Genomic DNA, 57,671 nt, shown 5'->3' on the forward strand with positions numbered 1-57,671 from the left:
AGGATCTGTGCGACTTCCCCGGGAAGGTATTCCTGCAAAAATGCGATGGCCAGTTCTTTTTGGGAAAGTAAATCCTTTACAAACTTGTCATGAATGTTGGTAATCCGCTGGGGCATGGGAGAAGGAGGGGTAAGAAAAAGTATCGAGGTAAGAAACAATACCCCGATACTTTTTAACAAATAACTTATTGATTTAACTCTTCTTTTTTTTCTGCCTCGGGTCCTTTGAGGTATGTTGGCAGATTTAGACCGGCCATATTAAACAGATCGTTAAGTGGCGGCACGGTTTTCATCATGCCAGAAACAAAATTGGCCGTTGACGATTGGCCGTTTTCCTGTTGTCCGCTCCCTGAATCCCATACGGTAATTTTATCAATTTTAATATTTTTGACCGCTTCAACCTGAGTTTTTACCAACTCCGGTAGTTTCTCGATCAACAATAACTGGAAGGCCTTGTTAGGGTCACCGCCAGCGGCTTCTACCACCTGCTTATAACCTTCTGCCTGTTTTGTAAGTATTTCATATAAACCTTTTGCTTCGGCTTCCATTTTTGCAAAAATCGCATCGGCTTCCCCTTTGGCATTTTCCCTTACGGTTTCTGCCATAGCCTGAGCTTCAATAATGGCCCGCTGTCTGGCAATTTCCGCCGGGATAACAATGTTGGCAATCTGCGTGGAGCGTTCCCGTTCTGAGCGCGCCATTTCCGCCCGTTGTTCGGCAAGGTACGATTCTTCCAGAGCTTTGGCTTGCTGTACTTTCTCGGCAGAAATTGCAATACGCAAAGATTCGGCTTCTTTTTCACGGCGTAGCGCCTCCGAATTTGCAATCGAAATTTTAGCTTCATTTTCACCCTGAATAGCGATGGCATTGGCCTCCGAAATTTTGACTCGCGTATCACGTTGCGCTTCTGCTTTACCAATCGTTTCGTCTTTGACGGCCGTGGCAATGCTGATTTCTTTGTCTTTTTGGGTAATCGCAATCTTTACATCACGGTCGCGGTGCGTTTCGGCAATCTGCGTATCTTTTTCCCGGTCTGCAAGGGCTTTGCCGGTCTCTCCAATTTTTTCCTGTTCGGCCACGCTTATTTTGGCTTCATTAATTGCTTTGGCGGCTGCCTCCTTGCCCAACGCTTCAATATAACCCGACTCATCTTTGATGTCGGTTACGTTTACGTTGATCAGTTTTAGGCCAATTTTACGAAGCTCACTGTCTACGTTTTTGGAAATATTTTCAAGAAATTTATCCCGGTCGGAGTTGATTTCCTCAATGGTCATTGTGGCAATAACTAATCGCAATTGCCCGAAAAGTATGTCTTTTGCCAATTCCTGAATCTGCTCTGATGAAAGACCCAACAGTCGTTCGGCAGCAGTATTCATGCTGTCTGTTTCAGTAGAGATTGCAATCGTAAAACGGCAGGGAACATCCACACGGATGTTTTGACGGCTTAGGGCATTGGTCAAATTGGCCTCAATTGACAAAGGTTTGAGGTCCAGAAAGGCATAATCCTGAATAACCGGCCATATGAAAGCTCCGCCGCCATGAATACATTTGGCCGAAGTGCCACCGGTACGACCATAAATTACCAGTATTTTGTCAGACGGACAGCGCTTGTAGCGGGAAATCAAAGCCGTAATAGTCGCAAAAACGACTACGGCAAAAACGACGATAAGAATAATTGGAGTCATTTGTAGTAAATATTAGAGGGTTTCAACTAATAAGAGGCTGTTGTTTTCAATAGTCAATACGCGAACCAATGAGCCCGAAGGTATCTTTTCCTGATCTGTAATAGCATCAAGTTCGCGAAGGGAACCATTTACGTGTACCAGAATTTTACCTTTACCGCTTTTATATTCAGGAATTGTCAGGTATACTTCTGCTGTTTTATTCAATGCACTACTTAACTGAAAAGAATTATCTTCTGCTAATTTTTGCAGTTGGGTGATTGTAAAAAAGAAGAAGTACACAAAGAAAAGTCCAATCAACACAGCTACTGAAAGGAGCACGAGAGGCGATGAAAAGGAGTAAAACAGGGATATTCCGGACCAGCTGAATCCCAGAAGAAAATTGATCAAATTTCTTAACGAGAATAGTTGGAAAGGAGCATCAACGGTATCAAAATCGCCATCAAAATCCGCCCCAATTCCATCCAATGCATCTGTGCCCAGGAAGGTCATCGCTGTTTGAATAGTGAAAATAAGGGTGGTTGGAATGGCAACGTACCAAAACGTTTTGAGCAAAGGATCGAGGGTTTCAAAAATTTCCATGTTCGAAGGTGGTGAGAGGGTGAATGTAATTTGGGTGGTTTTTTAAGGTTGTTTTACATATCCATGTTGTTTTAGTTTAATTTGATTTTTGAATTGTTCAATTTTCGGGAAAAATACACCAAAACATAATAAAACCCATGCAAATAGTTACCTATGAAAAAAATCAGGTTCAAAAGGTTATAAACCCTTATGAACCTGATTCGTAGTTTTGAAATATTAAAAGGATATAGCTGGAATAAGGCGGGTAATTAAGCCAGGAGTTAACCCGACTTTAACTTACGAATTAATTAAATGGATGATTGATCGGCTTTTTCTTCTTTAACAGCCAATCGATTTTCTAGCTGAAAAGAGGCATCCATGGCAAGCATTTGCTCCAAAATCTGTTCTTTGGCAGCCGTGAAGGCAACCTGATGCTTCGGTTCTACTGGTTTTGCCAATGGTAGTTTTTCTTTTAAAGCATCTACCTGCCGACCATTTTTCCAGAACCGAAAACAAAGATGTGGCCCGGTGGATAGGCCTGTACTCCCAACATAACCAATGGTTTGGCCCATACTCACACGCGCGCCACGACGAATTCCTTTGGCAAATTTGGACATGTGAAGGTATTGGGTCGTATATGTTTTGTTATGGCGAATCTTTACATAAATACCATTGCCGGCGGCTCGGGCAGCTTCCAGTACTATGCCATCGCCTACACTTCGGATTGGTGTGCCTCGCGGTGCGGCAAAGTCGGTGCCAAGGTGAGCTTTGAAGCGTTTCTGCACCGGATGAAACCGCCGATTGGTATAGCGAGAACTGATGCGGCTGTATTCAACCGGCTCTTTCAGGAAGGCTTTTTTGAAACTCTGCCCGTCCTGATCAAAGTAAGCGATACCGTTTCCCTGATCAAAACCGATGGCGTATAAGGGAGTACCGTTATGCTCAATATAGGCTCCTTTCAGTTGACCTTGCTCAATGGTTTTACCGTTAATTTGTTTTTCCTCGAAAATTAATTTAAAAATATCTCCTGCCTGAATATGATTAAGATCCAGACGCCAGGCATAAATATCAGCAAGCTGATCCACAAGCCCGGGAGTTCCGCCAGCCTCAATAACTGATTGATAAAGCGAGCCGTGGATCTCTCCCACAAGTTCGCGCTCGACGGTCTCAACCTTGCGCTGATGAAGTGTAACGGCGAGGCTATCTCGCAAATCGTAGATTACGTATTCGGTTTCATTGGGTTCATAGATGAAATAACGGGCCGTACGGACTGAGTCTGTGGAATGAAGTAACGTGTAGCGTTGATTGGCCCGTATGCGTCGCAGAGCAAATACCGACTGCGCTTTTTGGGCCAAAGAATGAATCGTTGCGGTACTGATATTGTAATTTGATAGGAGCGTTGACATGGTTTCTCCTGACAATATACTGCCTTCCACTACTTGAAGAGAATCAGTCGAAATTCCATAAATTTTGGGTGCGGGCGGAACAAGTTGTTCTTTGGGTAAAAAATCAGATCGATTGGGGGTGAAAAATGTCTCGCTTAAATCAGCAAAATAAGATTGAGCGATGATGAATAACAGAAGTGAAAATACGGCTGCGGAGATAGTCAGTCGTTTGGACATCAGCTACAAAAAGTTATAAATGTTTGTTTTCAACAAAGTTACAACGACTAAGCTAGTGAATTATTCCCCGGATATCCAGTTTTTAGTTTATTATAACTGTAAGATTCTGATTGAAGTAGAATTAAACAAAAAAATGGGTACTAAGAAAATGCCTCTGAGAATCTTAGAAGCCTGTTTCTGCACCCATTTTCCATGAAAATACTTCCTCAATAAACATTTGGTTTTTAAACTGATCCTGTATAAATACAAAATCAGTTTAAACTATCTATTGTTGTATTGGTTACTCAATAGTCGATATCCGTCGGCATTTGGATGCAATCCATCGGTGAAAAGAGTTTCATTTATAGTGCCATCCGGTTTCAAAAGTACTTTGCCTGCGTCCAGATATTTTACTCCCATTTCCCGGGTCAATGCTTCAAGTTTTTGATTCAGAGCTACTACACGTTTTTCTTCTTTACGGCGTGGATACACACCCGTCATCGTAAGAGTAGCCGTTGGTTGCCGGTGCCTAATAGCCTCGATCAGCATTCGCCAACCCGTCAGAATTTCTTCATCCGTATTTAGATGAAAATTATTGGTTCCAATCATTACATAAATCTGATTTGCTTCATATCCATCGAGTTCTCCGTGATAGATTCGCCAGAGTACATTTTCAATTCGGTCCCAGCCATAGCCCAGGTTTCGGGTGTTTTGTGGGTCAAAAACTGCCTTCCACGAATCTGCGCCGCGCCTATGCGGACCCTCCGGCAGGCCGCCCCAAAAGTGTGTAATTGAATTTCCAATCATCAAAACCTTCGGCGGATTTTCCTGATTCATCCGTAGAATTTCCCGGTGCCGGGTATCCCAGTCATAGTTGTCGGGTTCACGCATTTGAATGGTCGGTTGGGTAGTAGACACTGTGCCTTTCGGTTCATTTAGCAACGTCCTCAGTTTTTTCTCATAACCTTCTGCGTAGCGCATCATGCCTAAATCATTGGGATGAGTGCCATCTACCATGCTTTCGATGTCTTGCTCAAAATCCTTTTTTGAAATGAGGTAAAGCTCTTTAACTCCCTCGCCTAAAAGTTGGGAAAAAGCTTCACGCAAAACTTCATTAGGTTCGGCGTAGCGTGGACCGCTGATCGGATTGATGGCTTCGTCGGTGTAGCCTGCGTGTTCGGCCAGAAGAATTGGCGTAGTTGGATGTTTTTTGCGGAGCATACGAACAGCGTTTAAAATCCGCGTTTTTACCTCAGCCAACGGATAATCCTCCCGAACGACGAGATTGGGCAGACAATCCAACACAAAAACCCTGGCATCAATTTCTGCAACCATTTCCAAAATTTCCGGTTCCAGTCGCCCGTTTCCCGAAAACCCAAGGTTGATAAGTGGATGATCCAGCTTTCGGGAAACAATCGTAGGCCAGGCCATGCCGGGACGTGAGGCGCAGGCGCCCTGCGCAATGGAAGTTCCATATATTACCAGCGGTTTATCCGTCCGGGCGGGTAAAGCAGAAAATTGCGTATTTTCAGGCACTCCAATTTCCAGCCATTTTACAGAATTATAGAGCGGAAGGTACAACCGATACTCACGCCCGCGCTTGTGGTAGTTGTCATTGGGTTTTAAATTCCGAAAGTGGTATTCAATCGTATCCCCAAATGTATACTTTGCTGTGGCCCACTGCCAGTTGCCATCGCTGTCGCGGGCATATAGATCCAGGCCACTGACACCCGTAGCGGGCATGTGTGGCAAGGCATGACGCCCCTCCACCACGTATCGGATTTTGATCTGAGCAGCATCGGACCTAAAGCGTAACATGAGCCCGGCCGACTGTCGGGAGAGGTTCCAAACCGGCGTGCGTACATTTCCTTCTGCCCGGCCCGGCAGGCGATCATAAAAATTTCTGACTCCTTTGGGCCATGCCTGCCCTTCGAGCACTGGAAAAGTTGCTGAGGTCGGATTCCACCAGGAAAAAGGTGGAACCGGATCGGCAGTTTGCGCCCAAATTGCCGAAGTTGACGTAAGAAATAGGATTAGAAAAACTTGGATAAAGGGGCGTTTCATAAAAATAACAGGCTTCTGAAAGTATATACTACCCCTCAGAAGCCTGTTATTCTAGTTTTCTAACGCCTTGGACTGGCAAAGTGGTTAAGCGTAGATTTACTTACTTAAAAAGGAAGAGTACATCCACACTAGTTTTTCCTGTGCCCGTATATAATCACTCATCAATGCATTGGTACCTTCATCTTCGGCGTCGGCAGAAAGTGCCAGAAGTTCACGTTGGATTAAAATGGTTGCTTTGAATGATTTCAAAATATCCTCTACCGCCTTTATGCCGTCCGATACTTCGGAACTTTCAACGATTTTTGAAGTTTTTGCGTAGCTCGAATAATTATGAACAGGCGAGTAGCCCAAAGTAAGAATACGCTCAGCGATCTCATCAATTTTTAGCAGCAAATCGTTATATAATTCTTCAAATTTAAGGTGAAGTTCAAAAAACTTTTGACCCTTAATATTCCAATGATATCCACGTACATTTTGGTAAAAAATGGAATAATTGGCTAGTAATTCATTGAGTTTTGTGGCTAGTTCTTCCGACTTGGCGGTATCAAGTCCTATCGCATTTAGATTTTCCATAGGTTTGGTTTGTATGAATGAAACGTACTATAATCAAAACAAACGAAAAGCCTAAAAGATTACCCGGAATTTACCTGCAAATTGATATTCAAACGATTGGGAGAAGAATTCCAGGAAATCTTCTCCCAATACAACTAGTTCAAGCCTAACGCCCAGCCGAGATATACCACCCGGCCCATTGCGGCGGAGCCGTAAGCAGATAGTGCATTAGCGTTGGTGAGGTTGGTTCCCCCAAGACGGACAGTACTGTTTAGACCTGTCAGTTTATAGCCAAGCTGAGCATCAACGGTTCCATAAGCCGGAATTTCGCCTTCGTCGAAAGGCATAAAAAAGGTAAAGCCCGTTTGGTAGCGATAGTTGGCACTATACGTCAGTTTTTGATGCGTGCCGCTCAATCCCAGATTTACTTTGTGAGTAGGCGTATTGAAGCCCAAAATCAAGCCTGAAACGTCGTCTTCATTGATGTGTGCGTAGGTATAGTTGCTGTACAGATGCAGGGCACGGTTGGTGTAATAATCAACGGCAAGAACAACACCCTGAGTTTGAACCTGTTGTTCAGCATTTGCCCACACCTGAATCAGTCGTCCGCGCGTACGGTCATTGGCAGGTTTGGCAAAATCGCCGGTGGCAGTTGGAAAAGGCATACCTTCTACGGCCAAACCGTCTTCCCGGCCATAAAACCGCAGTGTGCCGATAAAGTCCTGATAGCGGGCTCGGTAGTAGCTTGCGTCGAGGTAAAGTCCTTTCAGGAGTTGTCCTTTGTATCCAATTTCCCAGGTATTAGCCTGTTCGGGCGATAGGTTTTTTATAGTTTGAGGTTTCAAAAAATCAGGATTTGGTTGACCGTTCGGTAAAGTAGAAACCGCGTTTAATCCCTGAAACCCCCGATCAATATTTCCCTGCACCAGCAGCGAGCCAAAGTCCAGATAGATGTATTGATCCAACTGAGCGGGCTGACGATACGCCTGCGCATAGCTGAGCCGAAGTACGTGTTCCCGATTTTTACCCAATGCGTATACGCCTGACAATCGGGGAGAAAATCGGGTGCCAAAATTCTGAAAATGATCTAAACGTCCGGCAAAGGCCACACGAAGACGATTTTGTAGCAGATCCTGCCGAATTTGGCCATACACACCGCCTTCCTGATTTACAATCTGATCGCGAAGTAGTACCTCATTTGTACCGGGTTTTATCGGCGATTTATCTCCATCGGCCAGCAATGTTCCAGCCGATTGAAGCTGATGTCTACGAAAAGAACCCCCCGCTACTACGTGCGTTGTGGATGTTAGCTGCCATTCTTTTTGCGTACTCAAATCCCAGAAACGCGCCGTGTTGGCAAAGGCTGCGCCACGTACCGTGCGCGCACCGTTAATTTCGATACTTCCGACGCCATTTACTATCTGTTGACGCAGCGTTTCAAACGCTTTGCTATTGACCGGCAGTAGCGACTGTGCAGACAATTGTGAAGCGAGTTGCTGAGCCTCAGCAATGCCCAAACCTCCCGGAATCTGTTGCGGCAGACTAAACAGCGAAGGGGCATCTCCCGTTGGATTTGGGGCATAAATTCCATTTAAAGTTGTATTGGCAGGCAAGCCGTTGGTACGTGCAGCAGTAAAGACCTGATTCCATAGTGCAAAGTAATTTTGGCTGTATGTAGGGTACCTTCCACCGGCAGCAGTGGTGCCCGGGGCCATCACGCTACCCATGATTCCATTGCCGAGGGAACTTAAATCATACGCTTTTCCACCGTAATCATACACCGTGTAAGCCCTTACAAACCAGCCTTTTCCAGAAAGTTCGGCCCGGTGTAGGTCATACTGCATGGCCCGTTGAGCATATCGACTGCTGCTTTGGAAAATCCCGTTGCTAAACGTGTAGCGGTATTCATAGACCAGCTTTATACGATCATTAATTCGGTAATGGAGAGAAGGATTGATTCGGATATTTCCAGCTTTGTAGCTGTTACCGAGCACCGTAAACAAATCGCCGGGGGCTTTGGCCCACAGCATGTCTGCTTCTGAGTAGCCGGGTGTATAAATCCGAAAAGGCTGCCCATTGTTGAGGGCGGTCAGGGCCGGAGTATTTACCGTAAGTCCGCCATCGCCATACCGATTTACGGCATTCCAGCCAAGTGGTGAACCCGTAGCATTGTTGGCAGGATCGGCCCCGGCCAGACCTCCTGAGGTTACACGATTGATTGCCTCTTCACCCTGAGCTACGAATTCGTCAGCAGAGAAATAATTTGCATTCAGCTTGAAGGCTAATTTTTTACCAAAAACCTGTGCATAGCGGAATTGAAGATCAATCAGATTACGATTTCCTCCACGTACTGAGGCCGTCACACCTGGTGTTTCAAATGGGTCTTTGGAATGCATCAACATCACACCATTCAGGGCATTGGACCCATACAGCGCAGAGTTTGCGCCATGGACGATGTCAACGCTCGCCAGATCGAGGTCCGAAATACCGACCCAATTGCCATAGTAGAGGGAAGCAGTAGGAGAGGTAACATCTACAAAATCTGCTAGTTGAACTACGCGCTCAGCTTTATTGCTATTAAATCCTCGGGTGCTGAAACTTGTAATTAACCAACTCGACTGACTCACGTCAATTCCCTTGAACCGCGAAAGACTAGAAATCAGATCCGTGCCCGGAAATTTTTGTAACTCAATTGAAGGGATATGTTCCACCGTGACGGGACTTTCCATCACGCGCTCAGCAGTTCGCGAAGCGGCTATTGTCAGCTGATTAAGCGTACCACCGTCCCGTTGTGCGGTGCTATCAGTTTGAGCCCAAACGGAACCACAGGCCATACTGGCCAAAAATACAAATCCTGCTTTGTAACGAAAATCCATGAAATGTCAATTTGTTTCGGACGGCAAAGATAGGTATTGGACAAATACCATAAGATGATTGCCCATAAATCTCAAACAAAAAAGACCTGAGAGGAGATTGGTAAGTTTGTTTAATGTATTGTAATTCAACGGGTCATATTCAATAAGGCAAGGTAAGGGTCACCTTCCAAATGTAGCAGTTTGGCAAAGGCGGGTTCGGTTTTCCAGCCTTTACTTTTTAATTCTTTTACTTGTAATTTGAAAGGTTCTCCATATTTTTTCAAAAGGTGGTCTTCAATTAACAAATGTTTATACGCTTCCTGCTGATCGGTTGGTCGATTTTGACCAAAAATTTCTACCGGAATTTCATCCAGGTAAAAACGTGCAAGGATGGTTGGACGTTTATTGATTGTATAAGATTTTACAGAAAATCCAGCAGCAGTTTGCCAATTCTCATAAATTAATTGTTGAAAAACGGAAGATTCCTGAAAGCAGCAAATGATATCCAAATCACTTGTATCTGTATCAATATCCAACGGGATTGTACCCGTGAGAACCGGCGAAAAGGGGCGTAAAATTTCAAAAATGTAATTATTGGTAAGCAACTCAAATACTCGCTGCTGTTTTTGGGTGCCGTGGGCAAGGTACGAAAGATCAAAAAAAGGACGCTGTTCCATGTGTTTTCCGAAGCCCAGGGTTCGTTAATCTAATTTTTACAAAAACGGGGTGACTTCTGTGCAGAAGTCACCCCGAAGGTAATGATGTATGCAAATTACTTCTTACACGCCTAATTCTGCCAAAACCTCAGTTACACGAGTTGCCGCTTCTTTGAATTCAATAGCTGAATAAACTTTCAGACCGGATTCATTGATGATACGGGCACCTTCTTCGGCGTTAGTTCCCTGCAAGCGAACGATGATCGGTACCGGAATTTCGCCAATAGCTTTGTAGGCTTCAACCACACCAGCCGCTACGCGATCACAACGTACGATACCGCCAAAAATATTGATCAAAATTGCCTTTACGTTCGGGTCTTTCAGGATAATTCTAAATCCTGCCTCTACCGTTTTGGCATTTGCCCCACCCCCAACATCCAGGAAGTTGGCCGGTTCGCCACCCGACAACTTGATAATATCCATGGTAGCCATGGCAAGTCCGGCACCGTTGACCATACAGCCAACGTTTCCGTCAAGTTTTACGTAATTCAGATTGTTGGCTCCTGCCTCAACTTCCAGCGGATCTTCCTCACTGATATCGCGCATTTCGGCTAGTTCCGAATGCCGGAACAGGGCGTTGTCGTCAATATCTACCTTGGCATCAACCGCCAGGATTTTGTTATCGGAGGTTTTTAGAACCGGGTTAATTTCAAACATCGACGCATCGCTCTCGGAGTAGGCGCGGTACAAAGATCCGATGAATTTAACCATTTCTTTGAACGCTTCACCTTCCAATCCCAAAGCGAACGCTACTTTACGAGCCTGAAATCCCTGCAAACCAATCGATGGATCAATCCATTCTTTGATGATTTTTTCAGGAGTATGCTCAGCAACTTCTTCAATATCCATACCGCCTTCGGTACTTGCCATGATGACGTTGCAGTTACGGCCGCGATCCAGCAAAATGGATAAATAGTATTCTTTGGGCTCACCAGGACCGGGGTAGTACACATCTTCCGCAATCAGGACTTTATTTACCTGCTTGCCTTCGGGGCCGGTTTGGTGAGTAACGAGAACTTTACCCAGCAAATTCTTGGAAATTGTCCGTACGTCTTCCACCGATTTTGCCAAAGCTACTCCGCGTTGGTCACTGCCAACGACTTTTCCCTTTCCACGACCACCGGCGTGAATTTGAGATTTTACCACGTACCACTTGGTACCGGTCTGTTCGCTGAGGTTACGTGCTACTTCAACAGCTTTATCGGGAGTGTCAGCAACGACTCCTTCCTGAATCCGTACCCCGTATTTTTTCAGAATGCTTTTACCTTGGTATTCGTGAATATTCATGAGTATTGTAGTAAATTGGTATTTTCACGGCAAATTAACGAATAATTCAAAACGACGGATAGTTTTCAGCGGCTTTTATGCAGAATGAGTTGCGGGACTTTCCTAGGTTTGATTTTTAGGCTCATCATTTTAATTGACAGCATGACATTACTTACAGCGCACGGTATTACGCGCAGCTATGGTTCCTTACAGGTATTGAAAGGAATTGATCTTCAAATTCAGCAAGGCGAAATTGTGGCTATCGTGGGAGCTTCAGGAGCGGGAAAGAGTACTTTGCTACACATTATTGGTACGCTCGACCGACCAGATAGCGGCTCGGTCATCATTCAGGGAACGGATGTTTCGGCTTTGCAGGAAAAAAGTCTTGCGCAGTTTCGCAACGAGCGCATCGGATTTGTGTTTCAATTTCACAATTTGCTTGCCGAATTTTCTGCCCTCGAAAATGTATGTATGCCGGGCTATATTGCCTCAAAAAAATCAGAAAAAGAAATTAAAGAACGGGGTGCTTTTTTACTTGATTTACTGGGGCTTTCGAGTCGTATGGATCATTTGCCTTCGCAACTTTCCGGTGGGGAGCAACAGCGGGTAGCCGTAGCAAGGGCTTTACTTAATAATCCCGCCATAATTTTGGCCGATGAGCCAAGCGGCAATTTGGACTCCCGAAATGCCGAAGATTTACATCGATTGTTTTTTAAACTGCGTGACGAATTAAATCAAACCTTTGTCATTGTGACCCATAACGAACAATTATCTGAAATGGCCGATCGCAGGATTATGATGCGGGACGGATTAATGGAGATTTGAACTGCCAAAAGGGTGAGATAAAAAGAATGGAACTTAATTAGGTTAAAACGGTTATATAATCAACTTCTTTCCAGGACATTCTTTGTGCGTTTTTTGTCAACATAAAAATATTCTTAATTGGCATTTGGCTTTTTTTGAATAGAGTACAGATATTTTATTTATACTTGTGTGACTTAGGAATGTTCAAAGCGTCCTAAGTTAGAAGTTTTTCATAACGTTGAGTAAATTAAATAGCCGCTCCGAATTTTTTCGGGCGGCTATTTCGTGTTATCAATACTATTTTTAGTCCTATTCAAGAAAGAATTTGGCTTTCACCACAGCTTCGGGCCGAGTCTCTATGTTCAATACCTTTAAGACCTGTTCGGCCTGAATTGGTTTTGTACTGCACATCCGCATATTTCCTTTTTCATCAAAGACCCATACGTTAATTCTATCGGGTTGGTACCGAAATTTCTGTTGCAGAAATAGTTTGTTAGCTTTGGAAAGCTTGTTGGGCAGTTGCACAAGCACAATTTTTTCTTTGCGCAAAACCTGTGTGTAAGGATGTAGCACATTCAATTGCTCCTTGCTCAAAAGTGGCTGATCGTCAGGAGTATATACTACAATCAGTTTTTCGTCCCATACCTGTTTTTCTTTCAAAAATTCTGGAAGGGTAGCTACTTGTCCAAAGCTATACGTGCTCATAAAAATGGTCAGCAGGGACAGCAGGGTTGGGATCAAAAATATAGGTTGCTTTTTCATAGCTACATTACTTTAATGTTATCTCAATATTAACTAATTGTTAATTTTAAGAAATACACAAAAGAAATGCAAGCTTTCCCAATTATTTTTTGTAATAGGGTTTTCAAATATCCAATAGCTACAAAAAAAGCACAGGCCGAAAGACCTGTGCTTTACTTCTATTTCCGAAAGGTGCTGATTACATCATGCCGCCCATGCCACCACCGTGTGGCATTCCGCCGCCACCCTTGTCTTCTTCGGGTTCGTCGGCAATTACACACTCAGTAGTCAATAGCATGCCTGCAACTGATGCAGCATTCTCTAAGGCTAAACGAGTTACTTTTTTAGGATCAATAATACCTGCTTCCAAAAGGTCTTCGTAGGTATTGTCTTTGGCGTTGTAGCCATACGCACCCGTTCCTTCTTTAACTTTCTGAATCACTACTGACGCTTCACGGCCGGAGTTGGACACGATGGTACGTAGAGGTGCTTCAATAGCGAAGCGGATAATGTTGATACCAGTGTTTTCGTCGTCGTTGTTTCCAACAAGTCCGTCCAATGCTTCTGAAGCACGGATCAGCGCTACACCACCACCGGCAACTACGCCTTCTTCAACAGCTGCACGAGTAGCATGCAGGGCATCGTCCACGCGGTCTTTCTTTTCTTTCATTTCGGTTTCAGTAACGGCACCGATGTAAAGAATTGCTACACCACCTGACAACTTAGCCAAACGCTCCTGAAGCTTCTCACGATCGTAGTCAGACGTTGTATTTTCGATTTGCGCTTTGATTTGGTTGATACGGCCCTGAATATCTTCTTTCACGCCGTCACCGTTCACAAGTGTTGTGTTGTCTTTGTCGATAATTGCTTTTTCGCAGGTACCCAAATAATCCAAAGTAGCGTTCTCCAATTTGAAACCACGCTCTTCACTGATTACCTGTCCGCCAGTCAGGATTGCGATGTCTTCCAGCATAGCTTTCCGACGATCTCCAAAACCTGGCGCTTTTACGGCAGCAACTTTCAAGGCACCACGGATTTTGTTAACAACCAATGTTGCAAGTGCTTCACCATCAACGTCTTCTGCAAGAATGATCAATGGACGGCCGGTTTGAGCTACTGCTTCAAGTACGGGAAGAAGTTCTTTCATGGAAGAAACCTTCTTTTCTGAGATCAGAATATAAGGACGATCCATTTCAACTTCCATTTTCTCGGTGTTTGTCACGAAGTAAGGCGACAAGTAGCCACGATCGAACTGCATACCTTCTACGGTCTTCACTTCGGTTTCGGTTCCACGAGCTTCTTCTACGGTGATTACACCTTCTTTGCCTACTTTTTCCATGGCCTCGGCAATCATATTACCGATTTCCTCGTCATGATTGGCAGAAATAGTAGCCACCTGAGCGATTTCCTTAGAAGTAGAAATTACTTTTTTCTGAGTTTCGAGGTTTTTAACAATCGCTGAAACAGCCTTGTCAATACCGCGCTTCAAATCCATTGGGTTAGCGCCAGCCGCTACGTTCTTGATACCGATACCATAAATGGCCTGGGCAAGTACAGTAGCAGTGGTAGTACCATCACCTGCCGAATCAGCAGTTTTAGACGCTACTTCTTTTACCAGCTGAGCACCCATATTTTCCATGGGATCTTTCAGATCTATTTCTTTGGCAACGGTCACACCATCTTTTGTAATGGTAGGTGAGCCGAATTTTTTATCAATAATAACATTGCGGCCACGGGGTCCGAGGGTTACCTTAACGGCGTCGGCCAGGGTATCTACTCCGCGTTTGATTTTATCACGAGCTTCTGAGTCGAAAAAAATTCTCTTAGACATAGTGCTGATTAATTAATTGTTTTACTTGATTTTACAGATAGTAACATAAAAAATGCGTTACCAGACTTATGCTTCGATGATAGCAAAAATGTCTGATTCACGCATGATGAGGCAATCTTTGCCATCAACGGCCAACTCAGTGCCAGAATACTTTCCGTAAAGGACGGTATCACCCACTTTCACGGTCATTGGCTCATCCTTCTTACCGGGGCCTGCGGCAATTACAGTTCCGCGTTGTGGCTTTTCTTTTGCGGTATCAGGAATAATAATACCAAAGGCTGTTTTTTCTTCGGCGGGAGCTGGCTCTACCAGAACCCGGTCTGCTAAGGGTTGTACGCTCACTTTTTCTTCGGTTAAAGTTGACATAAGAATTAACGGTTTAAAATTGTTACAAACTTTCATTTGATATAATAGGTACAGGCATATTCTGTGCCAGCGCAAAACTCTGTCATTTTTTCAGTTTTAGGCTGACATTCTGGATAGACTGCTATTGAAAGAATATTGTTGCTTCTGAATCATATTTGAGAAAATATAGTTTGGTGTTTAATGATTTATGTGTATATTTTACCCGTAAATCAATCATTCCTTATCTATGACAAAGCTTTCAAGCCAGTGGCTTACTGACGGAATTCTGGATTTTGAGTACAAAAAATATGTCTTACTGGCATATTTACAGCATGTGAAAAGCGATTTTAGCAACCAAATGCTTTTTCCGCATCTTCCCCAACTGCATGAACATTACCAAAGTAGTTTGTCCATCAGGCAAAATCAACGCTCGCTTCGGAAGAGTTTTCCTAAAAGCCTGACCGATGTGGACTGGAAAAGATTACAATTAATTTATAAAGAAGAATACGAGGACAGTCCTCACCTGGAAGAGATTAACGGCATTCTGGAATTTGCAATTCCACGCTTTTCGGAAACATTGCAGGAAGGGAAATCACGGCTGGAAGAAGTACAATCAGCTTTGACAATTGCCCCGGTAGGGATTATTCCCCTGCGTTCAGACGAAGGGTATCTGTTCATTCATCGGACAAAAAGTCGGGAGCTAAGTATTTTTCGCTATCAGATGACCCTTTTTGATGCACAAAAAGAACGAATGGTTCAAACATACCCGGTTGACTCGCTGCGTAAAAGTGTGCATTCAACCTACGAAAGTATGAAGGTAGAGTTGACCCGCCGGTTCACCTATATGCCAAATCCTGCTACTTATTTGGTGGAGTCGCCCGCCGAATTGCCAATGGATGAAACTTTACTACCGGTAGCAAAGAAATTAATGATCCGGTATATACATGCGGGATAAAGCAGTTTTAAGCTAAAATCAAAAAATCCAGCCTATATAGAACAGGCTGGATTTTTTGATTAAATTAAGAAAAAGTACTTTTCTTAATTTATGATAATATTCTGTTAATTGGCTGAATCCCCGGCAGCAGGTGCAGGCGCCGGTGTAGTTGATGGAGCGGGAGCGATGCTGCCACCTGGTAAGGTTGTATTTTGGGCCTTTTCAACATTTACGCTGTTGATTGTAGACTGATCGGTTTGTCCGCCGCCAACAATTATGTAAGAAGCCAAAGAGATAACAATAATTGCACCGGCCATTCCCCAGGTAATTTGTTCGAGAAGGTCAGTTGTTTTTTTTACGCCAAACATTTGACCGGTACCTGCACCACTAAATTCGCTGGAAAGCCCGCCTCCCTTAGAATTTTGAACAAGTACTACCAATGTTAACAATACAGCGATAATCGCCACGAGAATAATGAGAGCCAGGTACATAAAATGAGTTTAAAGGTATTTTAATTTTAATTGTTAATATTTTACACAGCGACGCCTTCTGATTAAGAATTAGCGTTTAGTTCTGCAATTTTTTCCGCAAAGTAATCCTTTTTTTCTGGGTTTTTCAACATCAGTTTTTGATACATGTCAATAGCCTTGTCAATTTTACCTTGTTTCACCAGAATTTTTGCGAAAGATTCCGTCGCTAATCCCTCCATTGGCATGGGCTGTGAGCGATGACTCAGTAAGTCGACAGGCTGAATTTCCGCTTCGTTTTTGTTTACACGAATCGGGCCAATTCGGGGGTCATTTTTGATAAATGCCTCAATAATTTCCTGCTGCTTACGCCGCTCGTCTTCCTTAGGAGTGGGCAATGGCAAAAGCTCAATGACGGGGATTGGGGCCACTTTGAGCTTTTTATGGGTCAATTCTTCTTCAATTACTTTTTCAGTCAAAACGGTATCATCGACGGGCAGGAACTTGGGAACATTGGTTTCATGCGCCGCTTCACGGTCGGGCGCTGTATCATATTTTTTAAATCGATCCTCAAATCGTACCAGCGAAATCGGTTTGTCAAGGCCGTAGGGAGTGGCATTGTTTCGGGAGTCAGTGCGGCCGTGGGGCAAGTCCGAGAGGCGGTTCAGCATAGCCTCCGACCAGGCAAATTCATTTTCGATTATGCGGCGCAAACCTTTGCGGTTGAGGCTATGAACTGCGGCCAACGGAATAAATTCAGGCAAGCGGGGCGAGTCACTCTCAGAAGCTACTTTGGCCAGGAGCGTATAGGAAATCTGGCAATACGGAAATGCCTGAGCGGTATGTTCGAGCCGTGCTAAATTGCTGGCTTCTATGTCGTTGGGGTGAGTTACCCAATACGCAAAGGTTTCTTTATCAACAATAGTCATGGGGTCGGATGAAGAAAGGTGGTGTCAGGAAACAGGAATTTTAAATACAAAAAAATGTGGTTTACCAGTCGGCCGCTGATTTGTTAAAAATATTTTGCACGATTTGGTCCAAAATGGTAGGCAAAAGCCGGGCTTCGTTTTGATCCAGGGTTTGGTCCTGTGGAAAATCGGCGTAAAATGAAAAAGACTGATCAAAATTTTTAGTTTCATCTTTCGTATTTGTAAACCGAACCTGTACGGTAACATTCAAACGGTTGAATCCTGCCTGATCATTGGCCGTAGGCGCAACAGGAACTACATCATAGCCGGTCAGGGTGCCTTCCAGGATCAGGTCGCCGCCGTTGGGCAGGAGAGTCAGGCTGGTATTTCGCTGAAAATATTCCTTTATTTTTTCATTGACTTGCAGCGGCAAATTGGAGGGCCCTCCGGCAACGCCTGTGCTAAAATTCAGGACGGTAAATGTTTTTATATCTGACGATAAATTTGTTCCTGTGAAAGAGTAAACGCCACAGCCTGTAATCATCAGGCAGCAGAACACCCAGCCAATAGCCAACACGAGGGCTTTTTTTGATTTACTCTTCAATGTCATACTGTTTAATTTTTCGATAGAGGGTACGTTCCGAAATACCTAACGCCTGCGCGGCATATTTTCGTTTATTGTTGTTTTTCTTTAATGCCTTGATAATCAAATCTTTTTCCTGGTTTTCCAGCGAAAGAGATTCTTCCTCTTCCGAAATGTGCTCTACATCCTCAATTTGGCTGCGCTCCTCAGAGTAACGATCCAAATCAACAACCCGATTGGTCGGTGGGGGTGGCAGGAGCCGGGATGAGTCAGTGACGGCGCCGGGCTTTGCATGCTCTACGGATGAGTTTATTGTCTCAAATAACTCCTGATGATTTTCAAGGATTTCGTGTCCGTACTGTTCGTTTTGCAGAACTTCCCGCACCAGCTTTTTGAGTTCATTAACATCCCGACGCATATCAAAAAGTACCTTATACAGCAGCTCACGTTCTGAAAAAGAAGTCCCTCCGTCATCGGCGTTAGGTAGAGGGATCAGCGCTCGCCTGGCCGATGGATTGACGGGATGGAGGTAGCGGTGCAGGGTGGCAGCACTAATGGGCTCGTCTTTTTCGGTTTCCAGAATCGTGATTTGCTCGGCAATATTTTTGAGCTGACGAATATTTCCCGGAAACTCATAGGCCATCAGGGTTTCGCGGGCATCAGTAGATAGCCGTACAGGCCGGGTGCGGTAGCGCTCGCCAAAATCGTTGGTAAATTTGCGGAAGAGCATTAGCACATCTTCGCCTCGCTCACGTACGGGCGGTACATAAATCGGAACAGTATTGAGACGGTAGTATAAATCCTCCCGAAACTTTCCGTTACTCACGGCATCCCGAAGGTTTACGTTCGTAGCGGCAACTACCCGAACATCCGTTTTTTGTACTTTGGAGGCGCCCACCCGAATATATTCTCCGTTTTCCAGAACGCGCAGCAACCGGGCTTGAGTACCAATGGGCATTTCACCGATTTCATCCAAAAAAATGGTGCCTCCACTGGTGGTTTCAAAATATCCTTTTCGGGCATCCAATGCACCGGTAAAGGAGCCTTTTTCGTGCCCAAATAGTTCAGAGTCAATAGTGCCTTCGGGAATTGCCCCGCAGTTAATAGCGATGAACGGCCCGTGTTTTCGTGCGCTCAGGCTGTGAATAATCTTGGAAAAAGATTCTTTTCCGCTGCCGCTTTCGCCCGTTATCAGTACCGTCAGATCGGTGGCTGCAACCTGCATTGCTACGTTGATGGCGTAGTTGAGTGCCGGAGCGCTGCCGATAACCCCGAAGCGGTTTTTTATGGCCTGTATTTCGGATAAATTCATGTAAAGTCAGTTCAGTAAATTTTGGGTGGAAGTAGTTTTCAGTATTTTACGCTACAACCACTTCCTCTACCGTATGGCCAATCAGCGTCGCGGCGGTGCATTCAGTCACCAAAACATGCACGTAGTCGCCCATTTGGTAATTTTCGCGCGGGAAAATGACGACTTTATTTTGATCATTGCGGCCATGAAAATGCTCTTCTGATCGCTTTGAAACACCTTCAACCAATACCTTATGAATTTTTCCTACCATGCGCTGATTCCGTTCCAGCGATAGCCTTTGTTGCGTGGCGATGACTTCATTGAGTCGGCGCATTTTTATTTCGTGAGGAACATCGTCCGTCAATTTTCGGGCAGCGGGCGTTCCCGGTCGTTCCGAGTAGGCAAACATATAGCCGTAGTCGTAGCGGGCATATTCCATAAGAGAAAGCGTATCCTGATGATCTTCCTCAGTTTCAGTACAAAAACCGGTAATCATATCATGCGAAATACCGCAGTCTTCTCCCAAAATTGCCCGGATACGATCAATCTTTTGTATGTACCATTCCCGATCATAGGTACGGTTCATGAGTTCCAGAATCCGGCTGCTTCCGCTTTGAGCGGGCAGGTGAATGTATTTACAGATATTGTCGTACTTTTTCATGGTATACAACACTTCATCCGTAATATCTTTTGGATGCGAAGTGCTGAATCTCACCCGGAGGTCAGGGTGGATAGCTGCCACCTCAGCCAGCAATTGGGCGAAGGTCACGGGCTCGGTCGTTTCAGAAGCCCGGTATTTGTAGCTATCCACATTTTGCCCCAGGAGTGTCACTTCCCGGTAGCCATCTGCAAAAAGCCCCTGCGCTTCTTTCACGATTGACACATTGTCACGACTCCTTTCGCGGCCACGGGTATAAGGTACGACACAGAAGCTGCACATGTTGTCGCAGCCACGCATGATTGATATAAATGCCGTAATTCCGTTGGAATTCAGACGAATAGGGGCAATGTCTGCGTAAGTTTCTTCCCGTGAAAGATACACGTTCACTGCTTTTTGTCCGGTTCCTGCTTCTTCTACGAGGCGGGGCAGGTCGCGGTAAGCATCCGGGCCGGTCACAATATCGACCATTTTTTCTTCTTCCAGCAACCGGGCTTTCAGGCGCTCGGCCATGCAGCCCAACACGCCAATCATCAGTCCCGGTTTCTTTTTTTTGAGGGCATTCAGGTGTACGAGCCTATTGCGAACTTTTTGTTCGGCATTATCCCGAATCGCACAGGTATTCAGAAAGATCAGATCGGCATCCTGAACCGAAGAAGTTGTAGCAAACCCGGCACCCCGCATCACGGATGCGACTATTTCGCTGTCCGAGAAATTCATTTGACAGCCGTAGCTTTCAATAAAGAGTTTTTTCTTATTAATCGAAAGTTCGTCTTCGGTAACTTTAACCGTTTCGCAGGCTTCTTTATCGGCCTCGGTCAATATTTTTAATGTTTCTGTAATGCGTTGTTCCATAAGATATACTAACTGGCGAAAGTCAAACATTAACCGCCCGGTAGTTTCGGGCAGAAGGGGGAGTTGCTGTTTTTTGCTTCAAATCCAGCTACAAAAGTAATAAAGAAAGTGATATTTACTGACAAAGTGGCAGTGTTTGCGCAAAAAATACTTGTCTTAAAACGGGTAACCTACGCCAAGATTGAAGTTGAGATAATTCTTTTGGTTCTGATTAAAAGGCTTTTTCCAGTTAAATTCATTCAAAACAAAACTTCCCAGATAAGGATCAAAGATTTTTAAACCAAAGTCAAACCGTAAAACGAAATAGGAAAAATCGTAGCGAAGGCCTGCACCCGTACCAAGAGCGATTTGTTTGCCGAAGCTATTCCAGCGAAATTCCCCATCCGAAAACTGCTCAGTAATCGGCAGCGTCCACACGTTGCCAGCATCCAGAAATAGGGCATAATTTATATCCCCAAAGAAATGAAGTAATTTTCCCCTAAGTTCCAGATTGGCTTCCAGCAGAATTTCGCCCGGGGCTTCTACCGAAAAGTTGGTTTGTGTAAGCCGTGGTGCAGATGCGCCCGGCCCCAACCGACGCGGCAGCCACGCCCGAATGCTGTTTGAGCCACCGGCAAAGAAATATTTCTCGTAAGGAGGAACCGAATTTACGCCATAACTCAATACGCTTCCAGTGTTGATTCGGGTAACAAACGACGACCGGCGCCCCAAAGGGAAATACCGACGATAATCAACATTCCAGCGCAGGTATTGAAAAAATTGTAAACTACCAAAGGCACTTTCAATTAGCCGTTGCTGACCCGGAAACAGACTGATGCTCGTGCCGCCGGATTCGAGCGCTACCCTAAAATACTGCGCTTTTTTGGGTGGGCCCAAAAATGAATTGGTATTGTAAACTAAGGTAAAGTTAATGCCCGAGACAAAGGATTTTCTGAAACTATTGATCAGGTTGTTGCCCTGACTTTGAAAGGACGTTAGTAAACTGTCAAATTCGGGTGCCAGGCGGGTGGTATTCAGGATGTTAAGGTCGAGTAGTGATAAATTATAAAACAGGTTGGCTGAGGGCTGCCACGAATAGGTCATGGCCGATTTGAGGCTCGTACGGGTATATTCAGGACGGTTGACAAAGTTGTAGCCAAGACCAACCTGCGTACGCGGATTAAACCTCCCCGACCGGGTGCGGAGCGCCCCGACCGGCAATAAAAGCTGTGGAAAGAGCAGAGAAGTATTTAAATTAAACTCCTGACTTCGGTACAATTTGTTGTCATTAAAGCCCGTGACGGCCTCAATGCCACCCCGGAGGTTGGCCTCAAAATTTTCAAGCCCCTGAAATACATTACGGATCTTGTACGAAAAATTGGCAAAAGGCCCCGGTGCCTGTTGCAGCTGAATGACGTTGAGACCGACATCGGCTGAAAGTTGGTACTTGTCCAGAGGTATTGCTCGAAAATAACTTCGCAAACCAAGCGCAGTGGTATCAAACCCATAGTTCACAAATCGGAACTGATCTGTCAGGGAAAGTTGCCGCTGTGTTTCCCGTTCGTCTTCCTGACTATATATTTTCCCGGGCCGAATGAGCATTTTGCCGTTCAGGATTCGGGGAGAAAAACGGCTTTGGGTAAATACGTAATGAATGTTGCGAAAGGTAGATGTATCCTTTTGAAAAAGAGAATCAGGCAGATTTCCGGGAGGTAAAATCTCAAATTGAACCGAATGTACCGGATATGCCTGATAGGATGACTGCCCCGGAGGCGGGTTTTGGAGGCGCAAAATTACATCTACTAATTTGTACAAACTATCGGTTTCGGGCTTTTTGATGGTGTCATTAATGACGAAAGAAATGGATTGTCTTGAAAATCCATAGTAGCCGTTATTTCGAAGGATCGTCTCAATCCGAACGCGTTCTTCTTCAAACCGATCGCCTTTGTAGCGTTCGCCGGAACGTAGGGAAGCCGGCTCTTTGGCCGCCCGAATCAGGCTATCAAGAACCGAATCGCCGATTTGGTAGTGAACGTTACGTAAAAGAACCGGGCGATTTTCCTGTATTATATAGGTTGTGCGTACCCGTTTCAGAATCGTGTCAATTTGCGAGGTAACCTTGTTTTCAAAAAAGCCATTATTGAACAAATATCCCTGAACTTTTTCAAGATTACGGGCGACGTCCAATTCATTAAAGTATACGGGAGGCTCACCCAGGATACGCATCAAGTCATTTCCTTCCTCAATTCGCCGTTGTTCACGCGTGATTTTTTTGCCATATTTCCGTTGCAGTTTCCGGAGCTGAGCCTGATCTTCCTCTTGTAAACTACTTTTTGATTTAAATTCCTGTACCAGGCTGTTCAGTTTTCGTTGGTGCTCTTCCCGATTATAGGTTACCTTAGCGGCCTGATAAAATGCCAGATAGGGAAAAATTGGTAGCCCCAGAAATCGGCGATTTGGTTTTTGAGGAATCAGCGCTTCCAACTCACTATCGGGGATTGCCTGATTGCCCTTAAAGACTGTTGTTCCCAGAAGATAGCGCCGTTGCCCTGGCGTTTGACGGGCGCAGCCCGACAGCAGGAGCGTCGCAAGAATGCCAAGCAGCCCAAGACACGACACATAATTTGCTTTGTTCAATGCTTTCAAAAAATCAAATTAAGTATATCAGTTCGCTGAAAATCAAAAAGTTTCGCCAGCAGGAGCAGGCATTTATTGTGGAAGGAGCCAAGAGTGTACAGGAACTGCTCGCCTCGGACTATACCGTTGAAATGGTGGTCACGACCCCCGAATTTTTGCAAAAGTACGGAAGTATTCAGTCTCAGGCCAATGTGCCTTCGTATACGGCCTCCGCATCCGATATGGATCGTTTGGGTACTTTTCAGAGCAATGACTCCTGCCTTGCCGTAGCAAAAACGAAAGATAACGCCTTTTTGTGTGCACAAAATAAGGAATATGCCCTGATGCTTGATGATATTCGGGATCCGGGAAATTTGGGCACGATCATCCGAATTGCTGATTGGTACGGAATTTCTAAACTAATCTGTTCTGAAAATACTACCGATTTTTATAATCCCAAAGTAATTGCCGCAAGTAAAGGGTCGTTCACGCGCGTGCAGGCCTTTTATACTTCCTTGCCAGACTTTATTAACGGACATCCCGGCTCACCTGTTTTGGTAGGAGCTTTTCTTGGAGGAGCATCTTTGTATGATTTTAAATTTCCATCCGAAGGGGGGTATTTAGTCATGGGAAATGAATCGCAGGGAATTAGTGCAGACGTTGGACAATTGATCGGACAGCGGGTAACAATTCCCAGATTTGGTGGAGCCGAATCACTCAACGTAGGAATTGCCACAGCTATTTTGTGCGATCATTGGCGGCAACAGCAATCAAAATAAGCCAGAACTATTAATACCGGTGCTTCCGGCCTTCAAAGTCAAAAAGTACAATTTTCTTTCCCGTATCGCCTTTTAGCAGCAGCACCTGATCCGTCTGTGTGGTGTCCATTCGCTGCCAGTAGGCAGCGTCTTTTGGAAGGTATAAATTAGTCAGCTGCGCATCCATAATTGAATAGGGATAGTACGTTTTTTCAATCTCATCCATAGGATTTAATTTTATGGAAGGATACAAAATTGTATCTCCGGGAGCATATTTCTGCATAATTTTTTCAGCGGTTAGCGCATACGGGTTCGGGCCTCTTGGGTTTACGAAATAGGTGTACTTTGGTGCACGGTCCTGATAAAGCCGAACCAATAAATCTACCACAAAATAGGCCTGAACAGCCAAAACCAGACCAAAAACAACCTGAAAGGCTTTTGGCAAGCTAACTACTTCCCGCAGGATCATGGCAACAAACAAGATAGAGTAGGGAAAAGAAAAGCCTGAATAACGCTGCGTCAGACCGTAGGTATGATTATTCTTAAAAGCCATCACGATCAAAAACAACGTGGGAATTGTGGCTAATACAAACAAGAAAACGAGAAGGGAAGTCGGGACTTGATAAGTACTTTTTCGCAAATGCCGTAGTAGTAAATAAAAGAACGATGGAAGCGTAGAAAGAACAATGTATTGGGGCCGGGCTACGGTGTAGAACGGCAGCCCTGCAACCAGTAAAAATGCAAAAAGAGCAACTAAAAGTAGTGACGGTTTTTCCTGGGTTAATGATTTTTTTAGTACAAAAACGGCGCATATACCAAGCGTAAGCGCAATAGCCATATTGCGAATCCCCAAAGTATCAATCTGCCCCAGTCCATTAAAAATAATTAGCAGGTCGGCCCAAAGTGGCAGCGATTTGACGGCAACATTTTGGAGCGTTGCCGGAAGGATGATTGCGTAAGGATTATCGAAAGGGTTTGTTTGAGCCAAACCCCGGTAAAGTTGAGCCTGATGTGCAAGAGTTTGAAAAGTGTATTTTCCACCGCCAAAAATAAACCACAGCGAAACTACACCCACACTCGCCAGGACAGTCAGCAGCAAAGGGAACCACTGCCTGAATCGTACGTAAAAAAGTACATAAATTCCATGTGCTAAAAAAACTGTCAGTGTTAGATAGTGCGATAATAGGCTTAAAATCAGTAGAAATCCGTAAAGTATGTAAAGATTTCGGGCGGGTGATTTTGTTTTGAGCTTCTCAACGATGAGTAAAAAAACGTGAGTGGCTACTAATGTCAGTAAAAAACTCAGCGAATAATTGCGCGCCATGTGACTGTATGCCACGAAAAACGGTTCTATTGCGGCAATAAAAGCGCTTAATAAAGCCAGAGATTCAGATTTTAAATGACGCTTTACAAACAGGTAGAGCATTCCAACCCCAAGCGTACTGAACACCACCGACAATAGCCGAACGGCAAAATCACCAAGACCGAACACCTTCATCCAAAGCCACAAAAATCCATAGTATACAGGGCTGTTGCCAATGTCTCCCCGGATGTTGGCTTCTATAAAATCAGAAAAAGTTTTTTCTTTCCAGAATTCCGCGGGCGTAAAGTAGGTTTTGCCGGGGGTAAAAAAGACGTCTTTTTGATTTGCACCTTCCATGACAATTCCCTGCGAAATAACCATCGTATATTTTTCATCCAGATATAAACCATGAGAGCCGGATTGGTACACGCGCAGAAAAAAGGCAAGGGCAAGAATCAGAAGAATTGAATATAAAGTGGCAGGCTTCATGAAAATGGTCATGCAAAAAAACGGAAGTAGAAAAAAGAATTTTGTGATACTATTTTTTTAAATTATTCTTAATCAATCTGTTACTCCTGAAAAGTTGATTGTGCGGCCCGAGTGGTCATTCGAAGGGCTTGTTCTTTTCCAAGGTAAGAATCTATACCATAATGCGCAGCATACAGGAGCGGTGTGGTCAAAATTGCTACCGTACCTTTATATAAATAATTGACCAAACCTACGGCAAAAACCTGACTGATGCTCCAATTGCCAAATACATAAAAGGCAATTCCGATGACCACGAAGCTGTCTACAAGTTGAGAAAACATCGTGGAGCCGGTGGCCCGCAGCCAAATGTACTTGCTGCCGGTTTTGCTTCGTAACCAGCTAAACACCGAAACGTCCAGAAGTTGTCCCAATAGAAATGCCGTAATCGAACCAATCATAATGCCTAGTCCCTGCTGAAAAATCCTGGAAAAAGCTTCATTTATGTTGAATGAATTTCCTGCCGAATCGGTGCTGTTGAGATCGAGCCAAAATTGGGCCGGGGGCAGTAGGGTAGTACCATATACAGTAAAAAACATGTAGACAATAAATCCGGCCGTCAGAAAAGAAATACGACGAACGCCTCGTTTCCCAAAATACTCGTTGATGAGGTCTGAGGTTATAAATACGACCGGCCAATTGAGTACGCCCGCCGACATATTGAAATCAAGAAGTTGTCCTGCGAGCGGAATTTGTACAGGATTCCAGCCCATCATGCTTTCAACGGAAAAGATTTTCGTCCCAATTATCTCGGCAATCAAAGCATTGGTCAGAAATAATCCACAAAGAAATAAAAACAAACGCTGACTTTTTTGCTCGTAGGCAGGCGTAGACGGTGCAGCCATTTGAATGGAGTATCGGGTGAAAATAGTGGTTTATGAAATCAATTATTCAAGAACTTCTTCGACCGTACGAAAGGCAGGTACACGGCGAGATTCCAGGAAAAGTTCAATCCGATCCATAGCCAGATTTAACTCATCGGCGGTAGGTAAAAACACAATGCGGAAATGATCATTATGAATGTAATTGAATCCTGTACCAGCCACAACAAGCACTTTATGTTCGCTGAGCAAATCAAAAACAAAGGCTCCGTCGTCCTTGAAATCGAAGGCATTCAGATCAATTTTAGGAAATAAATAAAGCGCACCTTTGGGTTTTACACAACTAATGCCCGGAATCGAGGTGAGCCGGTCGTATACCAAATTCATCTGCTTGTGCAGCCGTCCCGCCGGAAGTACCAGATCCTTAATGCTTTGATAGCCTCCCAAAGCCGTTTGTATGGCGTATTGAGTAGGTACATTGGCGCACAGGCGCATACTAGCCAACAGCAAAATTCCTTCGATGTAGGATTTGGCCCGGTGCTTGGCTCCGCTTAAAATCATCCAACCGCCACGAAATCCGGCAGCCCGATAGTTTTTGGAAAGACCGCCAAAGGTTACGCACAGGGTGTCCTCAACCATTGTGGCAATGGGATAATGCACGGCTCCGTCGTACAAAATCTTGTCGTAGATTTCGTCTGAAAAAATAATCAGGCCGTGCTCTTCGGCGATACGCGCAATGCGGGCAACCACTTCTTTATCATATACTGCACCCGTCGGATTGTTGGGATTAATGAGCACAATCCCTTTGGTGCGAGGCGTAATTTTTCGTTCCAGATCATCCAGGTCAGGATTCCAGTCTGCGGACTCATCGCATATATAATGTACTGGTTTTCCGCCACTTAGTGCAATTGAGGTAGTCCAAAGCGGATAGTCTGGTGAAGGAACAAGAATTTCGTCACCCGTATTGAGCAGTGCCTGCATAGCGAGCAAAATCAGTTCGCTTACGCCATTTCCAATAAATATGTCAGAAATTTCTACCTGTGGAATTCCCTGCGTTTGGGTATAATGCATCACCGCTTTACGTGCTGAAAACAGTCCCCGCGAATCTGAGTATCCCTGTGCGTTACGAATATTCATAATAATATCATGCACAATTTCATCGGGGGCGTCAAATCCAAAAGGTGCCGGGTTGCCAATATTCAGATTAATAACCTTATAGCCTTGACTTTCAAGCTCCTGAGCTTTTTCGTAGACAGGACCCCGGATGTCGTATTTCAAATTATCCAACCGGTGACTTTTCTGAAATTCCATAAAAACGAGATGAATGGGATACTAATATAGATTTTGCCCAAAGATACAAAAAATGTGCACCTGTACCTGCCTGATCCATTTTTCTGGCTTTCTGCTGTTCGGTGAATTGTATATATTGGAAAGAATCAATATGAAAATTTGAGCTAATCGGGGGAGTACTTCACTACTGTTAACCCTGAAAAAGGGTTCTATGGTAGCGCACAAAAAAGCCTGAAAATGATAAGTCTGAAAGAATTATTGGAACAAGCTCAGCAAGAGCCTACTACAAATCTTAATTGCGTTATTGACTTCATGGTTACTTCAAATAGCTTCTTTTCACCCATTGATTAAGCAACAGAGAATACTTCAACCTATTTTTTAAAAAAAATCAAAAATCTGTGTATGAATTATATACAGGTGAAAAAATGGTGTATCCCAGGTGTGGGGATATTGGATTTAAACAGTAAATTGCTGCACCTTTTACCTTTATTGATTAAACAATTGTTTGTATTTCGGATACTATGAAGAAACGAATTTTTCTGGCAGTTGCCTTCACAGCTACTTTGGCGCTCGCCATTGTATCTTGTTATAAAAGTGATAAACTCTTTCAAAAGTCCAACGAACCCGAAACTGTCAGCTACAACTTTCATATACGCCCGATTTTATCGGATAAGTGCTTCGCCTGCCACGGGCCGGACGCCAAAAAACGGGAAGCTAATTTGCGACTTGATTTGGCTGAAACAGCTTTCTTACCTTTAAAAGAAACCAAAGGGGCCTTTGCGCTTGTGCCCGGAAAACCCGAAGAGTCTGAACTGTACCGGCGGATTACTTCTTCTGATCCTGCCTATCAGATGCCTACACCCGAATCTCATCTGGGAATGTTGAGCGAGGAAGAGATTGGTTTGGTTAAAAAGTGGATTAAACAAGGGGCGAAATACGAAAAACACTGGGCGTTTGTAGCTCCTGTAAAAGCAAAATTACCCGAGCTGGATGAAGAAGCGTGGCCAAAAAATGAAATCGATCATTTTGTACTTGCCCGCATGGAAGCCAAGGGATTAGCGCCGAATGATGTAGCTTCCAAAGAGCATTTACTTAAACGTGTTTCTCTCGACCTGACCGGATTAGTTCCTTCGCTGGATCTAATGGATCGGTTTTTGGCAGATGACAGCAACAATGCTTTTGAAAAAGTTGTAGACGAACTTTTGAAGCAAAAGGCCTATGGAGAAAAAATGGCGGTTCATTGGCTGGATGTTGCGCGCTATTCGGATTCTTATGGCTATCAGGACGATAACGTGCGCACGCAATGGCCCTGGCGCGATTGGCTCATTCATTCCTTCAATAAAAATATGCCCTACGATCAGTTTGTGACGTGGCAAATTGCGGGCGATTTATTGCCAAATGCAGATAAAGAGAAGATTTTGGCAACCGGGTTTTATAGAAATCATAAGTATACGGAAGAAGGCGGCGTGATTCCGGAAGAATATAGGATTGAGTATGTCCTGGATAAAACCAAAACGTATTCCAAAGGCATTTTGGCAATGACCGCTGAATGTGCACAGTGTCACGATCATAAATATGACCCGATTTCACAAGCCGATTATTTCAGTCTTTTTGCATTTTTTAATAATCTAAATGAAGTTGGCTACGAGGGGGATGTCTCGCAATCGAAGCCGGCTAAAAATCCAATTCTGCAAATTACCGATCAGGACGCTAAGCAGTTGCTCACGTTTATCAACCGACAAGATACAAGCGCTCTGTATGTGTCAGTTTTGGGTGAGCGCGATACGCTTCGCAAAACCTATATTCTGGATCGGGGCGTGTACGATGCACCAACCACCGAAGTGCAGGCCCGGCCACTAAAAGCGGTTATGCCGTTTGACGCCAAGCGTTATCCAAGAAATCGTCTGGGACTCGCCAAATGGACCACCGATCGGAAAAATCCGCTGACGGCGCGGGTGTTTGTCAATCAGATGTGGCAGCAGTTTTTTGGCCGGGGGCTGGTCAAAACTACCGGCGATTTTGGCATGCAGGGCGATTTACCTTCGCATCCAGAACTTCTGGATTGGCTGGCCGTCGATTTTATGGAACATAACTGGGATATAAAACGCCTTATTAAACAGATTGTTACGTCGGCGACCTACCGGCAATCAGCTCGAATTGACCCAAAAAAATTGGCGGTAGATCCCGAAAATATTTACCTGGCTCGCGGTCCACGCTACCGCATACCGGCCGAGTTTGTGCGCGACGTAGTGCTTTCGAGTAGCGGCCTGCTCAATCCCGAAATCGGTGGGCCGAGCGTAAAGCCCTATCAGCCCGAAGGCCTGTGGGAAGCCGCAACCTCCGGTCGGGGAGAGTTGCGGGTGTACAATCAGGATAAGGGGAAAGCACTGTATCGTCGGGGCATGTATACGTTTATAAAGCTAACTGTCCCGCCGCCTTCCATGATTATTTTTGACGGCAGCAACCGCGATCAGTGTGAGGTAGTTCGCTCCAAAACAAATACACCTTTGCAGGCGCTTGTCATGATGAACGACCCGACGGTATTGGAAGCGTCGCGCGTACTGGCGCAAAATCTGATGAAAGAAAAAACATCAGCAGATGCAAAAATTACCAAAGCTTTTCGGCGTATTGTATGCCGCACACCTACCGCCAAAGAAATGAAGGTTTTGCAGGGTTATTTTCAGGAACAGGCTCAGCTTTTTAAACAAAAAAAACTGGACCCTACAAAAATTCTCAACGCGGGCGAGTATCCGCAGGCTACTATTTCGGACAAGGCGTCATGGGCAGCTTTGATGCAGGTCATTACCACGATCTATAATATGGAAGAAGCAATTACCAAAACCTGAGTTCTAATAAGCAGGTAGTACTTTATTTTTCAGGAAGAGAATTTCACAGACAATCCCTATGGAAAAAAATATTTTTGAATTCGGTTTAAATCAAAATAGACGTCATTTTTTGTCAAAATTAAGTCTCGGACTTGGCAGTGCCGCATTAGGCTCGCTACTGATTCCCGATTTGTTTAAGGGAGGTGGCGATCCTGATTCTCAGGAAATGCTCAATGGCCTGGCTCATTTTGCACCCAAAGCCAAACGCATCATTTATTTGTTTCAAAATGGCGCACCCTCTCAGCTCGATTTATTTGATTACAAACCAACCCTGAACAAAATGCAGGGTCAGGATTTGCCCGCCTCCATTCGAGGAGAGCAGCGCCTCACCGGAATGACCGCCGGACAGGCAACTTTCCCGTTGGCGGGCTCCGCTTTTAACTTTAAACAATATGGCGATGGTGGCGCCTGGATTAGCGAGTTACTGCCCAATATTTCACGGGTAGCCAATGATATTTGTTTTATAAAAACCATTCATACCGAGGCTATTAACCATGATCCGGCCCTGACTTTCTTTCAAACCGGAGCGCAGGTTGGCAACCGACCCAGTATGGGCGCATGGCTGAGCTATGGGCTTGGCAGCGAAAACAAAAATCTGCCTGCTTACTGTGTGTTGCTTTCGCGAGGCAAGGGTAACGGACAAGGCGTTTACTCCAAATTGTGGACCAACGGCTTCCTGGATTCCGTGCATCAGGGCGTGCAATTTAGTAGCGGCGAAAACCCCGTTTTGTACCTCAACGACCCCGACGGAATGAGTCAGACGGAGCGACGAAAAATGTTGGACAAACTAGCAGAATTGAACCAAAGTACGTACGCAGAGTTTGGTGATCCTGAGATAAATACTAAAATTCAGCAGTACGAAATGGCGTTTCGGATGCAAACGGCTGTGCCCGAAATTACGGACATCAGCAAAGAGCCTGAAAGTACCGTCAAATTATACGGCCCTGAATGCCTTGTGCCCGGTACCTACGCTGCCAATGTGCTGCTTGCCCGCAAGCTTTCCGAAAAAGGCGTTCGTTTTGTGCAGCTGTATCATCAGGGGTGGGACTCCCACGGCAACTTGCCAAACGAGCTCCGGGGCCAATGTCAGGATGTAGATCAGGCCTCGGCTGCACTTATCACCGATTTGAAACAACGAGGACTGCTTGACGAAACGCTGGTAATATGGGGCGGGGAGTTTGGCCGTACTAACTACTGCCAGGGAAAATTGGCGCCCGACAATTATGGTCGTGATCACCACCCGCGCTGTTTTACGATTTGGATGGCCGGAGGCGGAGTGAAGCCTGGCGTATATGGCGAAACGGACGAGTTTGGCTATAATATTGTCAAAGATCCTGTTCATGTCAATGACTTTCATGCCACGATTTTGCATTTGATGGGAATGGATCATGAAAAATTGACCTACAAACATCTCGGCCGCCGCTACCGTCTGACGGACGTAGCCGGGAAGGTTGTGAACGGTATCATCGCCTGAGTTTCCAAGTTTTCGTAACTACCTCCCTTGCCTGTTGTATTTTTCATTATGCTGCGTTTCAGAACCTTACTATATAACAGTACTTTTTTTCTTTGCTGTTTTCTGGCTTTTATTCTCCTATTCGAAAGCCGAATTCAAATTCCGGCCTGGCTGCAGGTTGTTGGGCGCATGCATCCGTTGCTGTTGCATTTCCCCATCACACTTCTGGTGCTTTACGGACTGGCGGTGTTGTTTTTCCCTCGCCCGCCTTCCCCGAATGCAAAACTTCCTGACTGGACCGACGACGTACTTTTGGCCGGAGCGTTCACAGCAACGCTTACTGCTTTAATGGGAATTTTGCTTTCTCAGGAGGAAGGGTACGAGGCAGAGATGATTTTCTGGCATAAGTGGACCGGCGTCGCCACGGCTTTTCTTAGTTTCGGTTGGTATAGTTTCCGCTCTGCTTTAATGGCCAAAGTTCTGCCTGCTCGCTTGTTTTCTGGGGTAGCGGTGGTTCTGATGCTCGCTACCGGGCACTTAGGAGGAAATTTGACGCATGGAGAATCTTTTCTGATTAGTCCGCTTCTTCCGGCCAATGAAACTGAATCTGTAGCGCTTGACGAGGCGCTTGTGTTTGCTCATGTGGTACAACCTATTTTGGAAGAAAAATGCGTGAGTTGCCATAATACCAACAAAGCCAAAGGCGAACTGATTATGACCACCGCCGAACTTCTCCAAAAAGGCGGGAAAAACGGTACGCCCTGGGATACCACGCAGGCTGATCTTGGATTATTGCTGCGGCGGGTTCACCTTGCTCCGGACGATAAAAAACACATGCCGCCTAAGGGCAAAACCCAGCTAACCGCAGAGGAGATTCAGGTTTTGGAAAGTTGGATTCGACGTGGGGCAAGTTTTATGAGTAAAGTTGTTGAGTTCCCGGCTCAGGATCCACTATTTATCTTTGCTTCCAATCGGCTGCAATCTGGTGGTGCAGCTGAAACTTTTGATTTTGCCGCTGCGTCCGACAAAACTATTCGTGAATTAACTACCAACTATCGCGTCATAACTCCTTTGTCGGCTAACTCTCCCGGTTTGACTGTCAATTTCTTCAATGCAGCTTCTTTCAAAAGTTCGGATCTGACGGAGCTTTCTCCCATAAAAGAACAAATTGTGGTTCTCGATGCGAGCTTCATGCCTTTACAGGATAGCGATTTGGCGACGATTTCACAATTTTCCAACCTTCGCAAACTGGTTCTGAATTTCACCGGAATCACTGGAAAAGCGTTGAATGATCTTACAAAATTGTCTAAGTTGCGAGAACTTTCATTGACTGGAAATACCATTCAATCGACTGATATTCAGAAGTTAAAAGAAATCAGTTCTTTGCAACGGCTGTATTTGTGGAATACTGCAATTTCTCCGGAAGATTTTGTGAAAATTAGAAATGAAATGAAGAACGTCACCTTTGAGTCCGGATTTCGGAGTGATACGGTGGTGCTTCAGCTAAATCCTCCGCTGATCGAAACCAAAGAGCAAATCATAAAAGGAGAATCGCAAATCCGTCTGAAACATCAAATTGCCGGAACGGTTATTCGCTACACAGTGGATGGCACGCAACCCGACAGCCTGTCGTCGCTCGTGTATAAAAATGGAATTCAGATTAAAGAAAATACCCGCCTGATTGCCAGGGCTTTCAAACCCGGATGGTACGGCAGCGGAAGCGTTGAGCGGACCTATTACCGCACGACTTCTAAACCTGACAGCGTGCAGCTGCTTACCAAACCCGGTCAGCAGTATGCAGGACAAGCGGGAAAAGTATTAATTGATGGCGTAAAAAGTGACCGTGATTTCAAAAATGGAAAATGGGTTGGATTTCGGGAAGAACCGTTGTCAGCTATGTTCTATTTTCAAAAACCAATATCTGCCCGGCAGGTTTCATTAAGTATGCTACAAAATATCGGTTCCAGCATTTTTCCGCCCGTTCGGCTCGAAGTTTGGGGTGGGATGGAAGCCGGTAAATTGAAACTACTGGGTTCAAAAAAACTACCAATTCCTGCGGAAAAAGATCCGCGAAATGAAGATCTGCTTTATGAGTTTTCTTTTACGGCTCAGCCGCTCAAATATATCAAGGTGATTGCCGTACCTCTGGCAAAATTACCTCCCTGGCACAGTTCCAAAGGCGAGCCCGGCTGGGTCTTTATGGATGAAATATTGATTAACTGACAAGTATCTCCAACACCATACAAAAACGGCTCAGCAGATTTTGCTGAGCCGTTTTTGTGCCAAATGAAAATTCAATCAATTCTTAGTTGAATACTTCTTGATAGAGCGATCATTCAATTGAAGCAACTCCTGAACTTCCTCATAGTTCGTAAAATCAACTTCTTTTCCCAAACGACCATTGGCTGCAAAATCTGCCGGAATAATCACTACGCGGAAGGTTTGGTTATTCGTCCAGCGAGGTTCGAGCGTGGTGCGATTGAACTGCGTATCAATAAAAACACTCACATCCAGAAACGTATGATCGAAGTTGTACTGCAAAGCTCCCTGAGGCAAGAAAGTGGTTTGCGGTAACAAACGCCAAACGGGGATGTCCTCGTTTCCGTCTTCAATCGTTTCCCACAAACGATAGACAAAAACGGCATCAGACTCAAAAACCTCCACCTCATCAGCCGGAAATTCAAAATAAATGCGATAATCATTTCCAGTATTGAATGTTCCCGTAATATCAAACACAGTTCCCAAAATATTGACGCCGGGTTCTCCCTGAGGGCCTCTTGGGCCGGGAAGTCCTTCCAGACCTTCGGGTCCGGCGGGGCCTTGACAACTCATCGTGAAAGCAGTAGCAAAAAGGGTTAAGGCAAAAAGGATCTTTTTCATGGCAAAAAATTAAAGTTAAAAATGGATAGAAAAATTTGAGTAAAGTTCCTGTATCAAACTCCCGTTCTGACATTTTATTGCGGGTTAGACCCCTACGCAGGCGTCAGGTTTAATCTGATGGATTGCATAAATAAAGTAATTCCTCAATTCAACCAAAAAAACTTAGTGAAAAGTAGAGGCTAATGGAAAAGCTAGGCTTTTGCGAACAGTTTGATCTTAATAACCGTTATATACGTTCAGGAATTTATAACTCATAAAACCTTCATAGACTATGATTAACAGAAAAGCGACCGCCATTTGGAAAGGAACAGGAAAAGAGGGCACCGGAACTGTAAGTACCCAAAGTACTGTTTTGGACAACGCCCAATATTCGTTTAATACTCGTTTTGCAGAAGGAATTGGCACCAATCCCGAAGAACTGATTGCCGCTGCACATGCAGGCTGCTTTGCTATGAAACTTAGCTTTGAACTCAATGCCGCAGGTTTTACTGCCGATGAGTTGAACGTAACTGCCATAGTTTCATTAGATCCTGCACAAGGGGCTATTACAAAAAGTCATTTGGTGCTGAAAGCAACAATTCCGGGAATTGAAGCAGAACAATTTGCTGAAATCGCAGAAAAGTCAAAAAAGGAATGTCCAATTTCAAAGTTACTTACCGCGGAGCTAAGCCTTGATGCTGAACTTGTGGGGTAATTTATGTAGGTATCTCTTAGTTACAAGGGCATCGTGAATAGCGATGCTTTTTTGTATTTTGGCTGTTACGCCTTTTTTGGTGTTTTCATCAGCAACACGCTCCTACGGGGTAGTTGGTGAAAACACCATAGCCGTCAGGTTAACTTTATCAGAGGATATAAATAAAAAAATCCTGCAAATGTAGTTGGCAGGAAACGCAAATAACCAGAAAAAGAGAAACTGAATGTGTTAAATACCGTTGGGATTGCGATACTTAAATTTGAAAAACAAAATGGTTAGTGATAATAACAAAGTAACCGCATTGGCCGCAACTACCGGAAACGAATTGGTCATCACACCGTAAGTAAGCCACATCAAGACGCCAACCGTAAAAAGCAAAAACATGGCGAGAGATACATCCTTGGCAGATTTGGTTTTGTAAATGTGCATGACCTGAGGCACAAAAGCGAGGGTGGTCAGAAAGCCCGCCAAATATCCTATTGTTTCGAGCATAAAATAAAGGGTTTGTGATTCATAATTTTACCGGACAAAGATAGCGGTAAAATCATATAAAAATACATGTATCAGCTATATATTCTTTGAAAAATACAACAGATTGATTTAATTGTTTGGTTTTTAATATGGAAAATTCACTGAACACACGCGAAGTTTGGCTTCGGGGGCCTTTGCCCGAGTATTCGCCATTTGTACAGCCGGTTGCACATGCGCTTTTGCAGGCAAGAGAAGAGCTTCACACCTTAATGAATGGATTTGACCCCGTAAAACTTTGGGCAAAACCCGCAGGAGTAGCGTCAGTAGGTTTTCATTTGCAGCATCTGACGGGAGTTTTGGATCGACTGTTCACGTATGCACGTGCAGAAGCGCTGACGAGTGGTCAGTTGCAATTTCTGAAAGCCGAGGGGATTGCTTCCTCTATTTCTCCTGATGAATTGATAGAAGCGTTTGATAAACAGGTAGATAGAGCGCTGAGACAGTTGTTGCAAACGGACGAACATGTGCTGACGGAGGTTCGTGGGGTAGGGAGAGCACAACTTCCCTCGACAGTATTGGGACTTTTTGTACATGCTGCTGAGCACAGCATGCGTCATTTAGGTCAGTTGCATGTGACCGTCCGAGTGGTAATGACTAATAAATAATGATTGCTATTATTTTAGAAAGGTAATTTTCCAAAGCCCTCTAAAATCTCCGGAAGCGTAGCCGGTGGCGCGGTCGTCAGGATATTTTTCCTGAATCACCCGTAAGGTAGTAGGCTCAATGTCGGTGGTAGGATCGCCGTGGCATTTCAGGCAGGTAGGCATCGCTACCAAAATTGGTTTGAAATAAATTGCCTGTTTTTTGTTTTCGATAAGTATCGGTTTGAGCGGCTCCTTGTCTGCGTGTTTTTTGGCAAAAGAGTGCAAAACAGGCAAATCTTTGAGAGTGGGTTTATCTGCCGGATTTCGATATTTTTCGGAAATGCGTTCAATCCGAATCTGTTTACCTGCCGTTTGTCCGGCAAGAATAGGTAAGGCATTGGTGTTACAAAAATCAACGGCATGAGCGGTTCCTTTTTCAGAAATTGCCTTCATAAGTGCTTGCATAACTGCTTTTTGGGCGCTTTGGGAAAGCGAATCTCCCAGGGTTTGGTACCTTTCAGTTGTACCGCTTGCAGAAGCTATCTGTGAGGGAGGTTGGGTGATTTTATTTTGGCAGGAAACCAATACAGAAAATCCCAAAAGTAGAGTGAGCGATAGGTTTTTCATTTGGATTCACTTTTTTGAAAGGCAATTTTGTATAAAACCCAGCCAAAACCCGCCACAAGGTGAAGCATGACTAGTGCGAAAAAGAAAGCAGCCATAATGGTACTATGAAAAATGTGAAAATTCAGGCCGGAGGACCGACCTGCGTTCTATTTGGCTCAATAGTACGACAAAAAAAAACCTTCGCCTGTGACCTTTGTCACCCTCGAAGGTTTTTTGAAAAAATCATTTCCGGTTATTCCACTTCACGTAAAAGGTTTTCAAGATCAAGCGGGCGCGTATACATCTTTATGGAATCATCAGAATTCCTAGGCCATTCTTCCTGCGGGCGATCCCAGTACAATTCTACGCCATTTTTGTCCGGGTCGTCCAGGTAAATTGCCTCCGAAACTCCGTGATCTGCCGCTCCTGTAAGAGGATACCTTGCATCCGTCAGACGTTTCAAAGCAATTGCCAAATCTTTACGAGTTGGAAAAAGAATGGCTGTATGAAAAAGTCCCGTGCTGAATCGGGGGGCAGGTCCGGCACCTTTGCTCTGCCAGGTATTGAGCCCAATGTGGTGATGATAGCCTCCCGCCGACACAAAGGCAGCGTCTTCGCCGTACGTTGCGGTTTTTGTAAAGCCCAGTAAGTCACAATAAAAGTACAGGGCGCGAGATAGATCAGCGACTTTTAAATGTACATGGCCGATGCGGGTTCCTGCCGGAATTTGGTAGGTAGAGTTCATGGTTTTGGTGAAAAATTAGTTGATGAAACAAAAAAGAGGATGCTACTTTACCAGCAGCATCCTCTTACAAAAAGTTTCGCAATCGGCTATACTTTCGCAAATTGTGGCGTAAGCATCGATACCGACTTTGCTTCGAGCAGCGACTCACCCATCAAATATTCATCCACTGCACGAGCAGCTTCTCGTCCTTCGCTGATTGCCCATACCACAAGCGACTGCCCCCGACGGCAATCACCGGCAGCAAACACTTTTTCGTTGGAGACTGATTGATACTTATTGGTTTTGATATTTCCACGTTCGTCATATTCCAGTTCAAGACTGTTGAGCAGTCCTTCCTGCTGTGGATGTAAAAAGCCAGCAGCCAACAGCGCGAGTTCGCAGGGAATTTCCCGTTCGCTTCCCGCTACTTCCTGCATACTCAGGCGTCCGGTTGCTGGGTCTTTTTGCCAGTCAAGTTCTACAATTTTAAGGGCTTTCAGATTTCCCTCTTCATCTCCCACAAACGATTTTGTATTGATAGACCATTTACGGTCAGCGCCCTCTTCGTGTGAGGTAGAGGTCCGTAGCATCATGGGCCAATTGGGCCATGGTGTACTTTCATCACGATCTTTGGGAGGCATGGGTAAAAGCTCGATCTGCGTAACCGAAGCTGCGCCGTGCCGATTGGATGTACCCACGCAGTCGGAGCCGGTATCTCCTCCGCCAATCACAACTACATTTTTGTTAGTCGCTAATAGTTCGCCATTGGTATATTTCATTCCCTGATGATCCACCGCCACGGGAAGTTCGGCTACTCGTTTGTTTTGCTGACTCAAAAACTCCATGGCAAAGTACACGCCTTTCAGCGGACGGCCTTCAATTTTCAAATCCCGGGGAACGGTCGAGCCGGTTGAAAGAACCACGGCATCAAAATCGCGGAGTAGTTCGTCCGCTTTAATGGTTACACCAACCTGCACATTGGTTCGGAACTCGATACCTTCCTGCTCCATAATGGCGAGACGGCGGTCGATATATTTTTTCTCCAATTTAAAATCCGGAATACCGTAGCGCAGCAGCCCGCCGATTTTGTCAGCCCGCTCAAAAAGCGTTACCGAATGTCCGGCCTGATTGAGCTGAGAGGCAGCCGCCATCCCGGCCGGGCCGGAGCCCACCACGGCTACTTTTTTGCCTGTCCGTTTTTTAGGAATTCGAGGCTGAATCAAATTGAGTTCAAAAGCTTTTTCAGCAATTGATTTTTCAATAAACTCAATGGCAACAGGCGGTTTATTAATTCCAAGTACACAAGACGACTCGCAGGGAGCGGGACAAATACGGCCTGTAAATTCCGGGAAATTGTTGGTGGAAGCCAGAATGTCATAAGCCAACGCCCAATTTTGGTCGTATACAGCATCATTGAACTCAGGAATTATATTCCCGAGTGGGCAGCCATTGTGACAAAACGGAATCCCGCAATCCATGCAGCGCGCCGCCTGCTTAATCGAATCCTGTTCGTGGTGAACTGTTTCTATTTCTTTATAATCATGAATCCGTTCTTCAACAGGGCGTTTTTTGGGCAATTCACGATCAAACTCTAAAAATCCGGTTGGTTTTCCCATACCTATATATACTGTTTTAAAAATCAAAATGAAAAATTATCAGGACTGCGCCACATCAATCACGATGTCTTTATACACCACATTCTTATCATTGATTTGTTGCGATAAGGTGATATTCCGACTTTCCAGGGCGGTCTTGAAGTCATTCGGCAGGACTTTCACAAACTGACCGATGATTTGCTGCCAGTTTTGAGAAATCATAAAGGCCACATTACTGGTCGTGTATTGGAAATGCTTGTCGACCAATTGACGAAGAATGCTTTCATCTTCCGGGTTTAGCGAAGTCACAGAAACCATATCTCCATTGACTTTTTCACGGAAATCCTGCGCTTTGTCCCACACATAGGCTACACCGCCCGACATCCCGGCGGCAAAGTTGCGTCCGGTTTCACCCAGAATTACCGCCACGCCGCCAGTCATGTACTCGCAGCCGTGGTCACCCACGCCTTCTACCACTACCTTGGCGCCAGAGTTCCGTACGCAAAAACGCTCACCAGCAGTTCCACGGATGAATGCTTCCCCGGAAGTAGCTCCGTAAAAGGCCACATTACCCACGATGATATTGTCCTCCGGACTAAACTTTGCGTCGCGGTCGGGGTATACGACAAGTTCAGCGCCGCAGAGACCTTTTCCAAAATAGTCATTGGCGTCGCCTTCCAGTTCAAGGCGAATACCAGCGGTATTGAAAGCCCCAAAACTTTGTCCGGCGGTCCCTCTGAATTTGAAGTGAATCGTACCCGTTGGCAGGCCTGTGCCAGCATATGTTTTAGAAATCTCATTCGATAACATCGTCCCGACAGCGCGGTTGAGGTTAATGATTGGGAATTCAGCGTATACTTCCTCGGCATTTTCCAGAGCAGGTTTGGCTTTTTCAATCAATTCCAAATCCAGAACAGCATCAATGCCGTGATCCTGCTCTTCCTGCTTGAACTGCGCTACATCAAAACCAGCATTTTCTTTGTACAGAATTGGATCGAAATTCAGATTCTTATATTTCCAGTGTTTCAAATCCTGCCGCATTTCCAGGTACTGCACCTGACCAACCATTTCGTTGACCGAGTGGAAACCGAGTTGTGCCATGATTTCCCTCATTTCCTGCGCCATGAAGTAAAACATATTTACCACGTGCTCAGGTTTTCCGGTAAAGAGTGCTCTTAACTCCTTGCGCTGAGTAGCCACGCCGACAGGGCAGGTATTGAGGTGACACTTGCGCATCATGATACAGCCCGCTGCCACGAGGGCGGCAGTAGCCACGCCCCATTCTTCGGCACCAAGCAAAGCCGCAATCGCCATGTCGCGACCGGTCCGGATTTGTCCATCAGCCTGAATCGTCACCCGACCCCGCAACTTATTTTTTACCAGCGTTTGGTGCGTTTCGGCCAATCCAAGTTCCCAGGGCAAGCCTGCATGCCTGATCGAACTTAAAGGCGAGGCTCCCGTGCCACCATCATAACCGGCAATCAGAATATGATCGGCGTGAGCTTTGGCCACACCCGTCGCTACGGTTCCAACGCCTGCTTCTGACACAAGCTTTACGCTGATTCGCGCCTGACGATTGGCATTTTTGAGATCAAAAATCAGCTGCGCCAGATCCTCAATGGAATAAATATCGTGGTGAGGCGGAGGAGAAATCAACCCTACACCCGGCGTAGAATGCCGCGTGCGACCGATCCAGTCATCTACTTTATGACCCGGAAGCTGTCCACCTTCGCCGGGCTTCGCACCCTGCGCCATTTTGATTTGTAGCTCCTGCGCATTGCTGAGGTAGTGACTTGTTACGCCAAATCGACCGGAAGCCACCTGTTTGATGGCCGAATTGAGGCTATCACCATTCGGCAACGTGTTGAATCGTAGTTCATCTTCGCCGCCTTCGCCCGAGTTGGACTTACCACCAATACGGTTCATGGCAATGGCCAATGTGGTATGCGCTTCCCAGGATATTGATCCGAACGACATCGCACCGGAGGCAAATCTTCTGAAAATACTTTCAACCGGTTCTACTTCTTCAATCGGAATTGGCGTACCTTTTTTGAATTGCATCAAACCACGCAAAGTCATTGCTTTCTGACTTTGATCGTCGATTAGTTTTGAGTATTTTTTGAAAATCGAATAATCATTTTCTTTGGTGCATTGCTGCAACAGGTGCACGGTTTGCGGATTAAACGTATGGGCTTCCCCCCGTTGTTTCCACTGATAAAAGCCGCCGACTTCCAGGTGCGGGCGCAGGGTAGGAGTTTCGGGATAGGCCACTTTGTGACGTACCAATACTTCCCGTGCTATTTCGTTGATACCCATTCCGCCAATGCGGGAGATGGTTCCGGTAAAATATTTGTCAACTACTTCTTTATTCAAACCAAGGCATTCGAAAATTTGTGCGCCCTGATACGACTGCAAGGTAGAAATTCCCATTTTCGAGAATATCTTCAAAAGCTCTTTATTAACAGCCTTTATGTAGTTGTAATATAATTTTTCGTCAGTAAAATCGCCTTCAATCCGACCGGAGCGGTTCATGAACGAAAGCGACTCAAACGCCATGTAGGGACAAATACCCGATGCACCATACCCGATGAGCGTTGCAAAGTGATGAGTTTCCCAAATGTCTCCGGCTTCTACCAAAATTCCGACCTTTCCACGTAAACCCCGGCGAATCAGGTGGTGGTGAACTGCCGAAACTACCAATAACGAAGGAACCGGGGCGTGATCTGAATCAATGGCACGATCGGACAGAATGATTAACTCAAATCCGTCTTCTATGGCATCTTCGGCATACTGACAAATCCGTTCGAGTGCTCGTTCGAGGCCTTTGCCGCTCTGATCTGCGCGGAAATAGGTGTTAATAGTTTTTGCCTGAAAATGGTTCTTGTCTACAAACCGAAGTGTATCAAACTCCTGTACGGTAAGTACCGGATGAGGTAGCTCGATTTGGCGGCAGTGAAGCGGTGTTTCGGTCAATATATTTTCGGTTGCTCCCACAAAACCAATCAGCGACATGATGGAACGCTCCCGAATAGAATCAATCGGCGGGTTGGTAACCTGAGCAAATAACTGCTTGAAGTAGTTGGACAAGTGCTGACTTTGTTCAGACAAAATAGCCAACGGAACGTCTGTTCCCATCGAACCAATCGCTTCCATTCCAGACTGAGCCATCGGCGCGAGGATCATCCGCAGGTCTTCCGAAGAAAACCCGAAGGCCATTTGACGCTTAATCAGGGCATGATCGTCGTATTGACGATACATCCGGATCGGCTGATCCAGATCCGAAACGTGAAGTTTATATTCGTCGAGCCATTCCTGATAAGGTTTGCGGGCGCAAATTTCATTCTTCAATTCTTCATCAGGAATAATACGGCCCTGCTCCATATCTACCACAAACATTCGTCCGGGTTGCAGGCGTCCTTTCATTACAACCTTCGACTGATCTACTTCCAGCACTCCGGCCTCGGAGGCCATAATGATCGTATCGTCGTTAAGCACCCAATACCGGGAAGGGCGCAGACCATTTCGGTCGAGCGTAGCGCCAACGATCTTGCCATCTGTAAACGAAATCGACGCGGGGCCATCCCAGGGTTCCATAATAGCTGCGTGGTATTCATAGAACGCCCGGCGAACAGGGTCCATCTGCTCATTGCCGTCCCAGGCTTCCGGAATCAGCATCATCATGACGTGCGGTAAAGACCGACCGGATAGATAAAGCAATTCAATAGCGTTGTCAAGATTGGCCGAGTCGGATTGTTTGGCGTCGCAAATTGGCAAAATCATCTCCATTTCTTCTTTGGTGAAGAAATCAGATTCAAATGCTTTTTCACCGGCACGTATCCAGTTTACATTTCCTTTAACGGTGTTGATCTCACCGTTGTGAGCAATGTAGCGGAAAGGCTGCGCCAATTTCCAGGAAGGGAATGTATTGGTAGAAAACCGCGAGTGTACAACCGCAAAGGCCGAAACGACCGATTCGTTATCCAGATCGGGGAAATAATATTTTAGTTGATTTGTAGTCAGCTGACCTTTATAGGAAATAGTCCGGCTCGAAAGCGAAGAAAAGTAAAACTGATCTTTGGCACCTTTCACACCCGCAATCAGCTTCGTGACGACCTGTCGCAAAATGAACAACTTGCGTTCAAAGGCAAGGTCGTCCTCGATTAGGTCAGGCTGTTTCACAAAAAGCTGTTCAACATAAGGCTCCACCGAAAGTGATCCATCGCCGAGCGTGTCGTTCAGGGTTGGCACCTTGCGGTAGCCCAGCAGGGTCATACCGAGTTTTTTGATCTTTCGGTTCAGAATATCCCGGCATTCTTCCCGAACCTCATCATTTTGTGGAAAGAAAATCATACCTACGCCGTATTCACCAGCCGCAGGCAGCTGAAAACCCAGCGCCAGACCTTCTTCCACGAAAAATTCATGCGGGATTTGTAACAGCAAACCGGCACCGTCTCCCGTATTAGGGTCGCAGCCACAGGCTCCCCTGTGATCCATACGCTCTAACATGTGGATGGCATCGGCGACAATTTGATGCGACTTACGCCCTTTCATGTGTGCCCGAAAACCGATCCCACAAGCGTCATGCTCAAATTCGGAACGATATAATCCAGGCTGATCTGATACTTTTTCTGACATTTGTCTACTAGCTATTGTACGGTATAATTATTTACAAATTTGATAATTTAATTGATTGAAGTGCTCAATTAAAAGTAAGGCGGAAACTCGTATCGGGCAGATGATGAAGCAAATTGATGCAAGATAATAATAAAAAATATTTGGCTAAATAGGCCAAAAGCAAAATATTATAGATATAGTATAAAGTTGCTAATTAATTTATACTATATCCTTAAATATTGATAAAGTTTCAAGGATTCGTGGTGAATCATGCGATTTTCCTAAATTCGATTTTAGTAGCGTTAACTACTTTTCGGGATTTTACCGTGGGCGGGAAGGCAGGTCGAAGGTTTCGCCTTCGCTTGCCAGGTGGGTTTCTGGAAAAACAGCCCGGGCCTCATCGAGTGAAGGCCCCGACTCGGAGTAGCGGGAAGAAAGATGTCCGATCAGGAGTCGGCCCGCCCCGCAGGCTTTGGCAATCAATGCCGCCTGCCGGGCGGTGGAATGGTAGGTTTTGGTAGCCCTTGCTGCCTGATCTTCCCGGAAGGTGGCTTCGTGATATAGACAATCTACCTCCTTTATGTAAGGAACGAGTGCTTCCTGAAAGATAGTATCGGAGCAATAGGCGTAGGAGCGTGGGGGAGATGGCGGATTGGTAAAATCCTCGACAGCATAAAGTAAGGTGCCATCGGCCTTATAAATATCCTGCCCTTCTTTCAACAAACGCAGGTGTTCGTGATTCATAGCGGGGAGGATTTTCTCTTTACGTAATTTTCGGTTTCCGGTTTTTTCACGAAAAAGAAAACCTGTACAGGGCACCCGATGAAGGAGTGGCAAGGTCTGCACTGTAAAAAGAGTGTTTTCATAAATTACCGAGGGCTTTTCAGCATCAATCGCGTGAAAAGTCAACAGGTAGGAGAGCCGTGTGTCCGAATGCCGGAATATTTCGGTCAGGATGTCATTAAGTCCTTTGGGGCCAAAAAGCAGGAGTTCGTCAGTTCGCTGTCCGAGGCTCAAACTTGTCAGCAGGCCAAACAGCCCAAAGTAATGATCGCCGTGCAGGTGGGAGATAAAAATGCCTTTCAGCCGCCCCGGACGAATATGTTGCTCCATAAGCCGATACTGTGTACCCTCGCCACAATCAATCAGGTAATATTCATTCCCGAGCGTTACGACTTGCGCTGAGGGGAACGAATGTAGCGTCGGAGAAGCCGACCCTGAACCTAGAATTGTGATTTGAAACGTCAAGGATATACCGGGTTAATGGACTGTAAAAGTACTAAGGTTCGTTTGATTCGCTGATTCCCTCGTAATCATCGGCGTCGTAGTCGTCATCATCTCCCGCCCCAAACTCATTTTCAAGATCATGCATAAAAACCGCATCAATCGCTTCTTCGAGCGTAGGCAAAAGCACGAGGTCAGGAATGCGGGAGTCTTCCAGCAAATCCATGAAATCGTCATTTTTCGTTACCAGCACGAGTGTGCCCAGGCTAGTGGCGCAGAGCCGGATCATTTTGCGTAAAGTGGTGATTCCGGCCGCATCAACCGTCGTTGCTTCGTTCATCACCACAATCAGATTATGCGTGTCTTCCCGTAAGATTTCGCGGGCTTGTGCTTCAAAAAGACCGGGAATTTCCCCTGCAAAGGCGGTTTCTTTAAGGGTAATTACGGCGTACTGTTCACTTCTTTCGATTTTGTAGTCCATCGGTTTTAAATAATGAGCTGTATAAAGTTGAAATAAAGGTTGTTTTTAGAGGCAGTTGAGTGGTGTATCGGCTCCTGACATGACGCAGGTACTACCAGTTATTGATTTAAATACCTGAGAATATTCTCTTCAATTCGCTTCACAATATCCGTATTTTCAGCTTTTACAAAAGGCAAACCCGTAACTTTTTCATAGAGTTCAATGTAGCGCTCACTGATCATCAGTACCCGGTCATCGTCCATGACGGGTACCTGCTGCCCATCTTTTCCCTGAAATCCATTCTCAATGAGCCATTCCCGCACAAATTCTTTGGATAACTGCTTTTGTGAAATTCCTTTCATTTGGTTTTCCTGGTAGCTGTCCAGATAAAAGTAGCGCGACGAATCGGGTGTGTGAATTTCGTCAATCAGGTAAATCACCCCGTCCAAAGCGCCAAACTCATACTTCGTATCGACCAGGATGAGGTGCTGCTGAGCGGCCATTTCGGTGCCTCGCTGAAACAGTGCCAACGCAAAGCCTTCAAGCTGTGCATACGTTTCGGCCTCCACAATGCCCCGCTCAATGATTTCTTCGCGCGAAATATCTTCGTCGTGGCCTTCATGCGCCTTGGTCGTTGGAGTCAGAATTGGTTGCGGAAGTTTGTCATTTTCTTTTAAGCCTTCGGGTAGAGTAACCCCGCAAACGACCCGACGCCCTGCTTTGTACTCGCGCCAGGCGTGTCCGGCCAAATACCCTCTGACCACCATTTCGACGGGAAAAGTTTCACAACGCAAGCCTACACTCACGTTGGGGTCGGGCACTGCCTGCAACCAATTGGGTACAATATCTGCCGTAGCTTTCAGAAAATGCGCAGCTATTTGGTTCAGTACCTGTCCTTTGTACGGAATGGGGCGCGGCAGAATGACATCAAAGGCAGAAATCCGGTCAGAGGCAACCATGATTAATTTGTCAGAAAAGGAATATACGTCGCGTACTTTTCCCCGGTAAAAATGTTGCTGACCTGGTAATTCAAATTGGGTTTCGTGTAAGGCATTCATGGTAAAGTATGGGATAGTGGTTGCATCGGGCCGTATTACCATTCAATGGTCTTACTTTGCTCAGCCTGATTATGAAATTGGTTTCGTTTTAACTGGAAAATATAATGCGTTTCGTTCGATTTCATAGCTTCCAGAATGGACCGGGCCTGATCTTCTGACATATTTAGTCGGCGAAGTCGTTGGAGGAGTTCTTCGCGTTGTTCTGCCAGTTCGGGTGTTTTATCCGGTGCTTCGGTCGGATTCGTGGGGGTAGGTGGTGGCGGTGTCGGGCTTTGTGGCGGTGGCTCGGGCAAAGAGGTTTTTCCCGAAAAACGTCTTTTTAATAACTCATAATTATACCGTGCCTTTGAGTTTCCTGCATGTAGCTGTAAGGCAGTGGCAAGATGTTCAATCGCCCCGGAAGTATCTCTACTCATCACCGAAAGTAGCCCAAGTTGGGAATGCGCAATGGAAGCGATCGATTTATCCGAAATATTAATCAGCAACTTGTAGTTCTGCCTTGCTTTTTCCAGACTATCCAGCTGAAAGTAGGCATGCGCAAGGTACAGGCGTCCGGCAGGCTCAGTAAACAGCGAAGTATAGGTAAGTTGGTGATAGAGCTCCACGGCTTTGGTATAATTTCCGGCACGATAGGCGATTTCTGCCTCATTTTTAGCACGGTTGGACAACGAAATTGCATCAAACGAACGGTTGTCCCAGATCCAAAGGATTAAGTAAAGCAAAAAGGTTGTCATGGTCAGGTGGTTCGCGAAGGGCAAAAATACAAAGAGATCCTTAGAGTCGGAACGTACGAACCGTGATTAATACGTCGAGAAATAATAATGCGAGAGCCACAATCAGGAAATAGTAGTATTTATTAGTTACAATAGCTACCCGTCTACTGTCAATGAGTTGCCCTTCCAGCGAATTAACTTCTTCGACAACTTTGGCAATATCATTCACCTGATTGTTCAATCGGTACACGGTTCCTTTGGTTTGCATCGCTAGTGAACTCAGGGCTTTATCGTTAAGTTTGCTTATGACCGTTTCGCCGTCCGAATCCTTCAAAAAACCATCTCCTGTACGGATTGAGCTGCCGGAGGAGGTCCCAACCCCAACAATCAGGATCCGAAAACCAAATCTGCGCAGGTTGTTAAACAAATAGGCCTTGCAGTTGGCAGGCTTCTCGCCATCGGTAAAAAGAATCAGAATTTTCGATTTATTGGCTGCACTCGAATCACGGGTCATTTTGGTATAAGCAAGTTCCAATGCGCTGCACGGGTTTGTGCCTGATGTGGGCAAAAGGTTGGTTTGCATGGACTGAACATACAGACCGAGCGCCGCCTGATCGTAGGTAAGGGGAGATTGAGTGTATGCATCGTTTGAGAAAACAATTAAGCCGTAACGATTGCTGACTGTAGCCGCAAGCAGTCGGTTGATTTCAAATTTGATTTTTTCGAGCCGGGTTGGAGATACGTCCGTAGCGTCCATTGATTTGGAAAGATCTACCAAAATGTACACATCCTTCCCCGTTGCTTTCAGTTCTCGCTCTGCCTCACCGAAAGAAGGACCAAGAAGGGAGATCATCAGCAAAACAAAGGCAATTGAGCGAATAAAAAATTTTAAAAAAAGTGACCGCGCCGTAGTTTTCAGCTTTCGGGCAATGCGGATCGTCCGAAAAACATAGGTGATGTAAACAAAAATGAAAAGTATTGAAAAAATAATTTCAGTGGTTCCAAATGGATAGTTCCAATTCATAGTAAGGTAATTACAGGAAATCAATCGGGGTCAAAATTAGGCAATCCAGCCTTCTGACAAAGTTTTTTTTACACAATGTTTGTTTTAATCAATTTGAACCTTCTATATTTGTGTCCCGATAGCAGGAGAGATGGGTGAGTGGCTGAAACCAGTAGTTTGCTAAACTGCCGTACTCGTAAGGGTACCGCGGGTTCGAATCCCGCTCTCTCCGCTTATTTGGCAAAGAATAAAGGGTCGATTAGCAAACGAAGCTAATCAAAATTTTCGGGGAGTGGCGCAGCCCGGTAGCGCATCTGGTTTGGGACCAGAGGGTCGCAGGTTCGAATCCTGTCTCCCCGACGAAAATACACAAGCAGCTTTTAGTATTCAGTTTGCAGCCTAGACTGTCTGCTGAGCCTGAAAGCTGCTTTTTTGGTCCCGTAGCTCAGCTGGATAGAGCATCTACCTTCTAAGTAGGCGGTCACACGTTCGAATCGTGTCGGGATCACGAAAAAATTAATAAAGCAGCTTTTGGTTGTCAGTTTCAGTTTAGTCTGTTCTGAGCCCGGAAGCTGCTTTTTTGGTTGGGTAGGCTGTAAAGCGTTTGCTTAGCTTTTTATATCTGTTAATTCGTTTTCAAGATCTTCTATCTGTGGCAAAGACGACTTCAACTCATCGGGAATGGCTTTACTAAAATGATAATCCGAAATTCCTATGGCAGTATTAAACCCACGTAAAGCATATTCTGCCAAAACTTCGTTTTTACCTCTGCACAGTAGCAATCCGATGGTGTCATTATCATGCGAAGTTTTCATTTGATCATTGACCACATTTACATAAAAATTTAATTGACTCGCATCGCCTGGCTCAAAAGGGCGAGCTTTGAGTTCTACTACTACGTAGCAATGCAACTTTGTATGATAAAATAGCAGGTCTATAAAAAAATCGGTATCGGCAATCTCTATATGCACTTGCCTGCCTATAAAAGCAAAGCCCTGACCGAGTTCAAGCAAAAACTTAGAAATATGTTGACTAAGCTGTTCTTCTATATTTCGTTCGTTGGCTTTTTCCTGGGCTTGTACAAAATCAAAAATATAAGGGTCTTTTAGTAGATAATTGGCAAAATCAGACTGGACAGGTGGTAAATTCTTTGTAAAATTGTTTATTTTTTGGTTTGATACTTGCCTTTCAAATAAGCCACTTTCGATTTGCAAAGTAAGAATATTCCTGCTGTTGCCGTGCTCTAAGGAATTGAGCATATACCAGAGCCGTTTGCCAACATGTCCAAGTTTATCTATTAACACAATGTGGTGTGACCAGGGGATTTTCGCCAGAATTGAAGATAAAAACAGGGTTTCCTCTGATTGTTCAATTGCCTTTTGAGTGAGTATGGGGTTGAAATCCTGATTTTGTAATTGTGCAACAGGTTGTTGCACAATTACATTTTCCTCTGATAGTAACAGTTGTGACACCAGATTTCGGGAAAAGCCTTCCGTTTTTAGCCTTATTTCTATGAGGTTATACTGTTGAATCACGGGGATCTGATATGATTCGGCAAATGCCCTCATATATTTTAAGTTTCTAATCGAAAACCCTTTTAAGCTGGGAAATTCTTTTTTGATGTCTGCCGAGAGTAATTCTATAATTTTAGCACCCCAGCCCTGTTGAGCTTGGTTTTGCAAAATAACATTGCCCAATTTCCAGTACAAAAGTAACATTTGGCTATTGGCAGCGCTAATCGTTTTTAGTTGTGCATTCTTTATTTGTTCTTGAACCTGTGCAAGCATCTGTATGTATTTTTCTTCTTTCATTTCTTTTTTGCCAGTTCGTTTTTACGACACATTTTACCAATAACATTCTAAATCAACCCTTTTACTAATTTTTACGTGTCTTTTTGAATAACCCTCCGCCCAAAATATCCTTTATCAATTCGCTTTTTAACTGAATAATACCTCCACATTCCTGTAAAAAATACCAAAGGAGCTAAAACGAGGCAAACGAAACCAAACAAGCTGATATCTCTGAAAATATCCATGCGGATTATTGTGATGCCACCGGCCAATAAGGCGAAGGATGTCCTGAAATAGGCAAGAAAGGTGCGTTCGTTGGCGAGCTTGGTGCGCTCAATGGCGAGCCAATCGGCTAGTGACAGGGGATTTTCCATTGATTATCCTGGCTAAAAAAACACCGCCCAAATTTTCATTTGAGGCGGTGTTTATGTTAAAATTACTTTCCTGATAATCTTCTAGCGGTCAGTCATCGATACAAAATCACGATGCGTAGGACCTGTATACACCTGACGCGGACGGCCAATAGGCTCCTTATTTTCCCGCATTTCTTTCCATTGCGCAATCCAGCCGGGCAAGCGGCCAATCGCAAACATCACCGTGAACATGTTGGTCGGGATGCCCAAAGCACGATAGATGATTCCGGAATAGAAGTCTACGTTGGGGTAGAGCTTACGCGACACGAAGTATTCATCTTCAAGTGCAGCCTGTTCGAGCGTTTTGGCGATTTCGAGAACGGGATCATTAACACCCAATTTACTCAAAACATCATCCGCAGCTTTCTTTATGATACGAGCCCGGGGATCAAAGTTTTTGTAAACCCGGTGACCAAACCCGAACAAACGGAAACCGCTCGATTTGTCTTTGGCCATGTTGATGTACTTCTGCGTATCGCCTCCGTCTGCCTTGATTGCTTCCAGCATTTCGATTACTTCCTGATTGGCTCCTCCGTGCAGAGGTCCCCACAAAGCACCGATTCCGGCAGAAATTGACGAATAAATATTGGCCTGCGACGAACCTACCAAACGCACCGTTGAGGTAGAGCAGTTCTGCTCGTGATCGGCGTGTAAAATCAACAGTTTATTCAAAGCTTTTGAAACGACCGGGTCAACTTCATATTTTTCGACCGGCAGTGCAAACATCATGTTCAGGAAGTTTGAGCAATAATCCAGCTCGTTGTTAGGATAATTGACGGGATGTCCCTGCGATTTTTTGTACGACCAGGTTGCAATTGTGGGTAACTTGGCCAACATCCGTATGATATGCATTTCGGTATCAGCGGGTGCGTTTGAATCGTAGGAATCAGGGTAAAAGGCGCTCATGGCGCTTACGAGCGACGAAAGCACGCCCATCGGGTGTGCATTTACCGGAAAACCTTCAAAAACTTTACGCATGTCTTCGTTGACAAGCGTATGCGTACGAATCTCATATTCGAACTCTTTGTATTGTTCTTCGGTCGGTAGCTCACCATAAATCAGAAGATAGGAAACTTCCAGGAAGGTGGCTTTTTCGGCTAAATCTTCGATGGAGTAGCCTCTGTACCGTAATATACCAAGTTCGCCATCCAGAAAAGTGATTGAACTTTTTGTAGAACCTGTATTCTTAAATCCGTTATCAATGGTAATGTATCCGGTTTTGTCGCGCAGCTTGCCTATGTCTATGGCTTTTTCGTTTTCGCTGCCTTCTATTACCGGAAACTGATAAAGTTGACCTTCAATGGTCAAATCGGCTGATTGTGACATATAAATAATCGAGAAAAATTTGAGTTATTGAAAAATTAGGTGGTTTATGAAAAATTATGTTGGGTTAAAAATGTCGGAATAAACTAGTAACCGAATACTTCTCAGGATGTTTTATGCTTTACTTTTAACACTATTTCAGATAAAATTTCCTGTGGGTCTAGACTGCAATATCCAAAAAATTATTTGGACTTTCTATCAAAAATCTGAGTTTATTGCCATCCTTCCGTGGTTTTGCCTTATTCCAAACCATTTATCGTGTCACTTTAACAAGTTTTACATCTTTCCTTACTATTTCTACCTGTCTAAGCACATGTATTTGCTCTGCCTGATTGTCCCGAAGGGCTATCCGGTCAGCCGTTTTTCCCGATTGAATACGTCCAGACTCATTTTCCAAATGAAAAACCCGGGCATTACCGGCAATACTTCAAGCTCCCACAGGCTCATAGGTAACCAGCAAATCCAGCTGTATACGCCGATTTAGCATGTTGGTATAGTGAGGACGATGTTTACCTGCAACTTCCCCAGGTAGTCACTCTCAATTTTTGTGACAATAGAGCGCTGTCATAGTCCGGTCTGCCTGCGGGCCTGATAAATGGCCATAATCAGATAACGGCCAAAGACGCCAATCAGGATTACGGGCAGTAAATGCGCTCCATAAATAAAGGCTTTGCCGGTCATGCTGTATGTTACAGAAGAGAAAGTAACGTAGACATACGCAAAAAGCGACATCCCCAAAACCATGAACATAAGATACCAGCCTACGGAAGCTTTGGGGGTAGTAACGCGGCGCACAATTTCGCATAGTGCGAGCGAAACGCCAACGACCAAACAAACCGTTGCCAGGGCACGGGGAAATGTTTTGAGGTAGTCGTGCTTGTAAATGAGTACGCCCAAACGGCCAATCAGGTTTGGGTGGGCAAGCAGGTAGGCATCTGTAAAGGTCAGCGCTACAAGCAGTAAAGTGGTTGTGAGGTTTTTGGTCATCGTAAATTGGGGGGAAGGGGTAGTTGTGAACAAATAAATTCGATCCATTCTTCGGTTTTCTGGTGCGGGGAAAGCCACTGAATCCGGATTCCGTCGCGCTCCATTTTGCGAAAATACGTCATTTGCCGTTTCGCATAGCGATGTATTTCTGTTTCCAGTTTTTTAGTCATTTCGGTCAGGCTCATTATTCCGGTCAGGTACTCCGTGACGTACTTATATTCAAGTCCGTAGTAGATCAGTTGAGCGGCTGTTAAACCTGACTTTAACAAGCCGTCAACTTCCTCAATCAGACCAAGTTCCAGACGTTCATGAAGGCGTTTACTGATGCGTGCCCGCCGAACTTCAACGGGAGGGTTTAAGCCAAACACAGTATATTCAGGAAGGGTTGTCCCGGGATAATCTTCCAGCGAATTTTCCAAAAGCCAGGTAGCAATCTCAATCGCACGAATCAACCGCTTGCGGGTAGATACATCGGCTAGCTGAGAATAGGACGAGGGAATAGATCTAAATCGTTTGAGCAAATCGTCATCCTCCTGGGTTTCGAGTTCCTGGCGCAGCGGTTCGTTTACCGGAATGCCCGTATAGCCGTAGTTCTGCAACACCGAATGTATGTACAAACCCGTGCCGCCGCACAAAATGGGAACCTGCTTCCGTTGGTAAATTTGGGGCAAAAGTCCGGCTACATCCTGTTGAAACTGAAAAACATGGTACTTTTCACCCGGATCCAGAATGTCGATCAAATGATAAGGAATAGATTTTCCCTTAACGACATATTCGCTAAGGTCTTTGCCGGTCCCGATCGTCATGTGGCGATATACCTGCCGCGAATCAGCGCTGATGATTTCTCCCCCGATGCGGTGCGCCAATTGGGTAGCGAGCTGAGTTTTTCCGGAAGCCGTTGGGCCGAGCAGAACGATCAAGGGACAGGTAGCGTGTTAAAGTCAGGGATGAATTGTCAGCACAAATTTACGACTTCCGGCCGTATAGACTTTCAAATATCCCTGTGCTTCGGCATTTAATTCTGTTAAACCTTCGGGTAAACGCTGCGTTGGATAGCGCTTCAAATTCTCGGGCTGTACCCAAAAAAGATGCTTATCGGTATCGTTCACGGCCTTAAAGCCTTGTTTTTCAAAACTTTGCCCCACCGACCATTCCAGGTCAACGTAGGTCATGATGTCATTCGGTTGGTGTTCTTTTACTACGTGTGAAAGTAGTTTAGTTAAACCTCCTACCACAGTAGTGTGAGCAAGATTGGCAAAGCGAATCATTTCAAACGATCGGTGAGGGCCGGTTTCGCGCGTAAAGATTCGGGGAGGTGCAAACGTCGCAAGCGCCACGAGCATTCCGTCCTGAGTACGAAGTTGATTGGTAAACAATTGGGGTGAATGCAAGACACGCTCGTAGTGCTGAGGCAGATATAAACCGTAGGCATAGCGAGCCGGCAGAGGGCCTTGCAGGTGATTTTCTTCTAAGAATCTTAACGTATCCGCTTTATCAACCCGCCTGACTTTGGTCAGCCGTGCGGGAATGCGCTCAGAAATGCCAAGCAAAGCTTTTAATCGTGATTGAATGATGAATGGTTTAGTGAACCACAAATCTTCATGAATGATAATTGACTTATTAACAAGTTGATTTGCAGAAGTTTTCGAGTCGCTGATTTGGCGTTGGTTTAATGACTTTAACGTAATGGTCAATACCCGAAAACCGTCGGAAGATTCAACGTTCACTACTTCCGGCGAATGCCTGACCACCCTCAAACCGTTCGGCAAAGAAAGGACGAAGGTGGTCAGCCATGCTACAAAAGTGTCTTCAAAGGAATGCTTTGCTGCGTTTTGAGTAAGGTTCATTCGTGCCAACTGCCAAATTTTCCCAAACGGTAGTCGCGGTAGGCTTCCTGAATTTCCTGCTCGGTATTCATCACAAATGGCCCCTGCGCGACTACCGGCTCACGAAATGGCTCAGCGTGTCCCAGCAAAATCAGCGAGTCGGCCTCGGCCTGTACTTCAATTGTACCTTCGGCATAGCCAAACTCTACTAAGTGCAGGGTAGGTACGGACGTTTGATTCACCGTCACTTTTCCCTGAATGACGTAAAACAAAATCGTGTGATTGGCCGGAATCGTCAGCGAGAGTTGTCCGGAAGTGTGTAATCGGATAGTTTGGAGCGAAATGTTAGTTGGCGTCGTGAAGGCACCCGGCTGCCCCTGCCAATCGCCGGCCACGAGATTTACTGAGCCTTGTCCGTCAGGTAGAGTTACGGTCGGGATTTCTTCTTTTGGAAGTCCGATGTACTGCGGGTCGGTCATTTTGTAGCGGGCGGGAAGGTTCAGCCACAATTGAAGGATTTCGAGATTTCCCCCTTCTTTTTTGAACGTATCCGACGACACCTCCGCATGAATCAGCCCGCGCCCGGCAGTCATGTACTGCACCCCCCCGGCCACAATCGTGCTTTCGTGTCCGCCTGAATCCTTGTGCATAATGTCGCCATCGACCACAAACGTTACCGTTTCCATACCCCGGTGCGGATGCGGGCCAAAGGGCATACCGGAGTTTCGGGGCGGATACACCTGCGGGCCGTGGTGGTTGAGGAGCAGGAATGGATCTAACTGCGGCAGCCCCGGACCGGGCAGGGGCGAGTACGTACTCAAATCGGCAATGGGTCGAAAGTCGGCTTTGTGTATTTTTTTAATGGGTCTCATGCGTTGTAAGTTGTTTGGAAGAAAACAGCCGGAAGGCCGAAGTAGTTTTTTGGGAGGGTGATTTTGTGGCAGGTAGCAAGAAGTACGAGCAGTTTGTGCCCTAGAAATCAATGGGATTCTTCCTGAAAAAGCACCTTAACATGGATGCGTATTCGCAGGAGTCTTGCAGGGAGTCGTTATAATATTTTAAAATACATCTTTTAGCTTCCGCTTTGATCTCATGAGTCGTATCAGGAATAGCTCTTGCGATGTTATACAAATCTCTCACTATTCTAAGCTTATCTCTCCTTTGTTCATTTAACAACTCTCTATCCAGCCCTAGTTTATCAATCGTCATGTTACCCCGGCCAAAAGTATCGATGCCTACCGGAATTTCTTCTCTAAATTCAATGAACTGTTCAGGATTCTCTTTGAAAGGGTGTATAAAAACTGGTTCTTCGGTTGTATAATCCTCATGGTGAGACCTCGCTCTAATTGAGTCAGGCATTAATGGAAAAAGATTCTTCTTATGTCGCCTGTTGCATTTCGAACAAGACAACAATAAATTGTCCCAGGAATAAGCAAGCCAGTAATATCCAGGTTTGTTTATAGTTTCTTCATCTTGCACCCATCCTGATTTTGGCCTGAAATGTTCAACATCACCTTCTTCGATATGTCCAATTTTTGATTCGCAAAAACAACATTTGTACGCTTGTGACTCTATAAGAATAGTCTTTACAGAAGGGTGTCCATAAATTGATTTTTCAAAATCCTCACTTTTAAAATCAACGAAACCATTTTCAAATTTAGAATTGAGTTTTTTAATGGCTGCAACTCCATCCACAGATAGGATCGAAGGAGGAGGTAGGGTTGCTCTATTATTTAGTCGAATCATTTTCTAATCGTCTTTCTTATTTTTTAAAAAGGCAGCGGCTTGATGTATCAAATCAAAGGCTTGTCTATCCGTATCGCTAAATCCTGTTGGTAGTCCATGTGCAATATTATTCAAATAATTTAATCGTTCCTGTTCTCTACTATCAAGATTGTTCTTTTTCAATAGAAGCTCACGTTCCTTTAATTGCATTTCTATATCAGGGCTTCGCGCGCTTTCCAAACCAAATAAATCGCTCGTTAAGATTTGATCTATTCTCCATTTCCGAACGGACTCCACATTACTATCAATTACAACTCCTTCTTCTTCTTTGCGCAGTACCACAATGTTGGCATCCTGCGGCGCAGATTGAACAATTAATGGGCTATGAGCCGTTACAATGAACTGAGTATTAGGAAATCTCTCTGAAAGATAGGAGAAAATATCCCGCTGCCATTTGGGATGTAAATGCAGGTCTATTTCATCAATCAGTACAATTGCAGGTTCAGCTAGCGGGTTTTCGCTATCCGGGTATCGTAAAAATAATCGGGCGGCTAAATCAACCATCCACGAAACCATTG

General features: G+C 45.1%; 49 protein-coding genes and 3 tRNA genes (1 of these 52 cut by a window edge). 11 read left to right on the forward strand and 41 right to left on the reverse strand.

Annotated elements, in window-relative coordinates; genetic code table 11:
- From EZE20_RS24620 to sucC, 9 genes are all read right to left on the reverse strand, one after another.
- Positions 1-116: Rpn family recombination-promoting nuclease/putative transposase (locus tag EZE20_RS24620; RefSeq protein ID WP_165933433.1), on the reverse strand; the 116-nt coding region annotated here is incomplete at its 3' end.
- Between the two features lie 68 nt (positions 117-184).
- Positions 185-1,684 (reverse strand): flotillin family protein, encoded by a 1,500-nt coding sequence (locus tag EZE20_RS07110; protein ID WP_132115983.1) that lies wholly within the window; start codon positions 1,682-1,684, stop codon positions 185-187.
- Between the two features lie 12 nt (positions 1,685-1,696).
- Positions 1,697-2,263, reverse strand: a complete 567-nt coding sequence (locus tag EZE20_RS07115) for an NfeD family protein (protein WP_132115985.1) — start codon at positions 2,261-2,263, stop codon at positions 1,697-1,699.
- 287 nt (positions 2,264-2,550) lie between these two features.
- Positions 2,551-3,864: a peptidoglycan DD-metalloendopeptidase family protein gene (locus EZE20_RS07120; RefSeq protein WP_132115987.1), complete on the reverse strand. Its 1,314-nt coding sequence runs from the start codon at positions 3,862-3,864 to the stop codon at positions 2,551-2,553.
- A 261-nt stretch (positions 3,865-4,125) separates the two neighbouring features.
- Positions 4,126-5,907: an SGNH/GDSL hydrolase family protein gene (locus tag EZE20_RS07125; RefSeq protein WP_132115989.1), complete on the reverse strand. Its 1,782-nt coding sequence runs from the start codon at positions 5,905-5,907 to the stop codon at positions 4,126-4,128.
- 96 nt (positions 5,908-6,003) lie between these two features.
- Positions 6,004-6,480 carry a Dps family protein gene (locus EZE20_RS07130; RefSeq protein ID WP_132115991.1) on the reverse strand — a complete coding sequence of 159 codons (477 nt, stop codon included), beginning with the start codon at positions 6,478-6,480 and terminating at the stop codon, positions 6,004-6,006.
- Between the two features lie 134 nt (positions 6,481-6,614).
- Complete coding sequence (locus EZE20_RS07135) at positions 6,615-9,335, reverse strand: TonB-dependent receptor (RefSeq protein WP_132115993.1); 2,721 nt, start codon at positions 9,333-9,335, stop codon at positions 6,615-6,617.
- Positions 9,336-9,460: 125 nt separating this feature from the next.
- On the reverse strand, positions 9,461-9,991 hold the full coding sequence (locus EZE20_RS07140; RefSeq protein ID WP_132115995.1) for a DUF4269 domain-containing protein: 531 nt from the start codon (positions 9,989-9,991) through the stop codon (positions 9,461-9,463).
- Positions 9,992-10,093: 102 nt separating this feature from the next.
- Positions 10,094-11,317 carry an ADP-forming succinate--CoA ligase subunit beta gene (gene sucC / locus EZE20_RS07145; RefSeq protein WP_132115997.1) on the reverse strand — a complete coding sequence of 408 codons (1,224 nt, stop codon included), beginning with the start codon at positions 11,315-11,317 and terminating at the stop codon, positions 10,094-10,096.
- 141 nt (positions 11,318-11,458) lie between these two features.
- On the opposite strand from sucC, the gene EZE20_RS07150 reads away from it, so the two are divergent.
- Positions 11,459-12,121, forward strand: coding sequence for an ABC transporter ATP-binding protein (locus EZE20_RS07150; RefSeq protein WP_132115999.1), 663 nt, complete (start codon positions 11,459-11,461; stop codon positions 12,119-12,121).
- A 288-nt stretch (positions 12,122-12,409) separates the two neighbouring features.
- On the opposite strand, the gene EZE20_RS07155 is transcribed toward EZE20_RS07150, so the two are convergent.
- The 3 genes from EZE20_RS07155 to EZE20_RS07165 all read right to left on the reverse strand — a co-directional run bounded on the left by EZE20_RS07155 (position 12,410) and on the right by EZE20_RS07165 (position 15,038).
- A complete protein-coding gene (locus EZE20_RS07155) occupies positions 12,410-12,862 on the reverse strand; it encodes a hypothetical protein (RefSeq protein WP_132116001.1) in 453 nt (150 codons plus the stop codon).
- 178 nt (positions 12,863-13,040) lie between these two features.
- Positions 13,041-14,672 carry a chaperonin GroEL gene (gene groL / locus EZE20_RS07160; RefSeq protein ID WP_132116003.1) on the reverse strand — a complete coding sequence of 544 codons (1,632 nt, stop codon included), beginning with the start codon at positions 14,670-14,672 and terminating at the stop codon, positions 13,041-13,043.
- A gap of 66 nt (positions 14,673-14,738) precedes the next feature.
- Positions 14,739-15,038, reverse strand: coding sequence for a co-chaperone GroES (locus EZE20_RS07165; RefSeq protein WP_132116005.1), 300 nt, complete (start codon positions 15,036-15,038; stop codon positions 14,739-14,741).
- A gap of 226 nt (positions 15,039-15,264) precedes the next feature.
- Between EZE20_RS07165 and EZE20_RS07170 the strand changes: the two genes are divergently transcribed.
- Positions 15,265-15,972, forward strand: coding sequence for a hypothetical protein (locus EZE20_RS07170; RefSeq protein ID WP_132116007.1), 708 nt, complete (start codon positions 15,265-15,267; stop codon positions 15,970-15,972).
- 104 nt (positions 15,973-16,076) lie between these two features.
- Here the strand turns inward: EZE20_RS07170 and secG are convergent, their stop codons facing one another.
- From secG to tamL, 6 genes are all read right to left on the reverse strand, one after another.
- Entirely contained in the window at positions 16,077-16,442 is a 366-nt protein-coding gene (gene secG / locus EZE20_RS07175) for a preprotein translocase subunit SecG (RefSeq protein WP_132116009.1), read from the reverse strand.
- Positions 16,443-16,504: 62 nt separating this feature from the next.
- Positions 16,505-17,347, reverse strand: a complete 843-nt coding sequence (locus EZE20_RS07180; protein WP_132116011.1) for a hypothetical protein — start codon at positions 17,345-17,347, stop codon at positions 16,505-16,507.
- 61 nt (positions 17,348-17,408) lie between these two features.
- Positions 17,409-17,936, reverse strand: a complete 528-nt coding sequence (lptE, locus tag EZE20_RS07185; RefSeq protein ID WP_132116013.1) for an LPS assembly lipoprotein LptE — start codon at positions 17,934-17,936, stop codon at positions 17,409-17,411.
- Positions 17,920-19,221 carry a sigma-54 interaction domain-containing protein gene (locus EZE20_RS07190; protein ID WP_132116015.1) on the reverse strand — a complete coding sequence of 434 codons (1,302 nt, stop codon included), beginning with the start codon at positions 19,219-19,221 and terminating at the stop codon, positions 17,920-17,922. Before EZE20_RS07190 ends, lptE begins: the two co-directional genes overlap by 17 nt.
- Before the next feature lie 46 nt (positions 19,222-19,267).
- The gene (miaB, locus tag EZE20_RS07195) at positions 19,268-20,713 is read right to left on the reverse strand and encodes a tRNA (N6-isopentenyl adenosine(37)-C2)-methylthiotransferase MiaB (RefSeq protein WP_132116017.1); all 1,446 of its coding nucleotides are present in this window, start codon (positions 20,711-20,713) and stop codon (positions 19,268-19,270) included.
- Positions 20,714-20,869: 156 nt separating this feature from the next.
- Positions 20,870-23,338, reverse strand: a complete 2,469-nt coding sequence (gene tamL / locus EZE20_RS07200; protein WP_228713617.1) for a translocation and assembly module lipoprotein TamL — start codon at positions 23,336-23,338, stop codon at positions 20,870-20,872.
- Between tamL and EZE20_RS07205 the strand changes: the two genes are divergently transcribed.
- Complete coding sequence (locus EZE20_RS07205; RefSeq protein ID WP_132116019.1) at positions 23,329-24,087, forward strand: TrmH family RNA methyltransferase; 759 nt, start codon at positions 23,329-23,331, stop codon at positions 24,085-24,087. The two genes, tamL and EZE20_RS07205, sit on opposite strands and share 10 nt — an antisense overlap.
- Positions 24,088-24,097: 10 nt before the next feature.
- On the opposite strand, the gene EZE20_RS07210 is transcribed toward EZE20_RS07205, so the two are convergent.
- The 3 genes from EZE20_RS07210 to EZE20_RS07220 form a co-directional block, all read right to left on the reverse strand.
- Positions 24,098-25,870, reverse strand: coding sequence for a glycosyltransferase family 39 protein (locus EZE20_RS07210; RefSeq protein WP_228713619.1), 1,773 nt, complete (start codon positions 25,868-25,870; stop codon positions 24,098-24,100).
- Positions 25,871-25,938: 68 nt separating this feature from the next.
- Entirely contained in the window at positions 25,939-26,739 is an 801-nt protein-coding gene (locus tag EZE20_RS07215) for a queuosine precursor transporter (protein WP_132116021.1), read from the reverse strand.
- A gap of 42 nt (positions 26,740-26,781) precedes the next feature.
- Positions 26,782-28,026, reverse strand: a complete 1,245-nt coding sequence (locus tag EZE20_RS07220; RefSeq protein WP_132116023.1) for a pyridoxal phosphate-dependent aminotransferase — start codon at positions 28,024-28,026, stop codon at positions 26,782-26,784.
- A gap of 500 nt (positions 28,027-28,526) precedes the next feature.
- Here EZE20_RS07220 and EZE20_RS07225 point away from each other — a divergent pair, with 500 nt between their 5' ends.
- Genes EZE20_RS07225 through EZE20_RS07235 form a run of 3 tightly spaced genes read left to right on the forward strand, consistent with a single transcriptional unit; the run spans position 28,527 to position 34,566 of the window.
- Positions 28,527-30,851, forward strand: coding sequence for a PSD1 and planctomycete cytochrome C domain-containing protein (locus EZE20_RS07225; RefSeq protein ID WP_132116025.1), 2,325 nt, complete (start codon positions 28,527-28,529; stop codon positions 30,849-30,851).
- A 58-nt stretch (positions 30,852-30,909) separates the two neighbouring features.
- Complete coding sequence (locus EZE20_RS07230) at positions 30,910-32,364, forward strand: DUF1501 domain-containing protein (RefSeq protein WP_132116027.1); 1,455 nt, start codon at positions 30,910-30,912, stop codon at positions 32,362-32,364.
- A gap of 27 nt (positions 32,365-32,391) precedes the next feature.
- A complete protein-coding gene (locus EZE20_RS07235) occupies positions 32,392-34,566 on the forward strand; it encodes an FN3 associated domain-containing protein (RefSeq protein WP_132116029.1) in 2,175 nt (724 codons plus the stop codon).
- Between the two features lie 75 nt (positions 34,567-34,641).
- Here the strand turns inward: EZE20_RS07235 and EZE20_RS07240 are convergent, their stop codons facing one another.
- A complete protein-coding gene (locus tag EZE20_RS07240; RefSeq protein WP_132116031.1) occupies positions 34,642-35,223 on the reverse strand; it encodes a collagen-like triple helix repeat-containing protein in 582 nt (193 codons plus the stop codon).
- A 271-nt stretch (positions 35,224-35,494) separates the two neighbouring features.
- On the opposite strand from EZE20_RS07240, the gene EZE20_RS07245 reads away from it, so the two are divergent.
- Positions 35,495-35,917 carry an OsmC family protein gene (locus EZE20_RS07245; RefSeq protein ID WP_132116033.1) on the forward strand — a complete coding sequence of 141 codons (423 nt, stop codon included), beginning with the start codon at positions 35,495-35,497 and terminating at the stop codon, positions 35,915-35,917.
- Positions 35,918-36,145: 228 nt separating this feature from the next.
- Here the strand turns inward: EZE20_RS07245 and EZE20_RS07250 are convergent, their stop codons facing one another.
- Positions 36,146-36,409 carry a SemiSWEET transporter gene (locus EZE20_RS07250; protein ID WP_132116035.1) on the reverse strand — a complete coding sequence of 88 codons (264 nt, stop codon included), beginning with the start codon at positions 36,407-36,409 and terminating at the stop codon, positions 36,146-36,148.
- Positions 36,410-36,537: 128 nt separating this feature from the next.
- On the opposite strand from EZE20_RS07250, the gene EZE20_RS07255 reads away from it, so the two are divergent.
- Positions 36,538-37,053, forward strand: a complete 516-nt coding sequence (locus EZE20_RS07255; protein ID WP_132116037.1) for a DinB family protein — start codon at positions 36,538-36,540, stop codon at positions 37,051-37,053.
- A gap of 9 nt (positions 37,054-37,062) precedes the next feature.
- Here EZE20_RS07255 and EZE20_RS07260 read toward each other — a convergent pair whose 3' ends face one another.
- The 9 genes from EZE20_RS07260 to EZE20_RS07300 form a co-directional block, all read right to left on the reverse strand.
- On the reverse strand, positions 37,063-37,659 hold the full coding sequence (locus tag EZE20_RS07260; protein WP_132116039.1) for a Tll0287-like domain-containing protein: 597 nt from the start codon (positions 37,657-37,659) through the stop codon (positions 37,063-37,065).
- Between the two features lie 232 nt (positions 37,660-37,891).
- Positions 37,892-38,383, reverse strand: coding sequence for a VOC family protein (locus EZE20_RS07265; RefSeq protein ID WP_132116041.1), 492 nt, complete (start codon positions 38,381-38,383; stop codon positions 37,892-37,894).
- Positions 38,384-38,469: 86 nt separating this feature from the next.
- Complete coding sequence (locus EZE20_RS07270; RefSeq protein WP_132116043.1) at positions 38,470-39,978, reverse strand: glutamate synthase subunit beta; 1,509 nt, start codon at positions 39,976-39,978, stop codon at positions 38,470-38,472.
- A gap of 39 nt (positions 39,979-40,017) precedes the next feature.
- On the reverse strand, positions 40,018-44,592 hold the full coding sequence (gene gltB, locus EZE20_RS07275) for a glutamate synthase large subunit (RefSeq protein WP_132116045.1): 4,575 nt from the start codon (positions 44,590-44,592) through the stop codon (positions 40,018-40,020).
- Positions 44,593-44,892: 300 nt separating this feature from the next.
- Positions 44,893-45,819 (reverse strand): ribonuclease Z, encoded by a 927-nt coding sequence (locus tag EZE20_RS07280; protein WP_132116047.1) that lies wholly within the window; start codon positions 45,817-45,819, stop codon positions 44,893-44,895.
- Positions 45,820-45,850: 31 nt separating this feature from the next.
- Positions 45,851-46,276, reverse strand: a complete 426-nt coding sequence (locus EZE20_RS07285; protein ID WP_132116049.1) for an STAS domain-containing protein — start codon at positions 46,274-46,276, stop codon at positions 45,851-45,853.
- 98 nt (positions 46,277-46,374) lie between these two features.
- The gene (locus EZE20_RS07290; protein ID WP_132116051.1) at positions 46,375-47,313 is read right to left on the reverse strand and encodes a phosphoribosylaminoimidazolesuccinocarboxamide synthase; all 939 of its coding nucleotides are present in this window, start codon (positions 47,311-47,313) and stop codon (positions 46,375-46,377) included.
- Between the two features lie 35 nt (positions 47,314-47,348).
- Entirely contained in the window at positions 47,349-48,047 is a 699-nt protein-coding gene (locus tag EZE20_RS07295) for a hypothetical protein (protein ID WP_132116053.1), read from the reverse strand.
- Between the two features lie 40 nt (positions 48,048-48,087).
- Positions 48,088-49,050, reverse strand: a complete 963-nt coding sequence (locus EZE20_RS07300; RefSeq protein ID WP_132116055.1) for a vWA domain-containing protein — start codon at positions 49,048-49,050, stop codon at positions 48,088-48,090.
- 124 nt (positions 49,051-49,174) lie between these two features.
- Here EZE20_RS07300 and EZE20_RS07305 point away from each other — a divergent pair.
- The 3 genes from EZE20_RS07305 (at position 49,175) to EZE20_RS07315 (ending at position 49,537) form a co-directional block, all read left to right on the forward strand.
- A tRNA-Ser gene (locus EZE20_RS07305) sits at positions 49,175-49,261 on the forward strand.
- Positions 49,262-49,315: 54 nt separating this feature from the next.
- Positions 49,316-49,389, forward strand: a tRNA-Pro gene (locus tag EZE20_RS07310).
- A gap of 74 nt (positions 49,390-49,463) precedes the next feature.
- Positions 49,464-49,537 (forward strand) — tRNA-Arg (locus EZE20_RS07315).
- A gap of 100 nt (positions 49,538-49,637) precedes the next feature.
- Here EZE20_RS07315 and EZE20_RS07320 read toward each other — a convergent pair.
- From EZE20_RS07320 to EZE20_RS07360, 9 genes are all read right to left on the reverse strand, one after another.
- On the reverse strand, positions 49,638-50,840 hold the full coding sequence (locus tag EZE20_RS07320; RefSeq protein ID WP_132116057.1) for a PDDEXK nuclease domain-containing protein: 1,203 nt from the start codon (positions 50,838-50,840) through the stop codon (positions 49,638-49,640).
- Positions 50,841-50,911: 71 nt separating this feature from the next.
- Complete coding sequence (locus EZE20_RS07325) at positions 50,912-51,193, reverse strand: YidH family protein (protein WP_132116059.1); 282 nt, start codon at positions 51,191-51,193, stop codon at positions 50,912-50,914.
- Between the two features lie 81 nt (positions 51,194-51,274).
- Positions 51,275-52,558, reverse strand: coding sequence for a citrate synthase (locus tag EZE20_RS07330; RefSeq protein ID WP_132116061.1), 1,284 nt, complete (start codon positions 52,556-52,558; stop codon positions 51,275-51,277).
- Positions 52,559-53,119: 561 nt separating this feature from the next.
- The gene (locus EZE20_RS07335) at positions 53,120-53,542 is read right to left on the reverse strand and encodes a hypothetical protein (protein ID WP_132116063.1); all 423 of its coding nucleotides are present in this window, start codon (positions 53,540-53,542) and stop codon (positions 53,120-53,122) included.
- Entirely contained in the window at positions 53,539-54,462 is a 924-nt protein-coding gene (gene miaA / locus EZE20_RS07340; protein ID WP_132116065.1) for a tRNA (adenosine(37)-N6)-dimethylallyltransferase MiaA, read from the reverse strand. Before miaA ends, EZE20_RS07335 begins: the two co-directional genes overlap by 4 nt.
- 21 nt (positions 54,463-54,483) lie before the next feature.
- Complete coding sequence (locus EZE20_RS07345; protein WP_132116067.1) at positions 54,484-55,389, reverse strand: hypothetical protein; 906 nt, start codon at positions 55,387-55,389, stop codon at positions 54,484-54,486.
- Entirely contained in the window at positions 55,386-56,240 is an 855-nt protein-coding gene (locus EZE20_RS07350; RefSeq protein WP_132116069.1) for a pirin family protein, read from the reverse strand. The genes EZE20_RS07345 and EZE20_RS07350 overlap by 4 nt, the downstream gene beginning before the upstream one ends.
- Positions 56,241-56,340: 100 nt before the next feature.
- The gene (locus EZE20_RS07355) at positions 56,341-57,114 is read right to left on the reverse strand and encodes an HNH endonuclease family protein (RefSeq protein WP_132116071.1); all 774 of its coding nucleotides are present in this window, start codon (positions 57,112-57,114) and stop codon (positions 56,341-56,343) included.
- 3 nt (positions 57,115-57,117) lie between these two features.
- Positions 57,118-57,671, reverse strand: the end of a protein-coding gene (locus tag EZE20_RS07360; RefSeq protein WP_132116073.1) for an ATP-binding protein. 823 nt of this gene lie beyond the right edge of the window; only the last 554 of its 1,377 coding nucleotides appear in the window; its start codon lies off the right edge, out of view — the gene reads right to left on this strand; the stop codon is at positions 57,118-57,120.

The organism is Arundinibacter roseus, from assembly GCF_004348825.1.
GTDB classification, from domain to species: Bacteria; Bacteroidota; Bacteroidia; order Cytophagales; family Spirosomataceae; genus Arundinibacter; species Arundinibacter roseus.

What these genes read in the sequence shown, in the direction of transcription:
- EZE20_RS07110 (WP_132115983.1), bottom strand. Translation starts at nt 1,684, where the DNA reads ATGACTCCAATTATTCTTATCGTCGTTTTTGCCGTAGTCGTTTTTGCG.
- EZE20_RS07115 (WP_132115985.1), bottom strand. Translation starts at nt 2,263, where the DNA reads ATGGAAATTTTTGAAACCCTCGATCCTTTGCTCAAAACGTTTTGGTAC.
- EZE20_RS07120 (WP_132115987.1), bottom strand. Translation starts at nt 3,864, where the DNA reads ATGTCCAAACGACTGACTATCTCCGCAGCCGTATTTTCACTTCTGTTA.
- EZE20_RS07125 (WP_132115989.1), bottom strand. Translation starts at nt 5,907, where the DNA reads ATGAAACGCCCCTTTATCCAAGTTTTTCTAATCCTATTTCTTACGTCA.
- EZE20_RS07130 (WP_132115991.1), bottom strand. Translation starts at nt 6,480, where the DNA reads ATGGAAAATCTAAATGCGATAGGACTTGATACCGCCAAGTCGGAAGAA.
- EZE20_RS07135 (WP_132115993.1), bottom strand. Translation starts at nt 9,335, where the DNA reads ATGGATTTTCGTTACAAAGCAGGATTTGTATTTTTGGCCAGTATGGCC.
- EZE20_RS07140 (WP_132115995.1), bottom strand. Translation starts at nt 9,991, where the DNA reads ATGGAACAGCGTCCTTTTTTTGATCTTTCGTACCTTGCCCACGGCACC.
- sucC (WP_132115997.1), bottom strand. Translation starts at nt 11,317, where the DNA reads ATGAATATTCACGAATACCAAGGTAAAAGCATTCTGAAAAAATACGGG.
- EZE20_RS07150 (WP_132115999.1), top strand. Translation starts at nt 11,459, where the DNA reads ATGACATTACTTACAGCGCACGGTATTACGCGCAGCTATGGTTCCTTA.
- EZE20_RS07155 (WP_132116001.1), bottom strand. Translation starts at nt 12,862, where the DNA reads ATGAAAAAGCAACCTATATTTTTGATCCCAACCCTGCTGTCCCTGCTG.
- groL (WP_132116003.1), bottom strand. Translation starts at nt 14,672, where the DNA reads ATGTCTAAGAGAATTTTTTTCGACTCAGAAGCTCGTGATAAAATCAAA.
- EZE20_RS07165 (WP_132116005.1), bottom strand. Translation starts at nt 15,038, where the DNA reads ATGTCAACTTTAACCGAAGAAAAAGTGAGCGTACAACCCTTAGCAGAC.
- EZE20_RS07170 (WP_132116007.1), top strand. Translation starts at nt 15,265, where the DNA reads ATGACAAAGCTTTCAAGCCAGTGGCTTACTGACGGAATTCTGGATTTT.
- secG (WP_132116009.1), bottom strand. Translation starts at nt 16,442, where the DNA reads ATGTACCTGGCTCTCATTATTCTCGTGGCGATTATCGCTGTATTGTTA.
- EZE20_RS07180 (WP_132116011.1), bottom strand. Translation starts at nt 17,347, where the DNA reads ATGACTATTGTTGATAAAGAAACCTTTGCGTATTGGGTAACTCACCCC.
- lptE (WP_132116013.1), bottom strand. Translation starts at nt 17,936, where the DNA reads ATGACATTGAAGAGTAAATCAAAAAAAGCCCTCGTGTTGGCTATTGGC.
- EZE20_RS07190 (WP_132116015.1), bottom strand. Translation starts at nt 19,221, where the DNA reads ATGAATTTATCCGAAATACAGGCCATAAAAAACCGCTTCGGGGTTATC.
- miaB (WP_132116017.1), bottom strand. Translation starts at nt 20,713, where the DNA reads ATGGAACAACGCATTACAGAAACATTAAAAATATTGACCGAGGCCGAT.
- EZE20_RS07205 (WP_132116019.1), top strand. Translation starts at nt 23,329, where the DNA reads ATGCTTTCAAAAAATCAAATTAAGTATATCAGTTCGCTGAAAATCAAA.
- EZE20_RS07210 (WP_228713619.1), bottom strand. Translation starts at nt 25,870, where the DNA reads ATGACCATTTTCATGAAGCCTGCCACTTTATATTCAATTCTTCTGATT.
- EZE20_RS07215 (WP_132116021.1), bottom strand. Translation starts at nt 26,739, where the DNA reads ATGGCTGCACCGTCTACGCCTGCCTACGAGCAAAAAAGTCAGCGTTTG.
- EZE20_RS07220 (WP_132116023.1), bottom strand. Translation starts at nt 28,026, where the DNA reads ATGGAATTTCAGAAAAGTCACCGGTTGGATAATTTGAAATACGACATC.
- EZE20_RS07225 (WP_132116025.1), top strand. Translation starts at nt 28,527, where the DNA reads ATGAAGAAACGAATTTTTCTGGCAGTTGCCTTCACAGCTACTTTGGCG.
- EZE20_RS07230 (WP_132116027.1), top strand. Translation starts at nt 30,910, where the DNA reads ATGGAAAAAAATATTTTTGAATTCGGTTTAAATCAAAATAGACGTCAT.
- EZE20_RS07240 (WP_132116031.1), bottom strand. Translation starts at nt 35,223, where the DNA reads ATGAAAAAGATCCTTTTTGCCTTAACCCTTTTTGCTACTGCTTTCACG.
- EZE20_RS07245 (WP_132116033.1), top strand. Translation starts at nt 35,495, where the DNA reads ATGATTAACAGAAAAGCGACCGCCATTTGGAAAGGAACAGGAAAAGAG.
- EZE20_RS07250 (WP_132116035.1), bottom strand. Translation starts at nt 36,409, where the DNA reads ATGCTCGAAACAATAGGATATTTGGCGGGCTTTCTGACCACCCTCGCT.
- EZE20_RS07255 (WP_132116037.1), top strand. Translation starts at nt 36,538, where the DNA reads ATGGAAAATTCACTGAACACACGCGAAGTTTGGCTTCGGGGGCCTTTG.
- EZE20_RS07260 (WP_132116039.1), bottom strand. Translation starts at nt 37,659, where the DNA reads ATGAAAAACCTATCGCTCACTCTACTTTTGGGATTTTCTGTATTGGTT.
- EZE20_RS07265 (WP_132116041.1), bottom strand. Translation starts at nt 38,383, where the DNA reads ATGAACTCTACCTACCAAATTCCGGCAGGAACCCGCATCGGCCATGTA.
- EZE20_RS07270 (WP_132116043.1), bottom strand. Translation starts at nt 39,978, where the DNA reads ATGGGAAAACCAACCGGATTTTTAGAGTTTGATCGTGAATTGCCCAAA.
- gltB (WP_132116045.1), bottom strand. Translation starts at nt 44,592, where the DNA reads ATGTCAGAAAAAGTATCAGATCAGCCTGGATTATATCGTTCCGAATTT.
- EZE20_RS07285 (WP_132116049.1), bottom strand. Translation starts at nt 46,276, where the DNA reads ATGGACTACAAAATCGAAAGAAGTGAACAGTACGCCGTAATTACCCTT.
- EZE20_RS07290 (WP_132116051.1), bottom strand. Translation starts at nt 47,313, where the DNA reads ATGAATGCCTTACACGAAACCCAATTTGAATTACCAGGTCAGCAACAT.
- EZE20_RS07295 (WP_132116053.1), bottom strand. Translation starts at nt 48,047, where the DNA reads ATGACAACCTTTTTGCTTTACTTAATCCTTTGGATCTGGGACAACCGT.
- EZE20_RS07300 (WP_132116055.1), bottom strand. Translation starts at nt 49,050, where the DNA reads ATGAATTGGAACTATCCATTTGGAACCACTGAAATTATTTTTTCAATA.
- EZE20_RS07320 (WP_132116057.1), bottom strand. Translation starts at nt 50,840, where the DNA reads ATGAAAGAAGAAAAATACATACAGATGCTTGCACAGGTTCAAGAACAA.
- EZE20_RS07325 (WP_132116059.1), bottom strand. Translation starts at nt 51,193, where the DNA reads ATGGAAAATCCCCTGTCACTAGCCGATTGGCTCGCCATTGAGCGCACC.
- EZE20_RS07330 (WP_132116061.1), bottom strand. Translation starts at nt 52,558, where the DNA reads ATGTCACAATCAGCCGATTTGACCATTGAAGGTCAACTTTATCAGTTT.
- EZE20_RS07335 (WP_132116063.1), bottom strand. Translation starts at nt 53,542, where the DNA reads ATGACCAAAAACCTCACAACCACTTTACTGCTTGTAGCGCTGACCTTT.
- EZE20_RS07345 (WP_132116067.1), bottom strand. Translation starts at nt 55,389, where the DNA reads ATGAACCTTACTCAAAACGCAGCAAAGCATTCCTTTGAAGACACTTTT.
- EZE20_RS07350 (WP_132116069.1), bottom strand. Translation starts at nt 56,240, where the DNA reads ATGAGACCCATTAAAAAAATACACAAAGCCGACTTTCGACCCATTGCC.
- EZE20_RS07355 (WP_132116071.1), bottom strand. Translation starts at nt 57,114, where the DNA reads ATGATTCGACTAAATAATAGAGCAACCCTACCTCCTCCTTCGATCCTA.